Origin of the sequence: Microbacterium radiodurans (genome assembly GCF_008710705.1) — a bacterium.
Lineage (GTDB): Bacteria > Actinomycetota > Actinomycetes > Actinomycetales > Microbacteriaceae > Microbacterium > Microbacterium radiodurans.
Map to the genome: position 1 here is coordinate 1134220 of NZ_VYRZ01000001.1, position 55233 is coordinate 1189452.

General features: G+C 70.3%; 56 protein-coding genes and 1 tRNA gene (2 of these 57 cut by a window edge). 41 read left to right on the plus strand and 16 right to left on the minus strand.

Annotation, left to right across the window (positions count from 1 at the left end):
- From F6B42_RS05260 to F6B42_RS05280, 5 genes are all read left to right on the plus strand, one after another.
- On the plus strand, window positions 1-1667 hold the 3' portion of the coding sequence (locus tag F6B42_RS05260; RefSeq protein WP_150418485.1) for a glycoside hydrolase family 15 protein. 124 nt of this gene lie to the left of the window's left edge; the window shows 1667 of its 1791 coding nt (coding positions 125-1791); its start codon lies beyond the left edge, outside the window; the stop codon is at window positions 1665-1667.
- The gene (locus tag F6B42_RS05265; protein ID WP_150418486.1) at window positions 1657-2532 is read left to right on the plus strand and encodes an SMP-30/gluconolactonase/LRE family protein; all 876 of its coding nucleotides are present in this window, start codon (window positions 1657-1659) and stop codon (window positions 2530-2532) included. The genes F6B42_RS05260 and F6B42_RS05265 overlap by 11 nt, the downstream gene beginning before the upstream one ends.
- A 56-nt stretch (window positions 2533-2588) precedes the next feature.
- The gene (locus tag F6B42_RS05270; protein WP_150418487.1) at window positions 2589-3485 is read left to right on the plus strand and encodes an SDR family oxidoreductase; all 897 of its coding nucleotides are present in this window, start codon (window positions 2589-2591) and stop codon (window positions 3483-3485) included.
- A gap of 91 nt (window positions 3486-3576) precedes the next feature.
- Window positions 3577-4065, plus strand: coding sequence for a MarR family winged helix-turn-helix transcriptional regulator (locus F6B42_RS05275; RefSeq protein WP_223878356.1), 489 nt, complete (start codon window positions 3577-3579; stop codon window positions 4063-4065).
- On the plus strand, window positions 4062-4484 hold the full coding sequence (locus tag F6B42_RS05280) for an organic hydroperoxide resistance protein (RefSeq protein WP_150418488.1): 423 nt from the start codon (window positions 4062-4064) through the stop codon (window positions 4482-4484). The genes F6B42_RS05275 and F6B42_RS05280 overlap by 4 nt, the downstream gene beginning before the upstream one ends.
- A gap of 73 nt (window positions 4485-4557) precedes the next feature.
- Here the strand turns inward: F6B42_RS05280 and F6B42_RS05285 are convergent, their stop codons facing one another.
- Window positions 4558-5253 carry a GTP pyrophosphokinase gene (locus F6B42_RS05285; RefSeq protein ID WP_150418489.1) on the minus strand — a complete coding sequence of 232 codons (696 nt, stop codon included), beginning with the start codon at window positions 5251-5253 and terminating at the stop codon, window positions 4558-4560.
- Window positions 5254-5402: 149 nt separating this feature from the next.
- Between F6B42_RS05285 and F6B42_RS05290 the strand changes: the two genes are divergently transcribed.
- The 7 genes from F6B42_RS05290 to F6B42_RS05320 are packed head-to-tail and all read left to right on the plus strand — an operon-like array spanning window position 5403 to window position 12934.
- Window positions 5403-7130 carry an ABC transporter ATP-binding protein gene (locus F6B42_RS05290; RefSeq protein WP_150418490.1) on the plus strand — a complete coding sequence of 576 codons (1728 nt, stop codon included), beginning with the start codon at window positions 5403-5405 and terminating at the stop codon, window positions 7128-7130.
- Window positions 7127-9199, plus strand: coding sequence for an ABC transporter ATP-binding protein (locus tag F6B42_RS05295; protein WP_150418491.1), 2073 nt, complete (start codon window positions 7127-7129; stop codon window positions 9197-9199). Before F6B42_RS05290 ends, F6B42_RS05295 begins: the two co-directional genes overlap by 4 nt.
- A gap of 47 nt (window positions 9200-9246) precedes the next feature.
- Entirely contained in the window at window positions 9247-10074 is an 828-nt protein-coding gene (locus F6B42_RS14945; protein WP_223878357.1) for a DUF2510 domain-containing protein, read from the plus strand.
- Entirely contained in the window at window positions 10071-10889 is an 819-nt protein-coding gene (locus tag F6B42_RS05305) for a sulfite exporter TauE/SafE family protein (RefSeq protein ID WP_150418492.1), read from the plus strand. The genes F6B42_RS14945 and F6B42_RS05305 overlap by 4 nt, the downstream gene beginning before the upstream one ends.
- Window positions 10890-10941: 52 nt before the next feature.
- The gene (locus tag F6B42_RS05310; protein WP_150418493.1) at window positions 10942-11391 is read left to right on the plus strand and encodes an FAS1-like dehydratase domain-containing protein; all 450 of its coding nucleotides are present in this window, start codon (window positions 10942-10944) and stop codon (window positions 11389-11391) included.
- Window positions 11388-11795, plus strand: a complete 408-nt coding sequence (locus F6B42_RS05315) for a MaoC/PaaZ C-terminal domain-containing protein (protein ID WP_150418494.1) — start codon at window positions 11388-11390, stop codon at window positions 11793-11795. The genes F6B42_RS05310 and F6B42_RS05315 overlap by 4 nt, the downstream gene beginning before the upstream one ends.
- A gap of 2 nt (window positions 11796-11797) precedes the next feature.
- Window positions 11798-12934 (plus strand): UDP-N-acetylmuramate dehydrogenase, encoded by a 1137-nt coding sequence (locus tag F6B42_RS05320; RefSeq protein ID WP_150418694.1) that lies wholly within the window; start codon window positions 11798-11800, stop codon window positions 12932-12934.
- 69 nt (window positions 12935-13003) lie between these two features.
- Here the strand turns inward: F6B42_RS05320 and F6B42_RS05325 are convergent, their stop codons facing one another.
- On the minus strand, window positions 13004-13894 hold the full coding sequence (locus F6B42_RS05325; RefSeq protein ID WP_191089266.1) for an endonuclease domain-containing protein: 891 nt from the start codon (window positions 13892-13894) through the stop codon (window positions 13004-13006).
- Window positions 13895-14084: 190 nt separating this feature from the next.
- The gene (locus F6B42_RS05330; RefSeq protein ID WP_150418496.1) at window positions 14085-15284 is read right to left on the minus strand and encodes a pyridoxal phosphate-dependent aminotransferase; all 1200 of its coding nucleotides are present in this window, start codon (window positions 15282-15284) and stop codon (window positions 14085-14087) included.
- A gap of 92 nt (window positions 15285-15376) precedes the next feature.
- Here F6B42_RS05330 and F6B42_RS05335 point away from each other — a divergent pair, with 92 nt between their 5' ends.
- The 3 genes from F6B42_RS05335 to F6B42_RS05345 all read left to right on the plus strand — a co-directional run bounded on the left by F6B42_RS05335 (window position 15377) and on the right by F6B42_RS05345 (window position 20369).
- A complete protein-coding gene (locus tag F6B42_RS05335; RefSeq protein WP_150418497.1) occupies window positions 15377-16258 on the plus strand; it encodes an ABC transporter ATP-binding protein in 882 nt (293 codons plus the stop codon).
- Window positions 16255-17130 carry an ABC transporter permease gene (locus tag F6B42_RS05340; protein WP_150418498.1) on the plus strand — a complete coding sequence of 292 codons (876 nt, stop codon included), beginning with the start codon at window positions 16255-16257 and terminating at the stop codon, window positions 17128-17130. Before F6B42_RS05335 ends, F6B42_RS05340 begins: the two co-directional genes overlap by 4 nt.
- A 275-nt stretch (window positions 17131-17405) precedes the next feature.
- Window positions 17406-20369, plus strand: a complete 2964-nt coding sequence (locus F6B42_RS05345; protein WP_150418499.1) for an outer membrane protein assembly factor BamB family protein — start codon at window positions 17406-17408, stop codon at window positions 20367-20369.
- Window positions 20370-20446: 77 nt separating this feature from the next.
- On the opposite strand, the gene F6B42_RS05350 is transcribed toward F6B42_RS05345, so the two are convergent.
- Window positions 20447-21985 carry a PucR family transcriptional regulator gene (locus F6B42_RS05350; protein WP_150418500.1) on the minus strand — a complete coding sequence of 513 codons (1539 nt, stop codon included), beginning with the start codon at window positions 21983-21985 and terminating at the stop codon, window positions 20447-20449.
- 90 nt (window positions 21986-22075) lie between these two features.
- Between F6B42_RS05350 and gabT the strand changes: the two genes are divergently transcribed.
- The 12 genes from gabT to F6B42_RS05410 all read left to right on the plus strand — a co-directional run bounded on the left by gabT (window position 22076) and on the right by F6B42_RS05410 (window position 34299).
- On the plus strand, window positions 22076-23434 hold the full coding sequence (gene gabT / locus F6B42_RS05355; protein WP_150418501.1) for a 4-aminobutyrate--2-oxoglutarate transaminase: 1359 nt from the start codon (window positions 22076-22078) through the stop codon (window positions 23432-23434).
- A gap of 52 nt (window positions 23435-23486) precedes the next feature.
- Window positions 23487-24845 (plus strand): flavin monoamine oxidase family protein, encoded by a 1359-nt coding sequence (locus tag F6B42_RS05360; RefSeq protein ID WP_150418502.1) that lies wholly within the window; start codon window positions 23487-23489, stop codon window positions 24843-24845.
- On the plus strand, window positions 24842-25744 hold the full coding sequence (locus F6B42_RS05365; protein WP_150418503.1) for a universal stress protein: 903 nt from the start codon (window positions 24842-24844) through the stop codon (window positions 25742-25744). The genes F6B42_RS05360 and F6B42_RS05365 overlap by 4 nt, the downstream gene beginning before the upstream one ends.
- Window positions 25741-27300, plus strand: coding sequence for an APC family permease (locus tag F6B42_RS05370; protein ID WP_150418504.1), 1560 nt, complete (start codon window positions 25741-25743; stop codon window positions 27298-27300). Before F6B42_RS05365 ends, F6B42_RS05370 begins: the two co-directional genes overlap by 4 nt.
- Entirely contained in the window at window positions 27297-28763 is a 1467-nt protein-coding gene (locus F6B42_RS05375) for an NAD-dependent succinate-semialdehyde dehydrogenase (RefSeq protein ID WP_150418505.1), read from the plus strand. The genes F6B42_RS05370 and F6B42_RS05375 overlap by 4 nt, the downstream gene beginning before the upstream one ends.
- A gap of 26 nt (window positions 28764-28789) precedes the next feature.
- Entirely contained in the window at window positions 28790-30157 is a 1368-nt protein-coding gene (locus F6B42_RS05380) for an NAD-dependent succinate-semialdehyde dehydrogenase (RefSeq protein WP_150418506.1), read from the plus strand.
- Window positions 30158-30317: 160 nt separating this feature from the next.
- Window positions 30318-30390: transfer RNA gene (locus F6B42_RS05385), tRNA-Trp, on the plus strand.
- Between the two features lie 43 nt (window positions 30391-30433).
- Window positions 30434-30691, plus strand: coding sequence for a preprotein translocase subunit SecE (secE, locus tag F6B42_RS05390; protein ID WP_150418507.1), 258 nt, complete (start codon window positions 30434-30436; stop codon window positions 30689-30691).
- A gap of 74 nt (window positions 30692-30765) precedes the next feature.
- On the plus strand, window positions 30766-31824 hold the full coding sequence (nusG, locus tag F6B42_RS05395; RefSeq protein ID WP_191089267.1) for a transcription termination/antitermination protein NusG: 1059 nt from the start codon (window positions 30766-30768) through the stop codon (window positions 31822-31824).
- Window positions 31825-32022: 198 nt separating this feature from the next.
- Window positions 32023-32454, plus strand: a complete 432-nt coding sequence (gene rplK, locus F6B42_RS05400; protein ID WP_150418509.1) for a 50S ribosomal protein L11 — start codon at window positions 32023-32025, stop codon at window positions 32452-32454.
- Window positions 32455-32467: 13 nt separating this feature from the next.
- A complete protein-coding gene (rplA, locus tag F6B42_RS05405; RefSeq protein ID WP_150418510.1) occupies window positions 32468-33157 on the plus strand; it encodes a 50S ribosomal protein L1 in 690 nt (229 codons plus the stop codon).
- Window positions 33158-33261: 104 nt separating this feature from the next.
- A complete protein-coding gene (locus F6B42_RS05410; protein WP_150418511.1) occupies window positions 33262-34299 on the plus strand; it encodes an NAD(P)H-dependent flavin oxidoreductase in 1038 nt (345 codons plus the stop codon).
- 45 nt (window positions 34300-34344) lie between these two features.
- On the opposite strand, the gene F6B42_RS05415 is transcribed toward F6B42_RS05410, so the two are convergent.
- Both F6B42_RS05415 and F6B42_RS05420 read right to left on the minus strand, forming a co-directional pair.
- Window positions 34345-34620, minus strand: coding sequence for an acylphosphatase (locus tag F6B42_RS05415; RefSeq protein WP_150418512.1), 276 nt, complete (start codon window positions 34618-34620; stop codon window positions 34345-34347).
- A gap of 14 nt (window positions 34621-34634) precedes the next feature.
- Entirely contained in the window at window positions 34635-35297 is a 663-nt protein-coding gene (locus F6B42_RS05420) for a LysE/ArgO family amino acid transporter (RefSeq protein ID WP_150418513.1), read from the minus strand.
- Window positions 35298-35368: 71 nt separating this feature from the next.
- Here F6B42_RS05420 and F6B42_RS05425 point away from each other — a divergent pair, with 71 nt between their 5' ends.
- Window positions 35369-36250: a LysR family transcriptional regulator ArgP gene (locus F6B42_RS05425; protein ID WP_150418514.1), complete on the plus strand. Its 882-nt coding sequence runs from the start codon at window positions 35369-35371 to the stop codon at window positions 36248-36250.
- On the opposite strand, the gene F6B42_RS05430 is transcribed toward F6B42_RS05425, so the two are convergent.
- The 3 genes from F6B42_RS05430 to F6B42_RS05440 form a co-directional block, all read right to left on the minus strand.
- Window positions 36251-37282, minus strand: coding sequence for an NADP-dependent oxidoreductase (locus F6B42_RS05430; RefSeq protein ID WP_150418515.1), 1032 nt, complete (start codon window positions 37280-37282; stop codon window positions 36251-36253). It lies immediately after the preceding gene.
- Between the two features lie 389 nt (window positions 37283-37671).
- Entirely contained in the window at window positions 37672-38184 is a 513-nt protein-coding gene (locus F6B42_RS05435) for a MarR family winged helix-turn-helix transcriptional regulator (protein ID WP_150418516.1), read from the minus strand.
- Between the two features lie 10 nt (window positions 38185-38194).
- Entirely contained in the window at window positions 38195-39898 is a 1704-nt protein-coding gene (locus F6B42_RS05440) for an MDR family MFS transporter (protein ID WP_223878358.1), read from the minus strand.
- Window positions 39899-40087: 189 nt separating this feature from the next.
- Here F6B42_RS05440 and F6B42_RS05445 point away from each other — a divergent pair, with 189 nt between their 5' ends.
- Window positions 40088-40600: a 2'-5' RNA ligase family protein gene (locus F6B42_RS05445; RefSeq protein WP_191089268.1), complete on the plus strand. Its 513-nt coding sequence runs from the start codon at window positions 40088-40090 to the stop codon at window positions 40598-40600.
- Window positions 40601-40646: 46 nt separating this feature from the next.
- Here the strand turns inward: F6B42_RS05445 and F6B42_RS05450 are convergent, their stop codons facing one another.
- Window positions 40647-41306: a YqaJ viral recombinase family protein gene (locus tag F6B42_RS05450; protein ID WP_150418518.1), complete on the minus strand. Its 660-nt coding sequence runs from the start codon at window positions 41304-41306 to the stop codon at window positions 40647-40649.
- Between the two features lie 275 nt (window positions 41307-41581).
- On the opposite strand from F6B42_RS05450, the gene F6B42_RS05455 reads away from it, so the two are divergent.
- The 3 genes from F6B42_RS05455 (at window position 41582) to rplL (ending at window position 43838) form a co-directional block, all read left to right on the plus strand.
- Window positions 41582-42601: a hypothetical protein gene (locus F6B42_RS05455; RefSeq protein WP_150418519.1), complete on the plus strand. Its 1020-nt coding sequence runs from the start codon at window positions 41582-41584 to the stop codon at window positions 42599-42601.
- Window positions 42602-42917: 316 nt separating this feature from the next.
- Complete coding sequence (rplJ, locus tag F6B42_RS05460) at window positions 42918-43406, plus strand: 50S ribosomal protein L10 (RefSeq protein ID WP_091500065.1); 489 nt, start codon at window positions 42918-42920, stop codon at window positions 43404-43406.
- Between the two features lie 48 nt (window positions 43407-43454).
- The gene (rplL, locus tag F6B42_RS05465) at window positions 43455-43838 is read left to right on the plus strand and encodes a 50S ribosomal protein L7/L12 (RefSeq protein ID WP_150418520.1); all 384 of its coding nucleotides are present in this window, start codon (window positions 43455-43457) and stop codon (window positions 43836-43838) included.
- A 109-nt stretch (window positions 43839-43947) separates the two neighbouring features.
- Here the strand turns inward: rplL and F6B42_RS05470 are convergent, their stop codons facing one another.
- Window positions 43948-44988, minus strand: coding sequence for a LacI family DNA-binding transcriptional regulator (locus F6B42_RS05470; protein ID WP_150418521.1), 1041 nt, complete (start codon window positions 44986-44988; stop codon window positions 43948-43950).
- A 277-nt stretch (window positions 44989-45265) separates the two neighbouring features.
- Between F6B42_RS05470 and F6B42_RS05475 the strand changes: the two genes are divergently transcribed.
- The 3 genes from F6B42_RS05475 to F6B42_RS05485 all read left to right on the plus strand — a co-directional run bounded on the left by F6B42_RS05475 (window position 45266) and on the right by F6B42_RS05485 (window position 48801).
- Complete coding sequence (locus F6B42_RS05475) at window positions 45266-46597, plus strand: ABC transporter substrate-binding protein (RefSeq protein ID WP_150418522.1); 1332 nt, start codon at window positions 45266-45268, stop codon at window positions 46595-46597.
- A gap of 99 nt (window positions 46598-46696) precedes the next feature.
- Window positions 46697-47830: a carbohydrate ABC transporter permease gene (locus tag F6B42_RS05480; RefSeq protein ID WP_150418523.1), complete on the plus strand. Its 1134-nt coding sequence runs from the start codon at window positions 46697-46699 to the stop codon at window positions 47828-47830.
- Window positions 47830-48801: a carbohydrate ABC transporter permease gene (locus F6B42_RS05485; protein ID WP_150418524.1), complete on the plus strand. Its 972-nt coding sequence runs from the start codon at window positions 47830-47832 to the stop codon at window positions 48799-48801. Before F6B42_RS05480 ends, F6B42_RS05485 begins: the two co-directional genes overlap by 1 nt.
- 82 nt (window positions 48802-48883) lie before the next feature.
- Here F6B42_RS05485 and F6B42_RS05490 read toward each other — a convergent pair whose 3' ends face one another.
- Window positions 48884-49885, minus strand: coding sequence for an SDR family NAD(P)-dependent oxidoreductase (locus F6B42_RS05490; RefSeq protein ID WP_150418525.1), 1002 nt, complete (start codon window positions 49883-49885; stop codon window positions 48884-48886).
- 97 nt (window positions 49886-49982) lie between these two features.
- On the opposite strand from F6B42_RS05490, the gene F6B42_RS05495 reads away from it, so the two are divergent.
- From F6B42_RS05495 to F6B42_RS05500, 3 genes are all read left to right on the plus strand, one after another.
- Complete coding sequence (locus tag F6B42_RS05495) at window positions 49983-50435, plus strand: MarR family winged helix-turn-helix transcriptional regulator (protein ID WP_150418526.1); 453 nt, start codon at window positions 49983-49985, stop codon at window positions 50433-50435.
- Window positions 50436-50553: 118 nt separating this feature from the next.
- Window positions 50554-50730: a hypothetical protein gene (locus F6B42_RS14800; RefSeq protein ID WP_191089269.1), complete on the plus strand. Its 177-nt coding sequence runs from the start codon at window positions 50554-50556 to the stop codon at window positions 50728-50730.
- A gap of 104 nt (window positions 50731-50834) precedes the next feature.
- Window positions 50835-51326 (plus strand): pyridoxamine 5'-phosphate oxidase family protein, encoded by a 492-nt coding sequence (locus tag F6B42_RS05500; protein ID WP_150418527.1) that lies wholly within the window; start codon window positions 50835-50837, stop codon window positions 51324-51326.
- 72 nt (window positions 51327-51398) lie between these two features.
- Here F6B42_RS05500 and F6B42_RS05505 read toward each other — a convergent pair whose 3' ends face one another.
- Both F6B42_RS05505 and F6B42_RS05510 read right to left on the minus strand, forming a co-directional pair.
- Window positions 51399-52235 carry an alpha/beta fold hydrolase gene (locus F6B42_RS05505; protein ID WP_150418528.1) on the minus strand — a complete coding sequence of 279 codons (837 nt, stop codon included), beginning with the start codon at window positions 52233-52235 and terminating at the stop codon, window positions 51399-51401.
- 86 nt (window positions 52236-52321) lie between these two features.
- Window positions 52322-52810: a MarR family winged helix-turn-helix transcriptional regulator gene (locus F6B42_RS05510; protein ID WP_150418529.1), complete on the minus strand. Its 489-nt coding sequence runs from the start codon at window positions 52808-52810 to the stop codon at window positions 52322-52324.
- A gap of 116 nt (window positions 52811-52926) precedes the next feature.
- Here F6B42_RS05510 and F6B42_RS05515 point away from each other — a divergent pair, with 116 nt between their 5' ends.
- From F6B42_RS05515 to F6B42_RS05525, 3 genes are read left to right on the plus strand one after another with little or no spacing between them, the layout of a single operon-like run.
- Complete coding sequence (locus F6B42_RS05515; protein WP_150418530.1) at window positions 52927-53283, plus strand: DUF7882 family protein; 357 nt, start codon at window positions 52927-52929, stop codon at window positions 53281-53283.
- A complete protein-coding gene (locus F6B42_RS05520) occupies window positions 53280-53636 on the plus strand; it encodes a peptide ABC transporter permease (protein ID WP_150418531.1) in 357 nt (118 codons plus the stop codon). The genes F6B42_RS05515 and F6B42_RS05520 overlap by 4 nt, the downstream gene beginning before the upstream one ends.
- A gap of 56 nt (window positions 53637-53692) precedes the next feature.
- Window positions 53693-53908, plus strand: coding sequence for a hypothetical protein (locus tag F6B42_RS05525; protein ID WP_150418532.1), 216 nt, complete (start codon window positions 53693-53695; stop codon window positions 53906-53908).
- A 93-nt stretch (window positions 53909-54001) separates the two neighbouring features.
- On the opposite strand, the gene F6B42_RS05530 is transcribed toward F6B42_RS05525, so the two are convergent.
- Window positions 54002-54211 carry a hypothetical protein gene (locus F6B42_RS05530; RefSeq protein WP_150418533.1) on the minus strand — a complete coding sequence of 70 codons (210 nt, stop codon included), beginning with the start codon at window positions 54209-54211 and terminating at the stop codon, window positions 54002-54004.
- 100 nt (window positions 54212-54311) lie between these two features.
- Window positions 54312-55233, minus strand: the 3' portion of a protein-coding gene (locus tag F6B42_RS05535; RefSeq protein WP_191089270.1) for a peptidoglycan DD-metalloendopeptidase family protein. It continues 155 nt past the right edge of the window; the window shows 922 of its 1077 coding nt (coding positions 156-1077); its start codon lies off the right edge, out of view; its stop codon occupies window positions 54312-54314.

A 55233-nucleotide genomic window follows, 5' to 3' on the forward strand; every position in this document is an offset into this window, starting at 1 on the left:
GGATGCTCGACGCCGAGACGGGCGGATGCTTCGAACTGGCACCCGAATCCGAGTTCACGACCGAGCGTCGCTACATCCCCGACACCAACGTCCTCGAGACGACCTTCACGACGGCGGACGGTCAGGTCCGGGTGACCGATGCGATGGTGTCGGGTGTCGCCGGACGGATGCCGTGGGCCGAGCTCGCGCGCCGGATCGACGGCATCCGCGGCGACGTCGAGATGCGCTGGCGCGTCCACCCCGGGGCGTCGCTGCTGACCGCCGCCCCGTGGATCGAGCGCACCCAGCACGGCGACATCATTCGCACGGGGAAGACGGCGATCGCGCTCGTCGGCTTCGAGCACGGTCCCGACGAGCCGGACCCCGACGGCACGTCGGGTCCGCAGCTGACCGGGCGCTTCACGACCGCGGCGGATTCGCGCCACCTCCTCGCGCTCGCCGCGACGCACGACGAGCCGCTGCACCTGCCCGATCCGTACAACGTCGACATCGGCATCGACCGGACGATCGAGAATTGGAAGCACTGGTCGGAGGTCTTCTCGTACGACGGTCCGTGGGCTCCGCACGTGCAGCGCAGCGCGCTCGCGCTGAAGCTCCTGATCTTCAGCCCCACCGGCGCGATCGCCGCCGCGGCCACGACGTCGCTCCCCGAGAACCCGGACGGCGGCAAGAACTGGGACTACCGGCACGCGTGGGTCCGAGACCTCGCCTACACCGCGCACGCGCTCGTCCGGTTCGGCCTGCGCGAAGAGACGCACGCGGCCCTGTCCTGGATGCTGCGGACGATCCGCGAGCACGGTCCCGAGCTGCACGTCATGTACACCCTCGACGGCGAACTCGTCCCCGACGCCGAGGAGCACCCGGTCGCGGGGTGGCACGGGATCGGACCCGTCGTCACCGGCAATCCGGCTCGCGGGCAGCTTCAGCTCGGCGTCTACGGCGACCTCATGGCGATCTGCCGCACCTACGTCGACGCCGGCAACGTCCTCGACATCGGCACGGCCCGCATGCTCGCCGGGGTCGCCGACCGCACGTGCGACCTCTGGCGGAACCCCGATTCCGGCATGTGGGAGTTGCCGGAGGTGCGCCACTACACCTCGTCCAAGATGGGCTGCTGGAAGGCTCTCGACGATGCGGTGGCGCTCGCCGAAAGCGGAGCGATCCCGGGAAGCGCCGACCGGTGGCGCGCGGAGCGCGACCGCATCCGGCTCTGGATCGACGAGAACTGCTGGTCCGAGAAGCGGAAGGCGTTCGTGTTCTACGCGGGCGGCGACGAACTCGACGCCTCGGTCCTCCTGCACGCGCCGACCGGCTTCGAACGGGGCGAGCGGATGTCGACGACGATCGACGCCCTCACGGCGGAACTCGGCGCCGGGCCGCTCATGTACCGCTACAGCGGTGTGTCGGACGAGGAGAAGACGTTCGTGGCGTGCGCGTTCTGGCGTGTCGAGTCGCTCGCCTGCGTCGGACGGCACGACGAGGCGCTCGAGCTCATGTCGCAGCTCATCCCGCTCGCCAACGACGTCGGCATCTACGCCGAGATGATCGACGCCGACGACGGCTCGGCCTGGGGCAACACGCCCCAGGCGCTCAGCCACCTCGCCTTCCTCGCCGCGGCGATCACGATGCGCGAGGTCATCCCCGAGGAGAAGCTCCGTGACGGCTGAGATTGAAGTCTTCCGCGACACCGGCGCCATCCTCGTCGAGAGCATCTGGTGGGATGCGCGGACCGACGAGGTCGTCTGGGTCGACATCTCCGCGGGACTCCTGCACCGCGGACCGCTGGACGGGTCGCGCGACGGCGGCGACGACCGCGTCGTCGAGCTGCCGCCGCCCGTCTCGGCGGTCCAGCCGGCCGTCGGCGGCGGATACATCGCCGCCCTGAAGGACAGCGTCGTGCTGCTGGATGCCGCAGGCCGCATCGATCGCGAACTCGCTCGTCTGCCGCATCGCCACGACGGCATGCGGCTGAACGAGGGCAAGGTCGATCCGTTCGGACGCTTCGTCGTCGGGGCGATGGAGCTGACCTCGGACGACGCCGCTGCCGCCGTGTGGTCCGTCGACGCCGCGGGCGCGGTCAGCGTCATCCGCGGCGGATTCGGCGTCGCGAACGGATTCGAATGGGACGACGACGGGGCGACGATGTTCATCACCGACACGTCGACCTCGACCGTCTACCGAGGCGCCTACGGGGCGGACGGCAGGCTCGGCGACCTCGCCCCGTTCCTCGTCGGCCGGATGAGCGACGGCCTGGTGCGGGCGAGTGACGGCACCTTCTACAACGGCATCTACGGCGACGGATCGGTCGTGCACTGGAACGCCGACGGGTCGGTCGCGCGCGAGGTCTCCGTTCCGGCGCCCAACGTGACCTCGGTCGCCTTCGTCGGCCCCGCTCTCGACCAGCTGCTCATCGGCTCGGCGCGCGAGAACCTCGAGGAGTCACAGCTGCGCGAGGCCCCGCTCTCGGGAGGCATCTTCCGCTGGCGGCCGGGAGCGACCGGCCGCCCCGTGCACACCTTCGGCAGCCGCTGACCCGGGGCGCCTCGGCGACCCACAAGACCTGACACACCCCACGGAAAGGAGACATCATGTCCCGCGACCAGTACACCTTCGTCAATCCCGCCGAGCTGTACTCGGACATCGAGCCCGAGAAGCAGAAGATGGACGAACCCGGCCTCGACGCCGATCTCACCCCGAAGGCCGATCTCGGCGAGGAGAGCTACCGCGGCAGCGGCCGTCTGACGGGTCGGAAGGCCCTCATCACCGGTGGCGACTCCGGCATCGGAGCAGCCACCGCCATCGCCTTCGCCCGGGAGGGTGCCGACGTCGCGATCTCCTACCTTCCGCAGGAGGAGGAGGACGCCGCGCGGATCGCCGGCATTCTGCGCGAGGCCGGTGTGACGGTCGCGCAGCTGCCGGGCGACCTCCGCGATCCGGAGTACTGCCGCGGGCTCGTCGCCGACGCGGTCTCGGCTCTCGGCGGCATCGACATCCTCGTGAACAACGGCGGCAAGCAGATCTTCCAGGAGTCGCTCGCCGACATCACCGACGAGCAGTTCGACGACACGTTCAAGACCAACGTGTACGCGATGTTCTGGATCACGAAGGCCGCCCTGCCGCACCTGTCCGCGGGATCGACGATCATCAACACGACGTCGATCCAGGCCTACTCGCCGTCCGAGACCCTCGTCGACTACGCATCGACCAAGGCGACGATCAACACCTTCACGAAGGCGCTCGCCCAGCAGCTCGCCCCGCAGGGGATCCGGGTCAACGCGGTCGCGCCGGGCCCGATCTGGACGCCGCTGCAGCCGAGCGACGGACAGCCTCAGGAGAAGATCGACAGCTTCGGCGAGGAGACCCCGCTCGGACGCATGGGCCAGCCCGCCGAGCTCGCACCGGCGTACGTCTTCCTCGCCTCGGCGGAGTCGAGCTACGTCGCGGGCGAGACGCTCAACGTCAACGGCGGCATGCCCACGCCCTGACCGGACGGGATGCGAGCGCCGGCGGCTTCGGCTGCCGGCGCTTCTCTCGGCGCTATTGATTGCGCACAACCGAGTTGTGTACTATGCATCTATGGAACCGACGCAGCACATGGTCTGCTTCTCGCTCTACGCGGCCTCCCGCGCGACGACGAAGGCCTATGCCGCGCTGCTCGAACCGCACGGCCTGACCTACCCGCAGTACCTCGTGCTCGTCCTCCTCTGGACCCGCGACGGCCGGAGCGTCCGCGATCTCGGCGAGGCGCTCGATCTCGACTCGGGGACCCTCTCGCCGTTGCTGCGCCGGATGACCCGCGACGGCCTCGTCGACCGCACCCGCGATTCCGATGACGAGCGGGTCGTCACCGTCGCGCTGACCGCTCGCGGCCGCGCGCTGCGCGGCGAGCTCGCGCACGTCCCCGCGTGCATCGCGCGGGGGATGGGCATCACCGCCGAGAGCGCGCGGGACCTCATCGACGCGCTGGGCGCGCTCGCCGACGGCATGCGCGACACGACCGCAGACCTCCGTTCGGCCCCGGCCGGCGGCATCCCGACCACCCCCGAGAAGAAGGAGCACGCATGAGCGCCCTCTACACCGCCGAAGCACTCTCGACCGGCGCCGGCCGCAACGGTCACGTCCGCAGCACCGACGGCCGCGTCGACCTCGACATGGCCGTCCCGAAGGAGATGGGCGGATCGGGCGACGGCTCGAACCCCGAGCAGCTCTTCGCCGCCGGTTACGCGGCGTGCTTCCACTCCGCGCTGCAGATGGTCGCCCGCTCGAAGAAGGTCGACGTGAGCGAGTCGGCCGTCGGCGGCCAGGTCCAGATCCACCCCACGGATGCCGGCGGGTTCTCCCTCTCGGTCGTGCTCGAGGTCGTCCTCCCCGGCGTCGATCGCGCGGTCGCACAGGAGCTCGCCGACGCCGCGCACCAGGTGTGCCCGTACTCGAACGCCACCCGCGGCAACATCCCCGTCGAGATCACCGTCTCCGAGGACTGACCTCCCGAACGCGCGAGAGCGCGCAGGCGCCGTTCGCATCCGCGGACATCGTGCGCCTGCGCGCCCTCGGTGCTCAGATGCGGACGACGGCCGGGCGCTGGCGCACTTCGCGGTGCAGTCGCTCCATCCGGGCGTCGAGCTCGGACGCCGTCTCGGCGGCATCCTTCAGCTCCGCCAGCAGCTCCTGCGGGACGTTGGCGGCGTACTTGTAGTAGATCTTGTGCTCGAGGCTCGCCCAGAAGTCCATCGCGATGGTGCGGAACTGCACCTCGACCGGGACGGTGATGCGACCCGTGGAGAGGAAGACCGGGACCTCGACGATCGCGTGCAGGCTCTTGTAGCCGTTCGGCTTCGGCTCGGCGATGTAGTCCTTCACGAGCCGGACGGTGATGTCGTCCTGTGCGGTGAGCAGATCGAACAGGCGGTATGCGTCCTGCACGAAGCTGCAGGTGACGCGGACGCCGGCGATGTCGGTGATGCTCTCGCGGATCGAGGCGAACTCGGGATCGACGCCCTTGCGCACGACCTTCTCCACGATGCTGTCGGGAGACTTGAGGCGGCTCGAGAGGTGCTCGATCGGGTTGTAGTCGTGCAGCTGCTGGAACTCGTCGCGCAGGATGCCGAGCTTGGTCTCGATCTCCTGCATCCCGAAGCGGTACTCCAGCAGGAACTGCTGGAACTGGTCGCGGAGATCGCGCAGCTGCTGCGGGGAGTACGTCTGCAGGGTGTTCGCGATCGAGATCGGGGGCAGGGCCTCGCCTGTCGTCATGCTCCGACCGTAGCGCCGGGGCATCGGCGAGGGCTGTGAGTCGTCGCGGCGTTCGCCGCAGGCGCACCGTCGCGGCGACGCGGGCGATGTCGGCCGTCGGTGGCCGGCGCTACCATGAACCGTCCCTCGAACCCGCCCGGAGGCGCAGCATGCTCGGCAAGCTCCTCATCCGCTATCTCGGAAGGTACCGGTGGCTTCTCGCCGGTGTGCTCGTCTTCCAATTCGCCTCGGCGATGGCGTCCCTCTACCTCCCGCGACTGAACGCCGACATCATCGACAACGGCGTCGCCCGCGGCGACACCGGGTACATCTGGTCGCGCGGCGTGATGATGCTCGTCATCGCCCTCGGCCAGATCGTCGCGTCGGTCATCGCGACCCTGTGCGCCGCCCGCGCCGCGATGGCGACCGGCCGCGACATCCGGCGCGACGTCTTCGAGAAGGTCAGCGGATTCTCCGAGCGCGAGGTGTCGCGCTTCGGACCCGGCACGCTCATCACCCGCAACACGAACGACGTGCAGCAGGTGCAGATGCTCGCGATGATGGGCGCGACGATGCTCGTCACGGCGCCGCTGCTCGCGATCGGCGGCATCATCATGGCGCTCCAGCAGGACGTCGGACTCAGCTGGCTGATCGGCGTGGCCGTTCCGCTGCTGCTGGTCATCGCCGGCGTCATCATCAGCCGCATGGTGCCGCTCTTCCGCGTCTTCCAGGTGCGTCTCGACAACGTCAACCGGATCATGCGGGAGCAGCTCACCGGCGTCCGCGTCGTCCGGGCCTTCGTGCGCGAGCCCATCGAGGAGGAGCGCTTCCGCGGGGCGAACACCGACATCATGATCGTCGGCCGGAAGGTCGGGTCGCTCTTCGTCCTCATGTTCCCGCTCGCGATGCTGGTCCTGAACGTCACCGTCGTCGGGGTCATCTGGTTCGGCGGCATCCAGGTCGACGAGGGGTCGGTTCAGATCGGCACGCTCTTCGCCTTCATGCAGTACGTCGGCCAGATCCTCATGGGAGTCCTCATGGCGACGTTCATGACGATCATGATCCCGCGGGCGGCGGTCTCGGCCGACCGCATCGGCGAGGTCCTCGGTTCGGCCGATGCGCTGACGCGTCCCGCCGACCCCGTGACGACGTTCCCGACGCCCGGGTCCGTCGAGTTCGACGACGTCGCCTTCACCTACCCGGGCGCCGACGCGCCCGTGCTCGAAGGCATCTCCTTCCGGGCCGAGCCGGGCGAGACGGTCGCGGTGGTCGGATCGACCGGGGCGGGGAAGACCACCCTCGTCTCGCTGCTGCCGCGCCTGTTCGATGTCACCGGCGGCGCCGTGCGCGTCGCCGGGGTGGACGTGCGCGAGGCGGACCTCGACGGGCTGTGGGGCGGCATCGGGTACGTGCCGCAGCGCGCGTTCCTCTTCACCGGCACCGTCGCCTCGAACCTCCGGTTCGGGCGCGAGGAGGCGACCGACGACGAGCTCTGGCATGCGCTCGAGATCGCGCAGGGGCGCGACTTCGTCTCCGAGATGGAGGGCGGCCTCGATGCGCGGATCGCGCAGGGCGGCACCAACGTCTCGGGCGGGCAGCGCCAGCGGCTCGCGATCGCACGGGCGATCGTCCGCCGTCCCGACATCCTCGTGTTCGACGACTCGTTCTCCGCGCTCGATCTGGCGACCGACGCGCGCCTCCGCCAGGCGCTCTGGCGCGAGCTGCCGGCGGTCACGAAGATCGTCGTCGCCCAGCGCATCTCGACCGTGACCGGTGCCGACCGCATCGTCGTCCTCGACGACGGACGGATGGCCGGCGTCGGCACCCACGCCGAGCTTCTCGAGACCAACGAGACCTATCGCGAGATCGTTCAGTCGCAGCTGGGGGTGGACGCATGAGCGCGACCGACGCCGAGATGACCGAGGACGAGCGCCTCGAGCACGAGATGGCCGAGCAGGCGCGCCAGAACTCCGGCGACTGGGACAGCGTTGCACCCGGCAAAGCGGCCCGCTTCGGACCGAGCTTCCTGCGGATGATCGGCCTACTGCGTCCCTACGCGGCGGTGTTCGCCCTGATGACCGTGCTCGGCGCGCTGGGCGTCGTGCTCGCAGTGCTGGCCCCGCGCATCCTCGGAAACGCCACCAACCTCATCTTCGAGGGCATCGTCTCGAAGAACCTCGGCGATCAGTTCCCGGCCGGCACGAGCCAGCAGGCGGTCGTCGACGCGCTGAATGCCAACGGACAGGGCGACATCGCCAACATCGTCGGCGCGATGGAGAACTTTCAGGTCGGCGCAGGCGTCGACTTCGACCGGCTCAAGTGGGTCGTGGCATCCGTGCTGGCGATCTACGTGGGCTCCGCGATCCTCACGTGGCTGCAGGGCTTCGTCATCAACATCATCATGGTGAAGACCATGTGGCGCCTGCGGGAATCGGTCGAGGCCAAGATCAATCGACTTCCCCTGGCCTACTTCGACCGGGTGCAGCGGGGCGAGCTCATCTCCCGCGTCACGAACGACATCGACAACATCACCCAGACGATGCAGCAGTCGCTGTCGACGGCGCTGACGAGCGTGCTGACCGTCGTGGGCGTGTTGTTCATGATGTTCTCGATCTCGTGGCAGCTGGCCCTCGTCGCGCTGGTGTCGCTGCCGCTCATGGCTGTCATCTTCGGTGTGATCGGGCCGCGCTCGCAGAAGGCGTTCGCGACCCAGTGGCGCAAGGTCGGCCGGCTCAACGCGCGCGTCGAGGAATCGTTCTCGGGTCACGCCCTCGTCCGGGTCTACGGCCGCGAGCAGGACGCGCGCGAGAAGTTTGAGACCGAGAACGACGAGCTCTTCGAGGCGGCGTTCAAGGCGCAGTTCCTTTCCGGGCTGATCATGCCCGGCATGATGTTCATCGGAAACCTGACCTACGTCGGCATCGCCGTGCTCGGCGGCCTCATGGTCGCGTCGGGGCAGCTGCGCCTGGGCGATGTGCAGGCCTTCATCCAGTACTCCCAGCAGTTCACGCAGCCGCTGTCGGAGCTCGGCGGCATGGCAGCGGTCGTGCAGTCGGGCACCGCATCGGCCGAGCGCGTCTTCGAGCTGCTCGACGAAGACGAGCAGGATGCCGATGACGACGACGCACCGCGCGTCGCGGGTGGTCGCGGCGTCATCGAGTTCGAGCACGTCCGGTTCGCCTACTCGCCCGACAAGCCGCTCATCAGCGACCTGTCGTTCCGGGTCGAGCCGGGGCAGACGGTCGCGATCGTCGGGCCGACCGGTGCGGGCAAGACGACGCTCGTGAACCTGCTCATGCGCTTCTACGAGCTCGACGGCGGGCGCATCCTGCTCGACGGTCAGGATATCGCCGAGCTCACGCGCGACGACGTGCGGTCGCGCACCGGCATGGTGCTGCAGGACCCATGGCTGTTCGCCGGCACCATCCGCGAGAACATCCGGTACGGCCGCGAGAGCGCGAGCGACGACGAGATCGTCGAGGCCGCCGTGGCGACCCGCGTCGACCGTTTCGTCCACGCTCTGCCCGAGGGGTACGACACGGTCCTCGACGAGGATGCGGCGAACGTCTCGGCGGGCGAGAAGCAGCTCATCACGATCGCCCGAGCGTTCGTCGCGCAGCCGGCGGTGCTGATCCTCGACGAGGCGACGAGCTCCGTCGACACCCGCACCGAGCTGCTGCTGCAGCAGGCGATGTCGGCCCTGCGCGAGGGGCGCACGTCGTTCGTCATCGCGCATCGACTGTCGACCATCCGCGACGCCGACCTGATCCTCGTGATGGAGCACGGCGACATCGTCGAGAAGGGAACGCACGAGGGGCTCATCGCCGCTCAGGGTGCCTACTGGCGGCTGTATCGCTCGCAGTTCGAGAAAGCCGCGACGGCGGATGCCGACGAGCTCGCCGGACCCGCCTCGGGGGAGCACGCGGGCGCCGCCACCGGGCCCGGGAACGCGGGGGTCGAGGGATAGGGTGAGACGCGGCGGACAGCTCCGCCCCGACGCGAGATGAGGCACGGTTGACCACTTCGACCCCACCCGGCTGGTACGACGACGGTCACGGTGCACTCCGCTGGTGGGACGGCGCGCAGTGGACCGAGCACACGCACGTCGCGGAGCCGACGGCGGAGCCCGTCGCCACCGAGCCCGTCGCCGCAGAGACGGTCGCGACCGAGCCGGCCGCCGACGAGCCCGTCGCCGACGAGCCCGCGACAGCGGATGCGTCCCCAGCTCCGGTCGCGCCGCCGGTTCCGACGGTGCCCGCCGGCGTCGTCGCGAGCACCGGCTCGTTCCCGGCGGCGGCGCCTGCCGCGCCCGCGGCCGGCTCCGACCGTCCGAGATCCAAGCTGTGGATCGTCTTCGTCGCCCTCGGCGTCGTGGTCGTCGGGCTCCTCGTCCTCGCGGCCGTGTTCATTCCCCGCTTCATCGGCGACATCCTCACTCCGCCCGGGTCCGCACCCGGGCAGGAGTCCGTCCAGGGCTCCGACGCCGACGCCGCCGCGGATGCCGTGGAGGACTACGACGAGGCGTGGGACGACGTCGACTGCATCGCATACCAGGCGACGCTGAGCAGCGACTACCTCGCATCGTCCGGGTACACCGACTGCGCCGAGTTCGAGATCGCGGCGCAGCAGTTCGTCGATTCGGTCGAGGACTACGAGGTCGCCATCCTGTCGACGACCCGCGAGGGCGACACGATCGTCGTCCAGACGCTGGAGTCCTACACCCAGGTCCTGGATCCGACCGGTCAGCCGCTCGAGACCCCGGTCCCGGGCAGCACCGGCTACCAGTACACCCTCGTGAACGAGGGCGGCTCCTGGGTCATCGACGAATTCGTGGAACAGTGACCCCCGCCGAGCGCGTCGCCCGCGGGCCGCGTTTCTACACCGCCTGCATCGGCGTCGGTCTCGCGGCCGGCCTCCTGTCGGGTCTGTTCGGCGTCGGCGGCGGCACCGTCATCGTGCCGCTGCTCGTCCTGTTCCTCGGCTTCGACCAGCGCCTCGCGGCGGGCACGTCGCTCGCGGCGATCGTGCCGACCGCATCCGTCGGGGTGATCTCGTACGCGCTGACCGGATCGGTCGCCTGGATCCCGGCACTCATCCTGGCGGCGGGCGCCGTCATCGGCGCGCAGATCGGCAGCTGGCTCCTCGCCCGCATCCCGCAGAACGCGCTGCGGTGGGGTTTCGTGGGCTTCCTCCTCGTCGTCATCGTGATGCTCTTCATCGTCGTCCCCTCGCGCGAGGCGACCCTCGAGCTGAGCTGGGGGATCGGATTCGGGCTCGCCGGACTCGGCCTGTTCACCGGCATCATGGCGGGACTCCTCGGCGTCGGCGGCGGCGTGATCGTCGTCCCGGCGCTCATGTTCCTGTTCGGGACGAGCGACCTCATCGCCAAGGGGACGTCGCTGCTCATGATGATCCCGACCGCGATCTCGGGGACGATCGGCAACGCGCGCCGTCGCAACGTCGATCTCGTCGCCGCCGCGGTGGTGGGTGTCGCCGCGTGCACGACGACGGCGCTCGGCGCGCTCATCGCGACCCTCCTCGACCCCCTCGCCGGCAACATCCTCTTCGCGGTGTTCCTCACCTTCATCGGGGCGCAGATGGCGGTGCGGGCGGTTCGCGCGCACCGGTCGGCGCGTGTGAAGCGCGCCGACGCCTGAGCGCCGTTTCTCCCGGCCGCGATCGCGGCGAGGGCCTCGGTAGAATCGAGGGGTGTCCGTGAATCCTGATCTGGTCGAGCGCGTCTTCGCGCCGACCGCACCGTACCTGGTCGGGCGGGAGAAAGTGCGCGAGTTCGCCCGCGCCGTCTTCGCGACCGATCCGCAGCACGTCGACCCCGCAGCCGCGCAGGCCCTCGGCTACGCCGACGTCGTCGCGCCGCCGACGTTCGCCATGGTGGTGCAGGACCTCACCCTGCAGCAGCTGATCGCGGAACCCGACTCGGGGATCGTGCTCGAGCGCACCGTGCACGCCGAGCAGCGATTCCGCTACAGCCGGCCGATCGTCGCCGGCGACGAACTGACCGCGACGCTGTCGGTCACCGGCATCCGCGCCTTCGGCACGGGCGCCATGGTCACCAGCGAGGCCGAGATCACAGACGCCGCGAACGAGCACGTCGTGACGGCCGTCTCGGTGCTGCTGATCGGCGGGGAGGACGCATGAGCGCGCACGAGGTCGGCGCCGTGGTCGCCGAACGGACTGTCGAGCTGACCCGGGAATCCCTCGTGCGCTATGCGGGGGCCTCGGGCGACTTCAATCCCATCCACTACCGCGATGACGTGGCGACGCGCGTCGGGCTGCCGGGCGTGCTCGCGCACGGCATGCTGACGATGGGTCTCGCCGTCGAGACGATCGTCGAGTGGCTCGGCGACAGCGGCCGCATCCTGGAGTACGGCGTGCGCTTCACGCGACCGGTCGTCGTGGACGCCGAGAGCGGAGCCACCGTTCACGTCGTGGCGAAGGTGGGCGCGGTCGAGGAGACGGCGCTGCGCGTCGACCTGACCGTCCGCGCCGCCGACACGGTCGTGCTGGGCAAGGCCCAGGTGCGCGTCCGCATCCCGGAGTGAGCGTGCCCGAGATCGAACCGCGGTCCCTCGCGGAGCTGACGACCCTGCGCGCCGGTGCGCGTCCGGCCCGGATGATCGACGTGCGCACCTCCGACGAGCTCGTCGAGACGCTCCGCGAGCTGTGGGGCGCGGGCGAGCCGTGGCTCGTCATCGGCGGCGGCTCGAACCTGCTCGTCGGCGACGAACCCTTCGACGGCACCGTCGTGGTCGTCCGGACCACCGGCATCGAGCGGCTGCCCGCTCCTGACGCGGGGCGCGTGCGACTGCGGGTCCAGGCGGGGCACTCCTGGGACGACCTCGTCGAGTACGCCGTCGCCGAGGGGTTGAGCGGGATCGCGGCGATGTCGGGCATCCCGGGCACGACGGGCGCGGCGCCGGTGCAGAACATCGGTGCCTACGGGCAGGAGATCGTGCAGACGCTCGTCGAGGTCGAGCTCCTCGACGAGTCGACGGGGGATGTCTCGGTGGTGCCGGCATCCGAGCTCGGGCTGGGATTCCGCACCTCGGTCCTGAAGACGCACCACGGTTCGGTCGCGGCCCGCTCGGCGGTCATCGTGTCGGTGACGCTCGAACTCGACGACGTCGGTCATGGCGAGTTCGAGGTGACGGGCCCGCAGCTGCGCGGTGCGCTCGGCCTCGACCCCGAGGCTCGCGTGACGCTCCGCTGGATCCGTGAGACGGTGCTGGCCGTGCGCGCGAGCAAGGGCATGGTGCTCGACGACGCCGACAACGACACGTGGAGTGCCGGCTCGTTCTTCCAGAACGCGGTCGTCTCGGCCGCTTTCGCCCGCACCCTGCCCGCCGAGTGCCCGCGCTGGCCCGTCGCACCCGATCCGGTGGGGGACCGCGTCATCCCGCTCGAGCATTACTACGGTGTCGACCCGGTGGCCGCCGCGCCCGAACCCGACGTGAAGGTCAGTGCCGCGTGGCTCATCGAGCACGCAGGCATCGGCAAGGGGTTCGCCCTGCCCGGTTCGCGGGCGGGCCTGTCGACGAAGCACGCCCTCGCCCTGACGAACCGGGGCGGGGCGACGGCCGAGCAGCTCGCCGCGCTCGCACGGTTCATCCAGCAGCGCGTGCAGGCCGAGTTCGGCCTGGTGCTGCAGCCCGAGCCCGTGCTCGTGGGCGTCGAGCTCTGACCCCCGGTCCACTCGCCGGAGAACGCGGGTGCACGAGCGCCCGCACCCGCGTTTTGCGGCGACTCGACCTCAAGCTTGCCGGGCGAGCAAGCGACGGATGCGGCGGACGAGGGTCTCGGGGTCGTCGAAGTCGCGCGCTGTCACGACCGTGACGCGGTAGCCGAGCGACTCGAGCTCGGCCCGCCGGGACTGATCCCGGCTCCATTGCGAGAGGTCGCGGTGATAGTCGCCGTCGTACTCGACGACCAGCCGTGCGTCGGGAAAGAGCATGTCGACACGCGCGACGAACCGTCCGCCGGCTCGAATCGCGACGTTCGTCCGAGGTCGGGGGAGCCCTGCCCGCACGATGAGGACGCGAAGCTTCGATTCGCGGGGGGACTCGGCCCCGTCGTCGATGAGAGTGAGCGCCTCGGCGCGCCGAACAGCGCCACGGCTGCGCCCCGCCTTCGCATGCGCACGCGCGAGCGCTTCCGCAGTCGTCCGCGGCCCGCGGCGACTGATGAGGGCATCGCCGGCGGCGACGAGCGCGGGCACAGCGACCGAACCGCCGAGATCGACCCAGGTCCGCTCGAAAGTCGTCGCGCGGATGCCGTCGACCTCGGTCACGTCGTCGGCATCGACCGCGAGCGCCCGTCCCACGACCTCGGGCCTCCGGACACGGTTGGCGGGCAGGGCGACGGCGACGTGGGGTCGCGCGGCGGCGGCGACCTCGAGCGAGCGGGGGAGCGGCATCCCATGGACGAGCGCTGCCGTCGGACCGCAGACGAAGGCGCCGTCGGGCACCCGCGCGAGGATGAGTCGCAGCCGCGCGCGCTCGTCGATCTCGCCGCGCGCGCGAGCCCCGTGGACCGGGGAGGTCAGGTCCTGCGCCCGGAGACGACCCGGGCTGACTCCGCGGTCCCGTGCCTCCTCGACGAGGAAGGTCGACGGCAGGGAGGGCGGAAGCTCGGCACGACGCATGACCGCAGAATGCCGAGTCGCGAGCCGCGGCCGGTGCCGCGCCCCGCCCGCCGTGCACAACTCCTCCCTCGCCCGCCCATGTGCAGGCGCCGCGCCGTCCCCCGCTCCCATCGTCGACTCGCCAGAAAGCGCGGGTCCGGGAGGGGCCGCACCCGCGTTTCGTGGCGACTCGACGGAAGGGGGGAGGGGGTTACGAGAAGAGGCGCTGGAGGCGCTGGATGCCCTCGAGCAGCTGGTCGTCGCCGAGCGCGTACGACAGGCGCAGGTAGCCGGACGGGCCGAAGGCCTCGCCGGGAACGACCGCCACTTCGGCGCGTTCGAGGATGAGGTCGGCGAGTTCGAGCGACGTCGTGACCTCGGTGCCGTGCCAGCTGCGGCCGAGCAGTCCCGTGACATCGGGGTAGGCGTAGAAGGCGCCGAGCGGTGTCGGCACCGTCACGCCGGGAATCTTCGCGAGCTCGTCGACGATCACGCGGCGGCGCCGGTCGAAGGCCTGGCGCATCTGCTCGGCCTCGTCCTGCGGTCCGGTGAGCGCGGCGAGGGCGGCGCGCTGGGCGACGTTGTTGACGTTCGAGCTCAGGTGCGACTGCAGGTTGCCCGCGAGCTTCATGGCGTCGGCCGGGCCGACCATCCAGCCGACGCGCCATCCCGTCATGGCATAGGTCTTCGCGACGCCGTTGACGAGGATCGTCTGCCCCGCGAGCTCCGGAACCGCCTCGACGATCGACACCGCCCGGGCTCCGTCGTAGACGAGGTTCTGGTAGATCTCGTCGCTGATGACCCAGATGCCGTGCTCGAGCGCCCACTGCCCGATGGCCGCGGTCTCCTCGGGGGTGTAGACGGCGCCGGTCGGGTTGGACGGCGAGACGAAGACGAGCACGCGCGTCCGCTCGGTGCGCGCCGCTTCGAGCTGCTCGACGGTGACCTTGTACTCCTGGTCGGCGCCGGCGAAGACCTCGACCGGGATGCCGTCGGCGAGAGCGATCGCCTCGGGATAGGTCGTCCAGTATGGTGCCGGCAGCAGCACCTCGTCCCCGGGGTTCACGACTGTCTGGAAGGCCTGGTAGACGGCCTGCTTGCCGCCGTTGGTGACGATCACCTGCGACGGCGTCACGTCGACGCCGGAGTCGCGGGTGGTCTTCGCGGCGATCGCCTCGCGCAGCACCGGCAGCCCGGCGGCGGGCGTGTAGCGATAGTTCGCGGGATCGGCGAGAGCGTGCTGGGCGGCCTCGACGATGAACTGCGGCGTCGAGAAGTCGGGCTCGCCGGCAGCGTACGAGATGACGGGTCGGCCCGCGGCCTGCAGGGACTTCGCCTTGGCGTCGACCTTCAGGGTCGCGGACTCGGCGATGGCGGAGAGCTTGCGGGACAGCGGTGCGCGTTCGGTCACCCTCCGAGAGTAGCGGCGCCGTCCACCGGATAGTGGCCCGGCTCGGACGATCGGGATTGTCCTTCTTCGGCAGAACCGGGCACGGTGGTGTCATGACGACGAGAACGACGGCGCCGACCATCGTGCGGGGACTGACGAAACGCTACGGCGACGTGACCGCGGTCGACGACGTGAGCTTCGAGGTCCCCGCCGGGGGCGTGTTCGCGTTCCTCGGCACGAACGGTGCGGGCAAGTCGACGACGATCGGTGCGCTCACGACCGTCATCGAGCCGGATGCCGGTTCCCTCCAGGTCGCGGGCCACGACGTCCGCGCCGAGGGCGATGCCGTCCGCCGGGCCATCGGCGTCGTCTTCCAGGACTCCCTCCTCGACGACGCGCTCAGCGTCCGCGAGAACCTCACCGTGCGCGCGCGGCCGTACTTCGCGAGCACCGACGCCATCCGCGAGCGGATCGCGCGTCTGGTCGAGATCATCGACCTCGGCGACTTCGTCGACCGTCGGTACGGCCGGCTCTCGGGTGGGCAGCGTCGGCGTGCCGACATCGCGCGGGCTCTGCTCCACGACCCCGAGATCGTCTTCCTCGACGAGCCGACGACAGGACTCGATCCGGCGAGCCGGCAGATGGTGTGGCGGACGATCCACGAGCTGCGCGAGCGCGCGGGTCTCACGGTCTTCCTCACGACGCACTACCTCGAGGAGACGGAGGAGGCCGACCGTGTCTGCATCATCGACCGGGGGCGGATCGTGGCCGACGGCACTCCGGCGGAGCTCCGGGCGCGTCACAGCTCCAGCATCCTCTCGCTGTCGACCTCGGCGGGAAGCGAGCGCATCGCCGTCGCCGACGCGACGGAGGCACGTCGCATCCTGCGCGATCGGGGCGACGACGTGCTCGACTTCGAATTCCGCCACGGCCGGATGGATGACGTCTTCCTCGCCCTGACCGGGCGCGCGGCGACCGGGGAGGCGGCACGATGAGAACCGTCGGAGCGCACATCGGTCGCAACCTGCGCCTCTTCTACCGCGACCCCCTGGGCGTCTTCTTCTCGCTGACGGGCGCGCTCGTCGTCTTCCTGCTGTACGCGCTGTTCCTCGGTCAGATGCAGATCGACTCCCTGTCGAACTCGCCCGGCCTGAACGCCGATGCAGCGGGCGACTTCGTCGACTCGTGGATGTTCGCCGGCGTCGTCGCGGTCGCCGCGGTCACGACGCCGCTCGGTGCGCTGGCGACGTTCGTGGAGGATGCCGGCAGCGGACGATTCCGCGATTTCCTCGTCTCACCGGTGCGCCGCCCGCAACTGGTGCTCGGCTACCTCGGCTCGGCTTTCGTCATCGGACTGATGACGACGCTCGTCGTGCTGGGCGTCGCCCTGGGCTACCTCGCGCTGACCGGTCGAGGGCTGCCCGATGCCGGCCAGCTCGCCCGCATCGTGGGGTGGACCGTCGTGTCCGTGGCTGCCTACACGGCGCTCTGGGCGTTCGTGGTGTCGTTCCTCAAGACGAGCGGGGCCTTCTCGGGCCTGTCGACGCTGGTCGGCACGCTCACCGGCTTCGTCGCCGGCGCCTACATCCCCGTCGGGGCGTTCCCCGACGCCGTGCGCGACGCGGTCGCGGTGCTGCCGTTCGCGCAGTCGGCGATGCTGGTGCGCCGCGAGTTCGCCGCCGAGCCGCTCGACCGGCTCGCGGCGGGTTCGGCCGAGGCGACCGAGCAGCTGAGCCGGACGTACGGAATGGAGCTGCAGGTGGCGGACGGCGTCGTCCCGGTGTGGGTCGCCGCCGTCGTGCTCGTGGTCGTGACGGTCGCCTTCACCGCGCTCGCCGCCGCCCGCATCCGCTCACGCATCCGCTGACGCGCGTCGACTCGCCACGAAACGCGGGTGCTGGCAGGAGAGGACCGGCGATTCGTGGCGAGTCGATCGTTATCGGGACGTTGCCGGAGCCGCCGCGGGCGGTCGATGTCCCCGGGCCTCGCGTGATACCGGGGATGGAGCGGGACCTCAAGTCTTGAACCTCCTGTGAGACGTCGATACGTTTCATGTGCATTCCTGGAAAGCGCATTCCGCACGACGACGTGCCGCGGTACGCCGCGCGCGGGAGCGCCTGATCCCTTCAGAGAGGAAGGTTCATGCCCATCCCCCCAACCACGAGTCGCCCTCGGCGGCGCGCGAAAGCGGCGGTCGTCGCCGTCGCCGCCGGTGCGCTCACCGTCGGTTCGGTCCCGGCGTTCGCAGCGCCGGTCGATGCGGATGCCGCGGCATCCGAATTCTCGCTCGCGTTCGACTTCGGCAGCGCGACCTCGCCCGTCGCCGACGGGTACGAGCGCGTCGCCAACACGACGCTCTACAGCACCGGCACGCCGGGCCTGTCGAACCCCGTCAACTTTCGTGACCGCGGCGCCCCCGACGACCTCCGTCGCGACTTCATCGTCGGTGCGACGACCTTCTCGGTCGATGTCCCCGAGGGGCGCTACTGGGTCGAGGTGCTCTCGGGCGACAACAGTGCCGTCAACCGCACCGAGCTGGCGATCGAGGAGGAGCCCCGTGGTCTGCTCGAATCCGTGTCCGGTTCGTTCGCCACGTGGCAGGGGGCCGTCGAGGTGACCGACGGGACGCTCGACGTCGGCGTCGCACGAGACGCCCGCCTGAATGCCGTGACGATCTCGGACGTGCTCCCTCCCGATGCACTCGCCGCCGTGGTGACCGGCGTCGGTTCGGAGAACGCCGTCGAGCTGTCGTGGGATGCCGTGGACGACGCAGCCGCTTATCTGCTGACCCGGATCGGTCCCGACGGCGTCGAGGTCGACCTCGGCGAGACGACGACCCCCGGATTCGTCGACCGCGACGGGGCCCTCGTCGCCGGTTCGACCTACACCTACACGCTTCGGCAGCGGAGCGAGGCGGGAACGGTCTCGTCGGCGGTGCGCATCGAGGTGACGATGGCGGTCGAGGGTGTCGCCGTGCCCGCGGCTCCCGCCGGGGTCGAGCTGATCGGTGCGGGCGGGGGCTCGACGCTCTCGTGGCAGCCCGTCGAGGGCGCGATCGCCTACGACGTGCAGCGCACCGACCACCTGCCCCGCGGGTTCGCGCCCCTCGAGCGGGTGACCGGCACCGAGCTGGAGATCCCCGTCGGGCCCGACACCGAGGGCTACTACCGCTGGTACTACCGCGTCGTCGCGGTCGGAGCCGGCGGTGCGTCCGAGCCGAGCGAGACCGTCGAGCATCGGCGCCTCATCGACACGCACCTCGTCAGCGAGATGGACACCTCCGCCGCGGGCGGCGGCGCGCGTCCGCTCGTGGGCGACGTCACCGGGGACGGCCGTCCCGACATCGTCTTCATGCAGCCCCATTCGATCAACTCGCGCGCGCTGCACGAGGGGCCGATGGTCGCGGCGCTGACCGCGTTCGATGCGACGGGCGAGCTGCTCTGGCAGACGGGGGAGGTGGACCCCGCGGGTCAGAACAACACGCAGGACATCCCCGCGCAGGTTCACGACATCGACAACGACGGGTACAACGAGGTCATCGCGATCATGTACCCCGACAACGACACCACCCGGGACGGCCGCTTGTACGTCTTCGACGGTCGCACCGGCGAGGAGAAGTGGAGCTTCGACCTTCCCGACCCGCTCGCCCGCGACGCGATCGTGTTCGTCGACGCCTCGGGCGCCGGCTACCCGGGAGAGATCCTCCTCAAGAACCGCTACACGAAGGCGTGGCTCGTCGACCGCGAGGGTCAGGTGATCTGGGAGCACGAGGGCCGCACCGGTCACTACCCGTGGCCGTACGACTTCGACGGCGACGGGCGCGAGGAGATCATGATCGGCTACGACATGCTCTCGCCGGACGGCGAGCTCCTCTGGCGCGCCGACCTCGGCGATCACGCCGACACGATCTGGATCGCCGACATCGACGAGGACGGCCAGGCCGAGGTGCTCCTGGGCGGCGAGGGAACGTCCGCCCACCGCTGGGACACGGGCGAGATGCTGTGGTCGAACACCGAGCCGACCGAGTCGCAGAACATCTTCGTCGGGAAGCTCCGCGAGGACGTCCCGGGCCTGCAGGTGTTCGGCCTCGACCGCATCGATCGCAGCAGCAACGGCCTCGACGGGCTGTTCATGATCGATAAGAACGGCGAGATGATCTATCAGGAGGAGCGGCAGACCCGCGGCTGCTACGGCACGATCCCCGAGCTGCTGCACGACTGGGCGGGCGACGGCCGCGATCAGATGCTCGTGTTCTTCCGCGGATGCGGCGAGCCGGCCGGCATCTTCTCGGGCGACGGACAGTTCATGACCGAGCTGAGCGAGGGCGACAACGTGCGCATGTGGCACGGCGACTTCTGCGGCAGCGGCCGCGACCAGGTCATCGAGTACGTGCAGGGGGAGTGGCTGCGCATCGTCGCGTCGACGCCCGACTGCGAGCTCGCCGACGGTGTCACGGGTGAGCCGCGCGAGCAGGCCAAGCGGCAGTACAACTTCACGCGCTACACCGCGGGTGAGACGGCGGTCGCTCCGGTCGGCGCCCCCGCGAGCATCGCGCTCGACCGCACCGACGTGCGCCCCGGCGACACCGTGCGCATCACCGGCAGCGGGTTCGGCTACGAGGTCGTCACGGCCGAGGTGGCGCCGGGTGCGGCATCCGACTCCCGTGCGGCGTCGAGCGACGCACCGGCCGATCGCATGTCGGTGGCGGCGCTGCTCGGACCGCTCGAGATCGGCTCGCAGGCGGCCACGCTCGGCGACGTGACGTTCGCGTGGCAGGTGCCGACGGACGCCGAGGCCGGCGAGTACACCGTCGCGCTCCGCTCCCTCGCGGGCGAGGCCGAGGCGGTCCTGACCGTGTCGGCCGCGCCGGTCGACGGCGGCCCGGGCGCCGGCGGCGGCTCGGGCGACGATGAGGGCGCGGCGACCGATCCGGGCGATGCGGCCGGTGACCCGGCCGCGGGCGCGAACGGCGGAACCGGCTCGAGCGGCGACCTCGCCGCGACGGGCGGCCAGCTGCCGTTCGGCCTCCTGGTCGCCGGTGGCCTGCTCCTCGCCCTCGGCGGCGCCGGCCTGCTCGCCGCGCGAGCCCGCACCCTCCGGGCCTGACGCGTGCTCTGGGCGTCGACTCGCCATGGATCGCGGGTGCGGGGGTCATCCCACCCGCGATTCGTGGCGAGTCGACCTCACGGGGCGAGCCGGAGGGCGGTCCAGACCGCGGCGCGGTCGGGGAAGGAGGCGAGATCGCGGCCGAGCAGACGCTGGGCGAGCGCGATGCGGGCACGCACGGTGTGCCGGTGGACGCCGAGCGCCCGCGCGGTGGCCTCGTGGGCGCCGTCGTTCTCGAGCCAGGCGGTCAGGGTCGCCTCGAGCGCGGTGCCGTGCCGCGCGTCGTGACGGCGGAGCGCGTCGAGCTCGGCGCCCGCGCGGATGCGCGCGCCGGCGCTCGCGAGGTCGTCGAGCAGGTCGCCCGGCGCGTCCGCGACGTCCGTGACCGCTCCGGCACGGCCGCGGTCGCGCGCGAGTCTCGCCCGGTCGCGGGCCGCGGCGACATCGGCATCGGATGTCGCAACGGCGACGCCGATGCGCCAGGTCAGGCGCTCCGCGATCGCGTCGAGGAGCGGACGATCGTATGCCGCGGCGATCATCAGCACGCCGTCGTCGTCCCGGCCGTAGAACAGGCGTCCGGTCGCCCCGTCGTGATCCAGCACCTCGCGGGCGCCGGTCGGCGCGGCCGCATCCGCCACGGCGACGATGTAGGGGGCCGCGGGGAACGAGCCCCAGGCGTCCGCGGCGACGTCCCGGGCGAGGTCCAGGCGGTCGGCGGTGATGAGGTCGACGAGGGCCGCGCGCAACCCGCTCCATGCTCCCGCGGTGAGCCGGCGCTGCTCGAGTGCGAGCCCCGTCGTGGCGACGACCGCGGTCACGACGGCGCGGGCATCCTGGTCGAGGTCGGCGCCGGCGATCGCCAGGACGCCGCGCTGCCCGCCCGACCCGAGCGTCTGGAGGGCGACCGGCAGCCCGCCGAGACGGACCGACGCACCGGTGCCGCCGCCGCGGCGCAGCAGCGCCGACGCTTCGGCGCCGACGGCATCCCTCGGCACCGCATCGACCGCTCCGGCCGATCCTGCGACTGTCCGGCGTTCCCGCGGCCCGTGCTCGTGCGTCAGCGCGCCCGAGGCGTCGTAGAGCCCTACCCACGCGCGCAGCTGACGCGACAGCTCGGCGAGCGTGGCGTCGAAGCCGTCGGGCCGGAGCGCCGCCAGAGCGAGGGAGCGCTGCGCGTCGAGCGCCCAGCTGCGCCGCGCGTAGGCCTGCGCGGCGATCGCCTCGGCGGCGGCGCGGGCCACGGCGATGAACGGCGTGCGGTACGGGACCTCGAACAGCGGGATGCCGGCGCGGCGGCAGGCGGTCCGCAGCGGTTCCGGGATGCCGGCGCGCACGACCTCGGTGCCGAAGCCGAGTCCGCGGACGCCGCGGGCGCGGAGCCGTCGCACATACGCATCGACGTCGCGCGGGGCGCCCTCGGCGAACTGCGTGCCGGTCGTGAGGAGGACCACGTCCTCCGACAAAAACGGGGTCGGGTCGGCGAGGTCGGAGCTGTGCACCCAGCGAACGGGGGCGTCGAGGGCCGCGTCGTCGGTCGCCGAGGCGAGGCGCAGATCGAGTTCCCGACGGGCGAGGAGCGCGCGCACGGTCGGTGCGGGAGCGGGGGTGGTCGACATCGGCATCCTGTACGCGCTGGCGATTAATCGTGCGCTCACTGTACAGGGCGGCGAGTGCACGTGGCCCCGCGCGAGTCTTACTGTCGCGGAATGAGCACCACGACAACGACGCCGACCACCCCGCTCGGCGGGCCGGGCCTCCCGCAGGAGCGCCGCATCGTCACCGCCATCCCGGGCCCGCGCTCGGCGGAGCTGCTCGCGCGGAAGGCCGCCGCGGTTCCGAGCGGCGTGGGCCACACCGTCCCGGTCCACGCGGTCGCGGCCGGCGGCGGCGTCGTGGTCGATGCCGACGGCAACTCTCTCATCGACCTCGGCGCGGGCATCGCGGTGACCTCGGTCGGCAACGCGCACCCCGCGGTGGTCGCCGCCGTGCAGGCTCAGGTGGCCCAGTTCACGCACACCTGCTTCATGATCTCGCCGTACGAGTCGTACGTCGCCGTCGCCGAGGCCCTCAACCGGCTCACCCCCGGCGACCACGAGAAGAAGACCGCGCTGTTCAACTCCGGCGCCGAGGCGGTTGAGAACGCGGTGAAGATCGCACGCAAGGCGACCGGACGTCAGGCGGTCGTCGCCTTCGACCACGGCTACCACGGTCGCACCAACCTCACGATGGCGCTCACCGCCAAGTCGATGCCCTACAAGAGCGGCTTCGGGCCCTTCGCTCCCGAGATCTACCGTGCCCCGCTGTCGTACCCGTTCCGCGACGGCCTGTCGGGGCCGGATGCCGCGGCACGGGCGATCTCGCTCATCGAGAAGCAGATCGGAGCCGACAACCTCGCCGCCGTCATCATCGAGCCGATCCAGGGCGAAGGCGGATTCATCGTCCCGGCCGACGGGTTCCTGTCCGCGCTGGTCGACTGGTGCCGGGAGAACGGCGTCGTCTTCATCGCCGACGAGGTGCAGACCGGGTTCGCGCGCACCGGCGCGATGTTCGCGAGCGAGCACTTCGGCATCGTGCCCGACCTCATCACCACGGCCAAGGGCATCGCGGCCGGTCTTCCGCTGGCCGCCGTCACCGGTCGAGCCGAGATCATGGACGCCTCGCACCCGGGCGGTCTCGGCGGCACGTACGGCGGCAACCCGATCGCCTGCGCCGCCGCCCTCGCGGCGATCGATGCGTTCGAGAACGAGGGGCTCATCGAGCGGGCGCAGCAGCTCGGCGCTCGACTGACCCGGCGCCTCAACGACCTCCGTGACGCCGATCCCCGTGTCGGCGACGTGCGCGGCCGCGGGGCGATGGTCGCCGCGGAGTTCGTCGACCCCGAGACCGGCGCGCCCGATGCGGCGCTGACGGCCGCGGTCGCGAAGGCGTGCATCGCCGAGGGGGTCATCGTGCTCACGTGCGGGACCTATGGCAACGTCATCCGATTCCTCCCGCCGCTCGCCATCGGCGACGAGCTCCTCGACGAGGGTCTCGACGTCGTCGCCGCGGCACTCGGGCGGCTCTGAGGTCCGCGACAATCGCGCATCACGCGCCACCAGCACAACGAAGGAGTGGGACATGACGGAGATCACACGCGACGTCGCGATCGTCGGGGCCGGCGCGGCCGGCCTGACCGCCGCGAACGACCTGAAGCGGGCCGGCCTCTCGGTCGTGGTGCTCGAGGCGCGCGACCGCGTCGGCGGCCGCCTGTGGACCGACAGCATCGACGGCGCGATGCTCGAGCTCGGCGGACAGTGGGTGTCGCCCGACCAGCAGGCGCTCATCGACACGCTCGCCGATCTCGGTCTCGACACCTATTCGCGCTACCGCCAGGGCGACAGCGTGTACGTCGGCCCGGACGGCGAGGCCCGGCGGTTCACGGGGGAGATGTTCCCGGTCGCGCCCGAGACCGAGGCCGTCATCGACGAGATCACCGAGCGCCTCGACGCCATGGTCGCCGAGATCGATCCGGACCGCCCGTGGGCGCACGAGAAGGCAGAGGAGTGGGACCGCATCTCCTGGGACGCCTGGCTGCGCGCTCAGACCGATGACGACGAGGCCGTCCGCAACCTCGCCTTCGCGACCGGATCGGCGATGCTGACCAAGCCGACCCACACGTTCTCGCTCCTGCAGTCGCTTCTCATGGCCGCGTCGGCGGGGTCCTACTCCCACCTCGTCGACGCCGACTTCATCCTCGACAAGCGCGTCGTCGGCGGCCTCCAGCAGGTGCCGCTCCGCCTGGCCGAGCGTCTCGGCGAGGACGTCCTCCTCGATCAGCCGGTTCGCGCGATCGACTACTCCGACGACGGGGCGGTCGTCCGCACCGACACCGTCACCGTGCGGGCGCGCCACGTCGTGCTGGCGGTCGCACCCGTCCTCTACAACCGCATCTCGTTCGCGCCACCGCTCCCGCGCCTGAAGCACCAGATGCACCAGCACTTCTCGATGGGCTTCGTGATCAAGGTGCACGCGGTGTACGACCGGCCGTTCTGGCGCGAGCAGGGGCTGTCGGGAACGGCCTTCAGCCCCTACGAGCTCTGCCACGAGGCCTACGACAACACCAACCACGCCGACGAGCGGGGCACGCTCGTCGGGTTCGTCTCCGACCGCACCGCGGACGATCTGTTCCGTCTGAGCGCCGACGACCGGCGCGAGCGGATCCTCGAATCGCTCTCGCACTACTACGGTCCCGAGGCGAAGCAGCCCGTCGTCTACTACGAGAGCGACTGGGGCAGCGAGGAGTGGACGCGCGGCGCGTACGCGGCGAGCTTCGACCTCGGCGGGCTCTCCCGCTACGGCGCCGAGCAGCTCGAGCTCGTGCCGCCGATCCACGTCGCGTGCAGCGACCTCGCCGGACCCGGCTACCAGCACGTCGACGGCGCCATCCGCATGGGGCACCGCGCCGCCGAGCGGATCCTCGAGGCGGATCGGGCATGAGCACCCCCGTGCCGGTCGCCCGCATCGTCGTCGGCTACACGGCGACGAAGGCGGGACGGGATGCCGTCGCCTTCGCGAGTCGGCTGGCCGCCGCAACCGGGGCCTCCCTCCACCTCGTGCTCGTCCTGCCGGCTCAGAAGCCGGGCGTCGTCCCGCCCGACGCCGGCTACGAGCGGCACGTGCGCGAGCAGGCGGCGGGGTGGCTCCGCGAGGGTGCGGCCGAGATCTCGGACGGCGTCGCGCACCGGGCGCACGTCCGCTACGGCGAGTCCGTGGCATCCGGGCTCGTCGACACGGCCGACGAGCTGGGCGCGTCGCTGATCGTGGTCGGTGCGGCCGACGGCGGCCACCGCGGCCGGCACCGGCTCGGGACGACGACGACCGAGCTCGTCCACTCCTCGGACGTGCCGGTGGCCCTGGTTCCCCGGGGCGCTCGCCGCATCCCCGCCGACACCGGGATCACCCGGCTGACCGCGGCGGTCGGCGAGCGGGAGGGCACCGAGCTGCTTGTCGAGGAGACGATCCGGGTCGCGGCGGCGACGGGCGCTCCGGTGCGGCTGCTCTCGCTCGTCGCGCTCGATCTGCCCGCCGGCCTCGACACCGGCGCGATCCGCACCGTCGGCGACGCCCACGCGCAGGACGTGCTCGACGAGGTGCGCACCGCGCTCCCGGCCGACGCGGAGATCGCCGCCGTCGTCGCGACCGGCGACGGCATCGAGGATGCCGCGTCCCACCTCGAATGGGAGGCGGGCGAGATCCTGCTCGTCGGCTCCAGCCGACTCGCGCAGCCCCGTCGGCTGTTCCTCGGCTCGACCGCCGCCCGGATGCTGCGTGTCGTGACCGCCCCGATGATCGTGGTGCCCCGCACCCGCAGCGACCGCGAAGGAGCGAGCGCATGACCAGAACGGATCAGACGGGTGCCCCCGCGGGCGACCCCGTCACCGGGGGGATCTCCCGGAAGGGCCTGAGCGCCGGCACGGTGGGCCTGCTGGGCGCCGTCGTCATCGGCATCTCGTGCATCGCTCCGGCGTACACCTTCACCGCCGCGGTCGGACCGACGGCCTCGGTCGTGGGCACGCAGGTACCCGCGATCGTGCTCGTCGGCTTCATCCCGATGCTCCTGGTGGCCTTCGGCTACCGCGAGCTGAACAACCGCATGCCCGACTCGGGCACGAGCTTCACGTGGGCCACGCGCGCGTTCGGCCCGTGGGTCGGATGGATGGCGGGGTGGGGGCTCGTCGCCGCCACGATCCTCGTGCTCTCGAACCTCGCCGGCGTCGCCGTCGACTTCCTCTTCCTCCTGATCGCCCAGCTGACGGGCCAGGAGGCGATCGCCGGCCTCGCCGCCGAGACGTGGATCAACGTGCTCGTGTGCGTCCTGTTCGTCGCGGCCGCGACGTTCGTCTCGTACCGCGACATGCAGACGACGCAGAAGCTCCAGTACGGACTCGTCGCCTTCCAGGTCGTCGTGCTGGTCCTGTTCGCCGGCGCCGCGATCGTCGAGGCCCTGTCGGGGAACGCCTTCGATGCGACGCCGATCGACCTGTCGTGGTTCAACCCGTTCGCCGTCGAGTCCTTCAGCGCGTTCGCCGCGGGGCTGTCGCTGTCGATCTTCATCTTCTGGGGGTGGGACGTCACGCTCACGATGAACGAGGAGACGAAGGACCCCGAGCGCACACCCGGGCGAGCGGCGACCATCACGGTCGTGACGATCGTCGTCCTGTACCTGCTGCTGGCGATCGCGATGATCATGTTCGCCGGTGTCGGCACGGGCGAGCTGGGCCTCGGCAACGAGGACATCCAGGAGAACGTCTTCTTCCACCTGTCCGGCCCGATCCTCGGGCCCCTCGCCTTCCTCGTGTCGCTGGCCGTGCTGACCAGTTCCGCCTCGTCGCTTCAGTCGACGTTCGTCGGTCCCGCGCGCACCCTCCTCGCGATGGGGCACTACGGCGCCCTGCCTGAGAAGTTCGCCCGCGTGAGCCCCCGGTTCTTCACCCCGGGCTACGCGACGATCGTGTCGGCGATCGTGGCGTCGGGCTTCTACGTCGTGATGCGCATCGTCAGCGAGAACGTGCTGTGGGACACGATCCTGGCCCTCGGGATGATGATCTGCTTCTACTACGGACTGACCGCCTTCGCCTGCGTGTGGTACTTCCGTCGCCAGTGGTTCGACTCGGCGAGGAACGTGTTCTTCACGTTCCTGTTCCCGCTCGTGGGCGGCGTGATCCTCGCCGTGCTGTTCGTGACCACGCTCATCGACACGATGGACCCGGCCTATGGCAGCGGCTCGCAGATCGGCGGGGTGGGGCTGGTGTTCATCCTCGGCGTCGGCGTGATCCTCATCGGAGTCGTGGTGATGGTGTGGCAGGCGATCCGGCGCCCGGCGTTCTTCCGGGGCGAGACTTTGACCAAGGATGCGCCGGTGAGCCGGCGCGCGAGAGGAGCGGCGCGATGACGCACGACGACGAGACACGACTTCTGGCGAGCCTGCAGCGCGGACTGTTCATCGGCGGGGAGTGGGTCGACGCCGAGGGCGGCGCGACCTTCCCGGTCACCGACCCCGCCACCGGGCGCACCCTGATCGAGATCGCCGACGCGACGCCGGCCGACGGCATCCGCGCGCTCGACGCGGCCGTCGCGGCGCAGGAGGAGTGGGCGGCGACGCCCCCGCGCACCCGCAGCGACATCCTCCGTCGCGCGTTCGACCTGGTGCAGGAGCGCACGGAGGACCTCGCCCTCCTGATGACCCTCGAGATGGGCAAGCCCCTCGCCGAGGCCCGCGGCGAGGTCGCCTACGGCGGAGAGTTCCTCCGCTGGTTCAGCGAGGAGGCGGTGCGCATCTCGGGCCGCTACGGCCTGAACCCCGAGGGCACCGGCCGCATGGTCGTGACGCAGCGGCCCGTCGGCCCGTCGTTCTTCATCACGCCCTGGAACTTCCCGCTCGCGATGGCGACCCGCAAGATCGCCCCGGCGCTCGCCGCCGGCTGCACGGTCGTCGTCAAACCCGCGGCCCTCACGCCGCTGACCACGGTCCTGTTCGTCCAGATCCTGCAGGAGGCGGGCCTCCCGGCCGGCGTCGTCAACGTCGTCAACTCGACGAGCTCGAGCGCCGTGGCCGCTCCCATCATCGCCGACCCGCGACTGCGGAAGCTCTCGTTCACCGGCTCCACGCCGGTGGGCAAGAAGCTCATCGAGCAGGCGGCCGAGGGCGTGCTGCGGGTATCGATGGAGCTCGGCGGCAACGCGCCCTTCGTCGTCTTCGAGGACGCCGACCTCGACAAGGCGGTCGACGGCGCCATGCTCGCGAAGTTCCGGAACATCGGGCAGGCGTGCACCGCGGCGAACCGCTTCATCGTGCACGCGGCGGTCGCCGAGGAGTTCGCCGACCGCCTCACCGAGCGCGTCGCGTCGATGACGGTCGGCCGCGGCACCGAGGAGGGCGTGCAGATCGGACCCCTCATCGACGACACAGCGGTCGCCAAGACCGGCGAGCTCGTCGCGGATGCGGTCTCGCGCGGCGCGACCGTGCGCACGGGAGGTTCGGCCATCGCGGGCGAGGGGAGCTTCTTCGAGCCGACGGTGGTGACGGAGGTCGCCGCCGGCAGCGACATCCTCCGCGAGGAGATCTTCGGCCCGGTGCTCGCCATCGCGACCTTCGAGGACGAGGACGAGGCCGTGCGTCTGGCCAACGACACCGAGTACGGCCTCGTCTCGTACGTCTTCACCCGGGACCTCGCCCGGGGCCACCGGATGATCGACCGGCTCGAGACGGGCATGATGGGCCTCAACGTGGGCGTCGTCTCCAACGCCGCCGCGCCGTTCGGCGGGGTCAAGCAGTCCGGTGTCGGGCGCGAGGGCGGGCTCGAGGGCATTCACGAGTACCTCGCGACGAAGTACACCCTCATCCCCGTCGACTGACCGTCCGCCGAAGAAAGAGGAGACCGATGAGCACATACGCCGTCACCAACCCCGCGACCGGTGAGACCCTCGCGACGTACGAACCCGCCACCGACGCCGAGGTCGAGGCGGCCGTCGCCGCCGCCGACTCCGCCTATCGGACCTGGTCCCGAGCGGCAGCGCCGTCCGAGCGCGCCGATCGGCTCCGCCGCGTCGCGGAGCTGCACCGCGAACGCCGCGACGAGCTCGCCGCGATCATCGTGCGCGAGATGGGCAAGCCGCTCGCGGCCGCCGAGGGCGAGGTCGACTTCGCGGCCGACATCACCGCCTACTACGCCGACCGCATCGGCGAGATCACCGGCGACAGCCCGATCCCGATCGAGGGCGAGGGCGAGGCGGTCATCCGACGGAGCCCTCTGGGCGTGCTGCTGGGGATCATGCCGTGGAACTTCCCGTACTACCAGGTGGCGCGGTTCGCGGCGCCCAACATCGCGGTGGGCAACACCATCCTGCTCAAGCATGCGCCGCAATGCCCGGAATCGGCGGCCGCGATCGACGCGATCTACCGGGATGCCGGCTTCCCGGCCGGCGTCTACACCAACCTCTATCTGAGCAACGAGCAGGCGGCGGACGTCATCGCCGACCGCCGCGTGCAGGGCGTGTCGGTCACCGGATCCGAGCGGGCCGGAGCGGCCGTCGCCGAGGTGGCCGGGCGCAACCTGAAGAAGGTCGCGCTCGAGCTCGGCGGGTCCGACCCGTTCATCCTCCTCTCGACCGACGACCTGGATGCCGCGGTCTCGGCCGCCGCCGAGGCCCGCCTCGACAACGTCGGCCAGTCGTGCAACGGAGCGAAGCGCTTCATCGTCGTCGACGAGTTCTACGAGGCCTTCGTCGAGAAGTTCGCCGCCGCGATGGCGGAGGCGAAGGTGGGCGATCCGTTCGAGGACGACACCGTGCTCGGCCCGCTCTCGTCGCTGACGGCGGCCGAGCGCCTCGCCGAGCAGGTCGATCGTGCCGTCGCCCAGGGGGCGACCCTCGTGACCGGCGGAACGCGCGACGGGGCCTTCTACCCCGGCACGGTGCTGACGGACGTGACCCCCGAGATGGATGCCTACCGCGAGGAGTTCTTCGGCCCCGTCGGTGTCGTCTACCGCGTCGCCGACGAGGCGGCGGCGGTCGAGCTCGCCAACGACACGCCGTTCGGCCTGGGGTCGTACGTCTTCACGACCGACGCCGAGCAGGCGGCCCGGGTGGCCGAGGCGATCGAGGCCGGCATGGTCTACGTCAACCTCGTGCTGGCCGACGAGGCGGGACTGCCCTTCGGCGGCGTGAAGCGGAGCGGGACGTCCCGCGAACTGGGGCTGCTGGCGGCCGACGAGTTCGTCAACAAGAAGCTCATCCGCACGGCCCCCTGACTCCGCGGCATCCGTTCGCGCGGCGGCCTCGTTCGCGGCCGCCGCGCGCATGACGTATGCTGGAAGTGCAGTCGAAATCTGCATTCTTTCGCCGTGCCCGAGGGTCCACGACCGTCGGTGGGGGAGAGGATGCGGGTGACCCGGGGTCCGAAGGATCTCTAGGGCGGTAGCTCAATTGGCAGAGCAGCGGTCTCCAAAACCGCAGGTTGCAGGTTCGATTCCTGTCCGCCCTGCGCGTCGGTGTCAGCCGGCACACGGAAGAATCAGGTGGGTTCGATGGTCCAAGAGGGTGGCGAAGTCGTCGCCGCAGGTGGCGCGCCCCGCGAGAAGAAGGCAAACGTCTTCGCGCGGATCATCATCTTCATCCGCCAGGTGTTCGCCGAACTCCGCAAGGTCGTCACGCCGACCCGCCAGGAGCTCGTGAAATTCACTGCGGTGGTCCTCGGATTCGTCGTCGTGATGATGGCGCTCGTGTACGGGCTGGACGTCCTGTTCGTCTGGATCACGACCGTCGTGTTCGGCGTCCCGGGCTGATCGACGGGCCGAGCCCGCACGACCCGCGAATGCCTGCCCCGCAGGCATCCCGAGAAACGATGGAAGAGAACTCAGTGTCAGAACGCATCCCCGACGACGTCGATTGGGCCACGGCCGCCGAGCAGTCGAGCGAGGACGACGAAGCCCAGGAGGGCAACGTGCTGGCCGGTCAGGAGCGCGCCTCCGACGCCGCCGAGCAGGTCGCCGTGCACATCGTCGACGACGAGGCCGACGGAGACGACTCCGACCTCGACATCGAGATCGACGACCCCGAGGCCGACGCCGTCGTCAACGACGCGCTCGAGATCGACGAGACCGCCGAAGCCGAGGCGGCAGCCGAGGTGCTGACGGACTCCCTCGAGGAGGAGCGCGCCGAGCAGGCCGCCGAAGCCGCCGACGAGGTCGAGCCCTACGACGGCCCCGAGCCCGAGATCGAGGTCTCGGACGAGACCGTCGACTACCTGTCGGAGTTCGAGGCCGCCGCCGGCATCACGATCGAGGTCGGCGACGACGAGGATCCCTACGACGCGTTCCGCACGGAGCTGCGCATGCTCCCCGGCAAGTGGTACGTCATCCACTCGTACGCGGGCTTCGAGCGCAAGGTGAAGGCCAACATCGAGCAGCGCAAGTCGACGCTCGAGGTCGAAGAGGACATCTACCAGGTCGAGGTCCCGATGGAGGACGTCGTCGAGATCAAGAACGGTCAGCGCAAGATGGTCACGCGCGTCCGTATCCCGGGTTACGTCCTGGTGCGCATGGAGCTCACCGAGGACACCTGGTCGGTCGTGCGTCACACGCCCGGCGTCACCGGGTTCGTGGGCAACGCCCACAACCCGACGCCGCTGCGCTTCGACGAGGCGTTCAACATGCTGAAGTCGCTCGTCGAGGTCAAGGAGGCCGTTCCGGCCAAGGCCGGTGCCGCCAAGGGCGCCGCCGCTCCGGTCCGCAGCGTCGTGACCGAGGTCGACTTCGAGATCGGCGAGACCATCACGATCAAGGAGGGCTCGTTCGCGGGTCTTCCGGGCTCGATCAGCGAGATCAAGCCCGAGAGCGGCAAGCTCACCGTGCTCGTCTCCCTCTTCGAGCGCGAGACGCCGGTCGAGCTGTCGTTCGACCAGGTCACCAAGCAGTAAGACGCCCCGCGTCCGAAGCGCCCCCCTCGATGCGTCGAGCGGGGCGCTTCGTCATTCCGCGCGTCGGCGCCGGGTGGATGCGGTAAGCTTGGGGGGTTTTGTGGGTCGCTGTCGCGCCTGCGAACGCACCGCCGCCCGGAGATGCCGGGCGAGCGGGAGAGGGATGCCTCCGGCATCCGCTCGATGAAAGGAAAACGAATGGCACCGAAGAAGAAGGTGACCGGCCTGATCAAGCTTCAGATCAACGCCGGAGCCGCCAACCCGGCGCCGCCGATCGGCCCCGCGCTCGGTCAGCATGGCGTCAACATCATGGAGTTCTGCAAGGCGTACAACGCCGCGACCGAGTCGCAGCGCGGCAACGTCATCCCCGTCGAGATCACCGTCTACGAGGACCGCAGCTTCACCTTCGTCCTGAAGACCCCGCCCGCGGCGGAGCTCATCAAGAAGGCCGCCGGCGTCCCCAAGGGCTCGCCGACGCCGCACACCACCAAGGTGGCCAAGCTCACCAAGGACCAGGTCCGTCAGATCGCCGAGACCAAGATGCCCGACCTGAACGCCAATGACATCGAGGCCGCCTCGCTGATCATCGCCGGCACCGCCCGTTCCATGGGCATCACGGTCGAGAGCTGAGGGGAAGACCACAATGGCTAAGTCCAAGGTTTACGAAGCAGCCGCGGCGAAGATCGACCGCGACTCGTTCTACAGCGCCACCGAGGCCGTCGCCCTCGCGAAGGAGACCGGCTCGAAGAAGTTCGACTCCACCGTCGAGGTCGCGCTGAAGCTGGCCGTCGACCCGCGCAAGGCGGACCAGATGGTCCGCGGCACGGTCATCCTGCCCCACGGCACCGGCAAGACCGCCCGCGTCATCGTCTTCGCGACCGGCCCCGCGGCCGAGGCCGCGATCGCCGCGGGTGCCGACGAGGTCGGCGGCGCCGAGCTCATCGAGAAGGTCGCCGGCGGCTGGACCGCCTTCGATTCGGCGGTCTCGACCCCCGAGCTCATGGGCCAGGTCGGTCGCCTCGGCAAGGTGCTGGGTCCCCGTGGCCTCATGCCCAACCCGAAGACCGGCACCGTGACCCCCAACCCGGCCAAGGCCGTCGAGGAGATCAAGGGCGGAAAGATCGAGTTCCGCGTCGACAAGCACGCCAACGTGCACTTCGTCGTCGGCAAGGCGTCGTTCTCGGCCGAGCAGCTCGAAGAGAACTTCAACACCGCGGTCGAGGAGATCGTGCGTCTGAAGCCCTCGAGCGCCAAGGGCCGTTACATCCAGAAGGGCGCCGTGTCGACCACGTTCGGCCCCGGCATCCCGCTGGACGTCAACGCGCTCGTCTGAGTGCTCTCCGTACGGACGGGGTCTCGCCTTCGGGTGGGGCCCCGTTCGTCGTCTCGGCGACGGCCGGTCGGGTGCGCTGTCGGTGTGCGCGGTAGCGTCGGGGAATGACCCGTCCGCTGGCCGAGGTGCTCGGCATCGATGTTCCGATCGTCCTCGGACCCTTCGGGGGACTGTCCTCGGTCGAGCTCACCGCCGCCGTCAGTGCGGGCGGCGGGCTGGGATCGTTCGGACTCTACGGATACGACGGCGACCGCATCCGACGCACGGCGGCGCTGCTGCGCGAGCGTACGGATCGCCCCGTCGCGCTCAACCTCTGGCTTCCGGCGGGCGACGAGGTGCGACCGGCGGATGTGGATCTCGAGCCGTTCCGTACCGCGCTGCGGCCGCTCTTCGCGGCGGCGGGAGTGCCGGAGCCGGCAACGCCCCAGGTCTTCCTGCCGTCGCTCGACGAGCAGCTGGAGGCCGTCTGGGGTGCCGCGCCCGCCGTGCTGAGCGTCGTCTACGGCGTCCCGTCGGCCGCCGTCGTCGACGAGGCGCATCGCCGCGGCATCCGCGTGGTCGGAACGGCCACATCGGTCGCCGAGGCCGTCGCGCTGGCGGCCGGCGGTGTCGACGTCGTCGTCGCGAGCGGGGCCGAGGCGGCGGGCCACCGCGTCTCGTTCCTGACGTCGCCCGAGCGGTCGCTCGTGGGCACGATCGCCCTCGTGCCGCAGATCGTCGACGCCGTGGACGTGCCCGTGATCGCAGCGGGCGGTATCGCCGATCGGCGGGGCGTCCGGGCGGCGCTCGCGCTCGGCGCGGCGGGCGTGCAGGTCGGCACCGCGTTCCTCCGGACGCGGCAGTCGGCGGCGTCCCAGGGACACCGCGCCGCCATCGCGGCGGCCGCCGACACCGACACCGTGCTGACGCGGGCGATGAGCGGGCGGTTGGCGCGCGGCATCTCGAACCGCGCGCTGCGGGAGATCGAGGCGAGCGGGATCATCGCGCCGTTCCCGGCGCAGAACTGGCTCACCGGTGTCTTCCGCGCCGCCGCGGCAGGCGACCCGGAATTGTCGTCGCTGTGGGCGGGGCAGGCCGCCGCGCTCGCGACTCGCGACGACGCCGATGAGGTGCTTGCGGAGCTCGTCGCCGGCCTGCGCTGAGGGCGCCCACGCGCGCCCGCGCATCCGGCGCCCGGCGCGGGACTGTCAGGCCGTGTCCCGCACCTCGAACCCCGACAGCTGCGCGGGGTCGGCATCGGTGACGCGAGCGCGGTCCACACGAGCACCGGGCGGGCCCTCGGCCATCCAGGCGAGGACGTCGTCGACGCGGTCGTCGGCTCCTTCGACCACCGCTTCCACCGACCCGTCGAGCCGGTTGCGGACCCAACCCGCGACACCCGCGCGGTCGGCCTCGAGCCGGAGGGTGTACCGGTAGCCGACGCCTTGGACGTCGCCCTCGACGATCACGTGAACGCTGCGCATGGGCCCATCCTGCCTCACCCGACGACGAGGCTGATCGCCAGGGCGATCATCACGACGGCGACGATCGCGTCGAGGACGCGCCAGGCCCGCGGCGTCGCGAGCACGCGGCTGAGCAGCCGGGCGCCGAACGCGAGTCCGAAGAACCAGAGGATGCTGCCGGTCACGGCACCCACGGCGAACCAGCCGCGATCGTCGCCGTGGGTGCCGGCGATGCTGCCGAGCAGGAAGACGGTGTCGAGGTAGACGTGGGGGTTCAGCCAGGTGAGCGCCAGGCACGCGAGGACGACGGCGGCGCGGCGCGAGCCGGTGCGGACGGTGGTCGTGCCGGGCGACCGGGCGGGGGCGGGCGTCGGCCCCGGTGCGCCGGGGGAGCGGCCGTCGAGCACCTCGCCCGTCGGACGCCACGCGCGCCGCGCCGCCATCAGGCCGTAGACCGCGAGGAAGATCGCCCCCGCCCACCGCACCACCGGGACGAGCCACGGGATGCTCTCGAGCACGAGCCCCAGTCCCGTCACGCCGGCGACGATGAGGACCGCGTCCGACACGGCGCAGATCGTCGCGACGAGCAGGACGTGCTCGCGACGGATGCCCTGACGAAGCACGAACAGATTCTGAGCGCCGATCGCGACGATGAGCGAGAGGCCGAGTCCGAGTCCGGCGAGAAGGGCGGTGAGCACGGTTCGACGGTAGGCGTACTCGCAGGTACAGTCCAGTTCATGGAACTTCACCCCGTGAAGCGCAGCTGAAGATGCGGGTTCCGTCCGACCTGGTCGAGACCCTCGTCGCCGTGCTCGACGAAGGGAGCCTGGATGCCGCCGCACGCCGCCTCCACGTGACCCCCTCGGCCATCAGCCAGCGCATCCGCGCGCTCGAGCGCATCGCCGGCCGGGTGCTGCTCGTCCGCTCGAAGCCCGTGCGTGCGACGGAGGCCGCGCATCCGTTCGTCCGGTACGCCCGGCAGCTCGCCCTGCTCGAGCGGGACGCGCTGGCAGAGCTCGACGGGGCGACGGCGACCGTGCCTCTCGCCGTCAACGCGGACTCGCTCGCGACGTGGTTCCTCCCGCCCCTGAGCCGGCTCAGCGCGGCCCACGACGTCGTCTTCGACCTGCATCGCGACGACCAGGACTTCACCGCGGGCCTTCTCGAGAGCGGGACGGTCATGGGCGCCGTGACGTCGCGCGAGACGCCGGTCGCAGGGTGCCGCGTCAGTCCGCTGGGAGCTCTCCGCTACGAGGCGGTCGCCGCACCCGGCTTCGCGCGACGGTGGTTCGGGGATGCAGTCACCCAGACGGATGCCGCGGCGCTCGAGGCCGCACCGGTGGTGGATTTCGACCGGCGTGACGAGCTGCAGACGCGGTGGCTGCGGAGCCGGTCGGTCGACCCGGCCCGAGCCCCGCGCCACCGGGTGCCGGCGTCGCAGGATTTCGCCGCCGCGGTGCTCCTCGGTCTCGGCTGGGCGCTGCTCCCGACGCTGCAGTCGTCGATGCCGGTCGATCGGGGCGAACTCGTCCGGCTCGGGGGAGCGGATGTCGTGGTCCCGCTCTTCTGGCAGCAGTGGAACGTGCGCTCGCCCCTTCTCGACGCCGTCGCCGATGAGATCGTCGCGGAGGCGCGGAAGGTCCTGGGGTGATCACCGGCCCGCAGTGACCGACAGCACGACCTTGCCCCGCACGTGACCGCGCTCGACCTCGCGGTGCGCTGCCGCGGCATCCGACAGGTCGTGGACGGAATCGACGAAGACCCGGATCGCCCCGGAATCGAGCAGGCGAGCGAGCGTCGCGAGCACGCTGCCGTCGGGAACGACCTGGTACCCCGTCGCGCGCACCCCCGCGGCGGCCGCCTCATCGGCGTAGCCGGGCCAGGCGCCGCTTGGAACGAGCACATACAGTCCGCCGGTGCGCAGCACCCCGAGCGAGCGGGAGCCGGTGTCGTCCGCGACGTTCCCGACGAGATCGATGACGACGTCCATCTCGCCGACGACGTCCTCGAAGCGGGTGGTGGCGTGGTCGATGGCGACCTCGGCGCCGAGGTCGCGCAGCCACGGCAGATTCCGCTCCGAACCCGTAGCCGTGACGTGCGCGCCGAAGTAGGACGCGAGCTGCACCGCGAGATGACCGACTCCGCCGGGCCCGGCGTGGATCAGCATGCGCTGCCCCTCGTGAGCGAGGGCCGTCTCGACCACGAGTCCCCACGCGGTGAGCGCAGCCAGCGGAACGCCCGCGGCCTCGACGTGCGAGAGTCCCGCCGGCTTGCGCGTGACCGAGAGCGAGGGCACGACGGCGTACTCGGCGTAGCTGCCGCCGGAGCGGGGGAAGGGCAGCATCCCGAACACCTCGGTGCCGGGTTGGAGCTCGTGCGCCTCGTACGGGGTCGACACGACGACGCCGCTGAAGTCGAAGCCGATGGTGCTCGGCCAGTGGTCGATGGCTTCGGCGACCCCGTGCCCGGAGCGCGTCTTCGCGTCGATCGGATTCACGCCGGCCGCCTCGATGCGCACCAGCACCTCGCTGAGCGTGGGGCGGGGGACGGGAATCTCCGCGAGCCGCAGCACGTCCGCCTCGCCGGGAGCGTCGAACACGATGGCGCGCATCGTCTCGGATGGTGGCTCGACGTGCACCGCGGGGAGGGGGACGGGTGCGGTGCGCAGCGTCCGGGATCTCATCCGTCGCTCCTTCCTCGCCGTGCCGGGTGGGCGGCGGCGGTTCGGTTCGACGTCAGTCAATCGCGCGATTGTCTCGCGGGTGTTACGGCGTCATCACCGGGCCGAGAAGCTCACGGGATCCGCCCGTTGTCAGGATCGGAGATGCGCTGAGGCCACGTGGGCCCGCGGCGGCCGCCCTTCTCCTGAGAACGGTTCGGCAGCCGTGCGATGCGTCCGACCGGGAGACGCGCCGCGCGATCGTGCGCTCGATCGGGTGCGATCCGGTTGCGTGCCCCTTTCTCAGGAAAGAGCTGACTCTGCGGCTGCGCCTGGCACGCCGCGGCCGCATCTCTCCTGAGAACGGTCCGTTCCGCGCGTGTGACACAGTCCGAGTCGTGCGGCACGCCGCGTCAGCCGCGCGGGCTCGCGGAGGTGGACAGGGCGTGCAGGAGCCGCGTGAGCTCCCGGATGTCGTCGATCTGCCACGTCTCCAGGGCCGTCAGAAGGGAGTTCTCGTGCGGTGCTCGCGCCGCGTTCCACCGCTCGAGACCGGACTCCGTCGCCGTGAGCAGGCTCGAGCGACCATCGGCGGGGTCGGGCGCACGCTGCACGAGGCGCAGCTCCTCGAGCTCGCGCACCGTCCGGCTGATCTGGCCCTTGTCGGCGTGCAGAAGCTCGGCCAGGCTCGACAGCGTGGTCTCGCCGCGTCGGGCGATCGTGGTGAACACCTTGTATGCGCCGGGCAGCATGCCCGGGCTCAGACGATTCGCCATCTCGGCGTACATCCGCCGGACGTGCGTGAAGAGCTCGCCGAACTCCATCTCGAGGAGGCGCACCGCGTCGGCGCGGTCCTCGCCGGTGCCTGCCGCCCCGACGGCCCCGGAATCGCTCCGGAGGCCGTCGGGGGTGTGTGCAGCGGTCATCCCGATCACTTTATCGATCCTGTTCGGGCGACCGGTCGGCGGTGCCGGCGCGCGCGGCGTCGGTGGTGGAGCGCACCGACCCGGTGGCCGTCAGCGCGCCCATGCCCTCGGGCACCGACACCGTCGCGAGGTCGGCCTCGCCGGCCTGCAGGCGCTCGCTGGTCGTCATGGTGTTGAGCGGCTTGTTGGGCAGGAACACGATGGCGATCAGACTCAGCACTGCGAACGGGACGGCGATGAGGAAGGAGCGCGAGATGCCGGTCGCGTAGATGTCCTCGAACACCACGCGCAGGGCCTCGGGCATCGCCGACACCTGGGGCAGGGTGCCCGACTGCAGCTGCGCCGCCCAGGTCTGCGCCTGGTCGCCGAGCGAGGCGAGCGCCGCCTGGATGTCGACGGTGCGGTCGCCCACGAGGGTCGTGACCTGGGTGGCCAGCGCGGCGCCCATCACCGACACGCCCACGGTGCCGCCGAGGCTGCGGAAGAACGTCACTCCCGAGCTGGCGACGCCGATCTCGGTCGGGCGGGAGGTGTTCTGGACGACGAGCACCAGGTTCTGCATCGTCATGCCGATGCCGGCGCCGAGCATCGCCATGTAGATCGAGACGAGCGTGAAGTCCGTGTCGTAGTGGATCGTCGACAGCAGGCCCGACCCGCCGATCAGCAGGATCGCGCCGATGACGAGGAACGGCTTCCACCTGCCCGTGCGCGTGATGAGGGCCCCGACACCGATCGAGGCGACGAGCAGGCCGCCGATCATCGGGATGGTCATGACGCCGGCCTCGGTCGGAGTGGCACCGCGTGCGAGCTGCATGTACTGGCTGAGGAACACCGAGGCGCCGAACATCGCGATACCGGTCGCGATGGACGCGATGACCGACAGGGTGAACGTCAGGTTGCGGAAGAGCGTGAGCGGGACGAGCGGCTCGCGCACCTTGAGCTCGGTGATGACGAAGAGCACGGCGCCGACGATGGCGCCTCCGACCATGAGGACGGTCTCGATGCTCATCCACTCGAACGTGTCGCCGGCGAGGGTGACCCAGATGAGCAGGAGCGAGACGGATACCGAGAGCAGCACGATGCCGAGGTAGTCGATGCGGGTCTGCTTGCGCTCGCGGGCAGGGATGTGGAGCGTGCGCTGCACGATGATGAGAGCGGCGACCGCGACGGGGAGGGCCACGAAGAAGTTCCAGCGCCAGCCCCAGGCATCGGTGATCACGCCGCCGAGGAGCGGGCCGCCGATGGTGGCGACGGCCATGACGGCACCGAACAGGCCCATGTAGCGACCGCGCTCGCGGGGGCTGATGATGTCGGCCATCAGCACCTGGCTGAGGGCCGCGAGTCCACCGGCGCCGATTCCCTGCACCGCACGGAATGCGATGAGCATCTCGGGACTCTGCGAGAAGCCGGCGGCGGCGGTCGCGAGCACGAAGATCACGATCGCGAGCTGGTACAGCACCTTCCGGTTCGTCAGATCGGCGAGCTTGCCCCAGATCGGGGTGGAGATCGCCGTGGTCAGGAGTGTCGCGGTGACGACCCAGGTGAACGCGGTCTGCGTGCCCTCGAGGTCGTGGATGATCACGGGCAGGGACGTCGAGACGACGGTCGAGGCCAGCATCGACACGAACATGCCGAGGAGCAGGCCGGAGAGGGCTTCGAGCACGACGCGATGCGACATGCGCTTGCCCTCGTGCGGGGCAGCAGGTGCGGACATGGGTCCTCCAGAAGAGCGGACGGACGCGGCGGCGCTGGCGCGGGATCGTCGGTGGTGTTTTCGTCGATAGCCGGTCACCCGGCGAAGTGGTTGATTCGTGTCAACCGTTGAGATGTGTCAACCATATGTTCAATGGTTGAGCCGCGTCAACTATTCCGCTGCGGGACCGATCTTCGTCAGGATGGAGACATGTTCAGCGTCGAGGCCCTGCCGGACGACGGCATCCATACCGCCGTCCTCGCCGACTGGCAGCGTCTGACGGATGCCGGCCTGCCGAGCGCCGGCCGTCATGCCTCGGAATCGAACCGTCCGCACGTGACGGTGGCTGTTCGCGACGACCTCGTCCCGGACGCCGTCGGCCGCCTCGTCGAGCTGGCCGACGGGCTCCCGCTGACCTGCCGCGTCGGAGGAGCGGTGGTCTTCCCGGCGCGCGACCGGTTCGTGCTCGCGCGTCCCCTGCTCGTCACGGCCGACCTGCTGCGCTTCCACGCGCGGGCGGTGGCGGTCCTCGGGGCGCCGCCGGAGCACTACGCCGTCACGGCGGTCGACCGCTGGACCCCGCACATCACCCTCGCCCGACGGATGACCGCCGAGCAGGTCGGTCGGGCGCTGGCCGTCGTGGGCGCGGCATCCGTCGACGGCCTGCTCACGGGCCTGCGGCTCTGGGACGCCGAGCAGAAGGTGGTCACCCCGCTCCGCTGATCGCGGGCGTGTCGGTGGATCCGGTGAGGCCGACGCGTCGTGCGGCTCAGTCGGCGAGGGCGAGCGCCCGGAACGGTTCGCGCGGCGGCGCGGGAGGCGTGCGCGGGGCTTCGGCGGCGCGGCGCTGCATCGTGCGGCGGTACAGCTCGTCGATGAGATCCGTCGCGAGGTTGATGAGCGAGCGGATCTCGCGCTCGTCGCGGTCGACCCAGGCGCAGCGCGGTTCGTCATCGATCGGCACGAATCCGTCGTGCTGCTCCCAGACGACGAGGGTCCGGTCGGCGCCGAGGACGTGCTGCTGCCACCAGACCTGCCGCAGGTACGTGCGGGGGATCGAGCGCCAGCTCTTGTTCGTCGTCTTGATCTCGGCCAGGACGACGCGCCCCTCCGCGTCGAGGCCGACGCCGTCGGGGGTGGCCAGGTGCCGCTTCTCGACGACGGCATGGAAGAGCGCCGACGAGGGCTGGATGCCGTGGGTCGCAGCCACCCAGGCGGCGATCTCGGGCTCGCGCCGTCGTCCGTGGTCCGTGTAGGCGTTGCCCGAGAACCCCGAGCCCATGAGCTTCGCATCGGCGGCGCGGGCGATCGCCTTCGGGCTCGTCAGAGCCGCGACGTCGGTCGCCGTGATGCCGCGGGACCGTGCCCGGATCCACGCCACGCGATCGCGGGAATCCGCGACGATGCGAGCGGCGAGTTCGGGATTCACGTCCTCGACCCTAACCCGGGTCCCCGGCACTCCCGGCCTTGTCTCCGGCGTGCCTCGCCCCCGTCGGCGTGCCTCCGCCCCCGCTTGCCGGTCTCCTGCCGCCGACCCCACCCCTTCGCGACGACCCCACCCCACACGCACGGTGCGGATCGGGTGGGCTCGATGCGAAGAGGTGGGTTCGGCGAGCTCTCCCCACGGACCGCATCCGGGAGATCGCTCACCGGATGCAACGCTGGCCGCACCCGTGCGGGGTCGCGGGTGCGAAGGTCCGAGGTATGAACGCTCCTGCGCTGTCCGCTCTGCGTCCACATCTGCGAAGCCGGCACGATCTTCTGGTCGACGGAGCCACCGCCCGGGCGATCGATGATCGGGTCGCCACCGGCGGGTTGCAGCGGATCCGACGGAACGCGTACGTCGACGGATCGGTGTGGCGCGCGCTCTCGACCGAAGCCCGGCACACACTGCACATCGCCGCGGTGTCTCGGGAGGCGGCATCCGATCTCGTCTTCTCGCACGTCTCGGCCGCTGTGCTTCACGGTCTGCCGCTGTATCGGGTTCAGCCCCGACGTGTGCACGTCCTGGTCGGCGCCGCGGATCGAAGCAGCCGGCGCGACGTCTTCCGGCATGAGGGCGAGGTGCCGGACGACGATGTCATCGAGGTGGACGGAGTCCGGTGCACGTCGCTCGAGCGCACCGTCCTCGACATGGCGCGGGTCGCGGCGCCCGAGGTGTCGCTGTCGTGCGCCGATGCGGCGCTCGGCATCGTCGGCGGACACCCGCGCCGGTTCGACGACGCCGCTGCCGAGGTCTGGCGGGAAGGGATGCGACGGCGCTGCGAGATGCCGGGTGCTCGAGGCATCCGGCGGGCCCGCGTGATCGTCGACATCGCGGACGGCCGGGCCGAGCTCCCGCTCGAGAGCGTGACCCGGCTGCAGCTGCGGCGTCTCGGGTTCTCGCGCTTGCGTCTGCAGTCGCCCGTCCCGGCTCCCGGCGGCGGCTGCTACTGGATGGATCTCGAGCTCGAGGAGGTGGACGCATTCATCGAGTGCGATGGTCGGGGCGAGTACACCGAACCGGCGATGCGGCGCGGCCGGACGCCCGAGCAGGTGGTGCTGGACGAGAAACGCCGCGAGGACTGGGTGCGCGGCGTGACCGGACGTCGCGTGCTGCGAGTCTCGTCGTCCGCCATCGCGTCGACGGAGTCATTGCGGCGACTCCTGCTCGCCTTCCACATTCCGCTGCCGCGCCGAACCCACCTGGAACTGCCGACCCCACCTCTTGAGAGCGGTATCTGAGGGGTGGGATCGGGGCTGACGGGTGGGCTCGGCGCCGCGCGGGCGCGGCAGAGCAGCGCGGATTTGGGGGCAGGGGGGAGGGCGGGGTAGAGTGAGGGCAAGCCAAAGACCGCTGGTCATCGGTGTGCGTGTGAGCGCACTCGTGATCGAAGCTCTGCACAGCAGGGGCCCGCGCAGGTGACACTGAACTTCTCCCTCGGGAACCGAGCTCCGTGCCTCTGCGCCGGAGCTCTCGTCATGTCCGGGGCCTCCGACGAAGCGGTCGAGGCCGGCGCCCCGCCACCGCGGCGCGTCAGGCACACATCAAGGAGTGACCATGGTGCAGAAGGACGCATCGGTCGCCGAGCTCACGAAGTCATTCGAGGACTCGACTGCCGTTCTGCTGACCGAGTACCGCGGTCTGACGGTTGCCCAGCTCAAGCAGCTGCGCAACAGCATCCGTCAGGACGCGAACTACGCCGTGGTGAAGAACACGCTGACCAAGATCGCCGCGAACAACGCGGGGATCACGGCGCTCGACGAGGACCTCAAGGGTCCCTCGGCCGTGGCGTTCGTGCACGGCGACTTCGTCGCCACCGCCAAGGCTCTGCGTGACTTCGCCAAGGCCAACCCGCTTCTCGTGATCAAGGGCGGCATCTTCGAGGGCAACGCCCTCAGCGCCGACGAGGTCAACAAGTACGCATCGCTCGAGAGCCGCGAGGTTCTGCTGGCGAAGGCTGCGGGCATGATGAAGGCGACGATGGGCAAGGCTGCCGCCACCATCGACGCGCTTCGCGAAAAGCTGGAGACCGCCGACGCCGCGTGAGCGACCGGCGAGCTCTTACACCAACCCCATCTATCTAGGAGATACATCATGGCGAAGCTTTCCACCGAGGAGCTGCTCGAGCAGTTCGCCGGCCTGACCCTCGTCGAGCTCAGCGAGTTCGTGAAGGCGTTCGAGGAGAAGTTCGACGTCACCGCTGCTGCCCCCGTCGCCGTCGCCGGCGCCGCTGGTGGCGCTGGTGCCGCTGAGGCCGAGGAGGAGAAGGACTCGTTCGACGTCATCCTCGAGGCTGCCGGCGACAAGAAGATCCAGGTCATCAAGACGGTCCGCGAGCTCACCTCGCTGGGCCTCGGCGAGGCCAAGGCTGTCGTCGACGGTGCTCCCAAGGCCGTCCTCGAGGGCGCGAACAAGGAGACCGCCGAGAAGGCGAAGGAGGCCCTCGAGGCCGCCGGCGCCACGGTCACCCTCAAGTAATCCCCCGCTCTCGCTCGAGAGCAGCACGATGGCCCCGGATGCTGCATCCGGGGCCATCGTCGTATCCGCGGCACTCCTGCGGGCCGCCGCACGAGGGTGCGCCCCGCGCTCAGTCGCGCGCGAGCCCGGTGTCGGACACCATGACGCCCTCGCGCCCCGGCACGGGCGCCGTCGAGCTTCGGACCACCAGGCGCGCCTGCAGCCGTTCGGTCGACGGGGCGAGATCCGGGTCGCCCAGGTGCGCGCACAGGAGCCGAGCCGCAGCGGCGCCCTGCTCGCGCGGATTCTGAGCCAGAGTCGTCAAGGCGAACATCTCCGCGTACTCATGATCGTCGATGCCGACGACGCTCAGCGCGGCCGGCACGGGGATGCCGAGTCGACGGGCCGCGATCATCGCTCCGATCGCGACCTCGTCGCAGACCGCGACGAGGGCTGTCGGCCGCTCGCGCAGGTCGCCGAGGAGGTCTACGGCGGCGGCGTACCCGCCCGGAAGCGACGTGAGAGCGGCGACATGCCGGGGGAGCAGGCCGGCCTCGCGCATCGTGTCGCGGTATCCCTCGAGACGGATGGCGTCGACGCTCGGGCCGCGCCCGTCGCCGGCGCCCCCGACGAACACCACATCGGTGTGGCCGAGCGCGAGCAGATGCTCCGTCGCTCGTCGCGCCGCATGCAGGTCGTCGATCGCGACCGAGGTCGTTCCCTCGCCGCCTCCGATCACGCTGACGACGGGGCGCCCGATCGAGACGAGGCGCTCGAGCTCGTGATCGTCGGGTTCGAGCCCGACGGCGATGAGACCGTCGAAGCGCTGGCGCGCGAGGAAGTCCTCGAACACGCGTGCGCGCCCCTCCGTGCCGGGACGGGCGTCGTAGAGCGTGAGGTCGAGGCCCTCGCGGAGGAGCACCGACTGGATCCCCTCGAGCACCTCGGCGAAGAACCAACGGGTCAGGTAGGGCATCACGACCCCCACGGCGCGCGTGCGTCCCGTCGCGAGACTGACAGCGCTCGTCGACGGAACGTAGCCGAGCGCGTCGGCGGCCGCGCGGACGCGGCGGCGCGTCTGGTCCGAGACCTGCGAGCTGCCGGAGAGGGCGCGGCTGGCGGTCGCCTTCGACACGCCGGCGCTGCGGGCCACGTCTGCGATCCCGGTCATGGGTCTCCTTCCGTTCGGCGGCGTCGTTGCGAGGCCGAGTCCGGAACCGGTTGCGGCGTCATTGTGGCACGGTCATCGACACCGACGCTAGGCGCCGATACCGAGTCGAGACAATTGTGAGAGCGATACCACAGCGATCGGTTACGCAGTCGTTATCCGAGCTGGTTGAGCCGCGCCGGATCCGTACTCTACGGTGGAGCCGGAAACGGTTCCATACCACCCACGCACCACAGTGGACGGGGTCCCGAGGACGGGACCCACTCGATGAGGAGGACACATGAAGACCATTCCACGCCGCGCCCTCGCGTTCGGTTCGCTGATCGCCGTCGGCGGTCTCGCGCTGGCGGCCTGCAGTGGCGGCCCCGGTTCGACCAGCGGCGGCGGCAGCAGCGGCGGCGGCGAGGGTGACACGGAGGTGACCGTCTACGGCACGATCTCCGACACCGAGGCCGAGCTGCTCGAGCAGTCCTGGGCCGACTGGGAGGAGGAGAACGGGATCGACATCGTCTACGAAGCCTCCAAGGAGTTCGAGACGCAGATCCCGGTCCGCGCCCAGGGTGGCAACGCTCCCGACCTGGCGATCTTCCCGCAGCCCGGACTCATGCGCGACATGGCCGAGGCCGGCTACCTCAAGGAGGCGCCGCAGACGGTCATCGACAACGTGGAGGAAGGCTGGTCCGACGACTGGGCCGCCTACGGCCAGTACGACGGAACGCAGTACGGCGCGCCGCTCATGGCGAGCGTCAAGGGCTGGATCTGGTACTCGCCCTCGACCTTCGCGGAGAACGGCTGGGAGGTGCCCACCGACTGGCAGGGCCTGCTCGATCTCACCGCGCAGATCCAGCAGTCCACCAGCACTGCCCCGTGGTGCATCGGCTTCGGCTCGGACGCCGCCACCGGCTGGCCGGGCACCGACTGGATCGAGGACATCGTCCTCCGTCAATCGGGCACCGATGTCTACGACCAGTGGGTCGCGAACGAGATCCCGTTCACGTCGCCCGAGATCTCCTCGGCGTTCGAGGAGTTCGGCAAGATCGCCCTCAACGCCGACTACGTCAACGCCGGCTTCGGCGGTGTCGACACGATCGTCACGACGCCGTTCGGCGACCCGGCGACCGCGCTCGTCCAGGGCAGCTGCGCTCTGCACCACCAGGCCTCGTTCTACGACGGCTTCATCACGGATGCCGGTGGCACGGTCGCCGAGGACGGCGACATCTGGGCCTTCCTGACCCCGCCGTTCGAGTCCGGTGCGACGGGCAACGTCGTGACCGGCGGCGGCGAGATCGTCGGCGCGTTCAGCGACGACGAGGCTACGCAGAAGGTGCAGGCGTACCTCTCCAGCGCCGACTGGGCCAACTCGCGCGTCAGCCTGGGCGGCGTCATCTCGGCGAACAAGGGCCTCGACCCGGCGAACGCGTCCAGCGAGATCCTGACCGAGGCCATCACCATCCTGCAGGACCCCGCCACGACGTTCCGCTTCGACGCCTCCGACCTGATGCCGTCGGCCGTCGGCACCGGGACGTTCTTCAAGGGCATGAACGACTGGGTGAACGGAACGCCCCAGGCCACGGTGCTCGAGCAGATCGAAGGCGGCTGGCCCTCCAGCTGACCGCACGGCGGGGCCGTCCTCCGGGACGGTCCCGCCTCTCCCACCTCCTGCTCCGCCCCCACCTCCGTCGAGTCCGACGACGCGCTCGAAAGGACACCCATGCGCGACTTCTTCCAATGGCTGAGCACCATCTCGCCCTGGCTCGAGATCCCGATCATCATCGGCGTCTTCCTCGCCGTGGTCGGTCTCATCCTGTTCCTCGTCGAGATCGCCCCGCGCAGCGGGCGGGTCTACACGGGCGTCCGGCTGGCGGCCTGCGTCGCCGCTCCGGCGCTGGTGCTGTGGCTGCTGCAGTCCTATCAATGGGCGATCATCGCGGCCGCGTTCCTCGGTCTGCTCCTCTTCTTCCTCGACATGCGCGCCAAGCACGGCGCGGGGTCGCTGTTCCAGCTGCTCGCCTTCCTCTCGCCCGCGGTGCTGCTGCTCCTGGTCGGCCTCATCGTGCCGGCCATCCAGACCACGGGTCAGGCCTTCTTCAACCGCAACGGCCAGGAATTCGTCGGTCTCGAGAACTTCATCTGGATCTTCACCCAGCCGCAGGGGCTCCGCGTCGTCCTCAACACGATCGTCTGGGTCGTCATCACCCCGGTCGTCTCGACGATCGCCGGTCTCGCCTACGCGTACTTCATCGATAAGGCTCGCGGTGAGAAGTACTTCAAGATCCTGGTCTTCCTTCCGATGGCGATCTCGTTCGTGGGAGCCTCGATCATCTGGCGCTTCATGTACACCGTGCGTCCCGCCGGTCAGGAGCAGATCGGCTTCCTGAACCAGGTCATCGTCTGGCTCGGCGGGCAGCCGATCAACTTCCTCGCCCTCGAGCCCTGGAACACCCTGTTCCTCATCGTGGTGCTCATCTGGGTGCAGACCGGTTTCGCCATGGTGATCCTGTCGGCGGCGATCAAGGGCGTTCCGACCGAGCAGCTCGAGGCTGCCGAGCTCGACGGCACCAACGCCTGGGAGCGCTTCATCAACGTGGTGGTGCCCGGTATCCGCGGCTCGCTGGTCGTCGTGCTCACCACGATCGCCATCGCGTCGCTGAAGGTGTTCGACATCGTCCGGACGATGACCGCCGGCAACTCGAACACATCCGTCATCGCGAACGAGATGTTCACTCAGATGCGCAGCTTCGAGCAGGGACGCGCCGCCGCCTTCGCGGTCGTGCTGTTCGTCCTGGTGCTGCCGCTGGTGGTCTACAACGCGGTTCAGCTCAAGAAGCAGCAGGAGGTGCGCTGATGAGCGCCGTCACACCGATCGACCTTCCCGTCGACGCCGAGACGAAGAAGGCCCTCACCCGAGGCGAGCGCAAGGCCGAACGCGGCGTGAGCGCGGGCGCGAAGAAGCGCCTGTCATCGCGCGGGGCCACCATCGCCGCCCTCGTGATCGCGGTGCTGTGGACCCTGCCGACCTTCGGCCTGTTCATCTCGTCTTTCCGGCCGCAGGAGCTCATCCAGTCCACGGGCTGGTGGACGGTGTTCACCAACTGGGGCTGGACGCTCGACAACTACGCCACCGCCCTCCAAGCCGGCAACAGCCAGCTGAACATGGCCGGCGCGTTCGTCAACTCGATCGCAATCACGCTCCCCGCGACGGTCATCCCGATCTCGATCGCGCTGCTCGCGGCCTACGCCTTCGCGTGGATGGAGTTCCGCGGTCGCAACATCCTCTTCGTGCTGATCTTCGCGCTGCAGATCGTGCCCATCCAGATGGCGCTCATCCCGCTCCTGCAGCTGTTCTCGGGCGGCTCGATCTTCGGGGTGCCGGTCATCCAGGGCATCGGACAGGCCGGTTACGCCCAGGTCTGGCTCGCGCACACGATCTTCGCGCTGCCGCTCGTGATCTTCCTGCTGCACAACTTCATGTCGGAAATCCCGCGCGACGTCATCGAGGCGGCCCGCGTCGACGGTGCCGGCCACGGCCAGATCTTCTTCCGGATCATCCTGCCGCTGACCATGCCGGCGATCGCCTCGGTCGCGATCTTCCAGTTCCTGTGGGTCTGGAACGACCTGCTCGTGGCCCTGATCTTCGCGGACGGCAACGTCGCGCCGATCACGAAGCTCCTCGCGGAGATGACGGGAAGCCGCGGTCAGGACTGGTACCTCCTCACGGCCGGCGCCTTCATCGCGATCGTCATCCCGCTCGCCGTGTTCCTCTCCCTGCAGCGCTTCTTCGTCCGAGGCCTGCTGGCGGGCTCGACGAAGGGCTGACACCCGGAGTCCCCTCCATGCGACGAGGCCCCGGCGACGATCCATCTGGTCGCCGGGGCCTCGTCGTCGTGTCCGGCGCGGGTTACTGCACCGACCAGCCGCCGTCGGAGGCGAGGACGGCGCCGTTGATGTTGACGGCGTCGTCGGAGAGCAGGAAGGTGATGGATGCCGCGAGCTCCTCGGCTGTGGCCACCGTCGGAATCTGGGCCTGGAACGGCCGCAGGCGCGCCGAGCCTGCCTCGGACACGTTCGGCGGGAACGGGATGCCGGTGGCGACGCCCCCCGGCGCGACGGCGTTGACGCGGATGCCGTGCGGCCCGTACATGAAGGCCGCCGACCGGGTGAGCCCCACCACCGCGTGCTTCGAAGCGGTGTAGGCGTTGCCCGACGCGTTCCCGCGCAGCGCCGCCTCGCTGGCGACGTTGACGACGGCGCCGCGGCCGGCGGCGATCATCGTCGGCAGAACCGCCCGGGTCAGCTTGAACGCTCCGGTGAGGTTGACGCCGATGACCCGGTCCCACATCTCGTCCGTGGTCTCGTGCAGCGGCGAGAAGTCGTCGTTGATCCCGGCGACGTTGGCGAGAGCGTCGATGCGCGCACCGGCGGCTGCGACGATCGCGTCGACCGATTCCTGGCGAGTGATGTCGCCCGCGACAGTCGTCACGTCGGCCTCGCCGAGCGAGGCGGCGAGCTCGCCGAGCCGCTCCGCGGATATGTCGACCGCGATGACTCTGCCGCCTTCGCGCGCGACGCGTGACGCGGTGGCGCGTCCGATGCCCGAGGCGGCGCCTGTCACGACGACGGTCCTGCCGGCGAAGCGTCCGGGCACGATGCGCTCCTGCCACCCGCCGGGCTCCGTCTCCTCCGGCGCGACTCCGCCGTTCGCCTGCAGCACCAGGTCGTCGACCACTGCCTGGGGCATCTTCCCCTGGCTGAGCGCGACGAGCTGCTGCAACGGGAGCCCGCGCACCGGCGCGAGCGTGTCGACTCCGACTCCCGCCTGTGCGAGCAGCTGACCGATGAGCGGCCCACCGGCGGGGTCGTCTATCCAGTCGCCGATGGGGGAGGAGGCGGTGAGGGCCATGTCGATTCCTTTCCTGCGTCCGTCGTCGGACGCGAACATTAGCCTCAGGCTAAGCGATTCCGCCGGTGCGCGGCATCCTTTCGATTAGCGTGTGACCGTGACGGATGCGGCGACCACGGCGGCTCGGGAGCGCATCGAAGCGCTGACCCTGGCGATCTCGGTGCGCTCGCTCCCACGCATGGTCGGTTCGCTCCTCGAGACGAACCTGACCATCACGCAGCTGAAGACGCTCACGGCGATCGTCGTCGCCGAGTCGGCGACCGCGAGCGCGCTCGCCGAGCAGTTCGCGGTGTCGCTTCCGACGATGTCGAAGCTCATCGACCGATTGGTCGAGCAAGGGCTCGTGGAGCGGGTCACCGATCTCGACGATCAGCGCGTGCGACGCGTGCGACCCACGCCGCTCGGGCGCGAGGTCTTCGGTCAGGTCGTCGGTCCGCGGCCGGCTCTCGGCGTCGATGTGCTGGCGGGACTGGATCTCGAGGAGCTCGTGGCTCTCGAGGTGGGGATGCGAGCCGTCAACCGCGAGCTCCAGCGTCTCGCCGCGCGCTGACCCCGGCGGCCGACGTTCTGTCAACACCCTCGGTGATGGACCGGCGCGTGCGTAGCGTCGCTGTCTCGACAGGACGTTCGCGCATCCGCGGCCGTCCGCGCGACGAAGGAGCGCACGCATGACGACCTCGGAAGACGATCGATACGACGACCGCGAAGACGAGCCGGGGGATCAGCCCGATTCCGGTCGTGAGGCGGCGGGAACGCACGGTGCGGTCGATCGCGAGGATCCGCCCGGGCCCGACACGACGACGGATGCGGACGGCGACCCGCTCGACAACCCGTCCGGAGGGTGATCTCCCGCCGGCCGACCGGTGACCCACCGAGCCCCGCGGTGTCAAGACGACGCGCGGCGACGCCGTGCGGTGCGAGGGTGGAGCACCCCGACGAAGGAGAGACGATGACCGAGGCATCGCACGACGACGACCCCCGCACGACCCTGACCGAGTTGCTGCCGGATTTCCGCTTCGCCATGGTCACGACGACCGACGGCGACGGCAAGCTCACGTCGCGTCCGCTGACGGTGCAGGAGGCCGAGTTCGACGGAGACCTGTGGTTCATCGTCGGGCGCGGCAGTTCGGTCGTCGAGCACGTCCGGAGCCGCCCGGGAGTCGGCGTGTCGCTCAGCACCAACGACGCTTGGGTGTCGCTCGCCGGCGACGCCGAGGTCGTGGACGACCTCGGCCGGCTTCGCGACTTCTGGTCGAACGCGGTCGACGCGTGGTTCCCCAAGGGTCCGGAGGACCCCGAGGTCACGCTCCTGAAGGTCGGTGCGGTGTCGGGCCAGTACTGGAGCAGTGCGGGCGGCCGGATCGCGACGCTCGTCGGGCTGGTGAAGTCGAAGCTGACCGGTGAGCCGTACGAGGGATCGAGCGGCAAGACGGAACTCTGAGCTCGCCGATCCTCGACGTGAGCACGAACGGGGCGCCCCTTGAGAGGGCGCCCCGTTCGCTGTGCGCGGTGCCTACTTCGCGAGGAAATCCAGTAGCGCCGCGTTGAACTCGTCGGCGTGGCTGACGTTGAGCCCGTGAGGCGCATCCGTCACGACCACGAGCTCGCTGCCGGCGATCGCCTCGTGCGTGCGCTTGCCCGAGCCTTCGAACGGCACGGTCGCGTCGCCGTCGCCGTGGATGATCAGGGCGGGAACCGTGATCGCCGGCAGATCCTCACGGAAGTCCGTCGTGCCGAAGGCCTCCATCGACTTGAGCGCCGCGTGGTGATCCGCCTGGCGCGTCAGTGCGAGGGCCTCCTGCCGCTGCTCCTCGGTCACCTTGAGGACGCCGTCGACCGAGAAGAAGTCGGTGACGAAGCCGTCGTAGAACGACGGCTCGTCAGACTTCAGGCCGTTCTCCATGCTGTCGGCGGCCTCCTGGGTCAGCGGTCCGTCGGGGTTGTCAGCCGTGTGGGCCAGGTAGGGCGGAACAGCCGCGGCGAAGACGACGCTGCGGACTCGCTCCTGTCCGTGATTGGCGATGTAGCGAGCCACCTCGCCCCCGCCCATCGAGAAGCCGACGAGCGTCACGTCGCGCAGGTCCAGCGTGTCGAGGACTGCCGCGAGATCCTTCGCGAAGGTGTTGTAGTCGTACCCCGACCGCGGCTTGTCGCTCTGTCCGAATCCCCGGCGATCGTAGGCGACGACGCGATAGCCGGCCGCGGTGAGTGCAGGGATCTGCTCCGACCAGGATGCGCCCGACAGAGGCCAGCCGTGGATGAGCACGACCGGCCGGCCCGAGCCGCCGGTGTCGTGGACGTGCAACTCGATGTCGTTGAAGAGGCCCTTCTGGGCGGTGATGTCAGTCATGCCGCCATGATCGTCGCGCACCGGGGTGTTCATCGAGCTGTTGACGGTTCACTCGTCCGCGACTAAGCGCGATCCGGTAATTCGAGTCAGCGCTGCAAGGATGCAGCGGGCGCCACGGAGTCGACGGCCTCCTGCATCCGGGTGAGGAAGTCGATGACGGCGGCGGTGGCTTCGGGTGTCGTGTTGGCGGCCACGTCGTGCATCCGGTCGTGCATGGCGGCGAGCGTGGCGCGCACCTCCTCGTCGGCGCGCTCAGTGGGTTCGAGATACACGCTGCGGCGGTCGCTGGGGTGGGGGACCCGCCGCAGGTAGCCGGAGCTCTCGAGGCGGTCGAGCAGACTCGTCGTGCTCGCCGTCGAGATCCCGAGGTATTTGGCGACGTCGCCGGGTTTCACCTGCAGACCACGGCGCTGCGCGCGCAGGAGCTGACGCACGACGAGAAGCTCGTTCTCGCCCATCGACATCGACTCGCGCGTGCGTCGACGCATCGCCGCCTCGGCAGCCTGATACAGACGCAGCGCCTCGAGGGCGCTCGTCGTGCGCTGGCGCTCGTCGTCGTAGAAGAACCCGGTCATGTGAACCTCCCGATCACTCGATCGTGGCTTTAGCTTAACATATGTCTAACTTGACGAGATACTTGTACACCTAGTAGCGTTCAGGACAAGTCATCCACCACCTGTGAGGAGCCACCATGGGACAGCTGTTCTACGGCAACGCGATCGCCCCCATCGAGATGCCCGACCGGCTCCTCGCGCACATCAAGGTGCTGGCTGCGACGAAACTGCGCCGGTCCGAGAGTTTCACGCTGACGCTGAAGCACGCGCCCGGTCGGGGAGGGCGCGAGACCCTCTGGCTGCAGCCGTCGATCCCGCTGCGGTTCGTCTTCGCGAGCGCCGAGAACGAGAAGCTGGACTCCAATCTCCTCACCGAGATGGCACGGGCTGCGAGCTCGTCCGCCGGCCTGAGCGTCGACATCGACGCAGACGAGGCCATGGAGTCGGCAGGCATCCGCGCCGGTGAGCGGCGGGAACTGGCGGCCGCAGCATGAGCACGATCGCCGAAGCGCGCCCGACCGAGACGGTCCGGGCGCTGAGCGCCCGCCGCATCACGTGGTCGACCGTCGCGCCCGGCTTCTATGTCGCCTCGACAGACGGCGAATTCATCGGTTCGGTCGACACGTCGCCGGACGGCCACTTCATTGCGATGGACGGCCAGTCGACCCCGATCGGCCGATACGGCACGCTCAAGGATGCGCAGCAGTCGCTGCTCACGACGACCGCTCCGGGGAATGTCGCGCGGCGCCGGCGTACACGACGCCACCTGCGCATGACGGCGACGGCGTCGGGCGCCGTGGCCGGAGCCCTCGCGCTGACAGCGGGAGCACTCGCACCGTTCATCTGATGACCGACGACGCTGCTGATCGATCGATCCGCAGCCAGGGTGAGAAGGAGGAAGAGATGTCCGACAACGGTACGCATCGCGACACGGATGACAACGCCTACGAGGGTCCGGACGTCGAGGTCCCGACGAGCGAAGCGGATGCCGACGGCACCCGCGAGCCCGGCGGCCTCGGATCCGATGGGACGATCCCCGCCGACCCGGACGGCGTTGCCGCCGGCCACACCGGGACGGCGTCGACGTTCGAGCCCGAAGAGGACGAACAGGCTCGATGACGTGCGGCATCCGGGCCGGCGCGGGTTCCGGAGCCGCTCACCTGAAGAAGAAGCCCGACGCCTCGGCGTCGGGCTTCTTCTCCGTTCTGGATGTCAGGCGCCGAGCTTCTTCGACGCGCGATGAGCGGCCGAATCGACGACCTTGCGAGCCCGCTTGCGCGCCTTCCGGAGCGACGGGTCGTCCCAGAGGTGCTTCGCGGCGTGACTGATGTCGCGGTAGCGGGCGCGGCCCGCCTTCGCGCCGGCGACATAGGCGCCGACGCCGACAACGGCGAGGAGCAGGACGGTCGTGGGCTTGGGCATGGGGTCTCCCTCGTAACGGTGACCGCCCACGCTACGTATCCGCCCGGATGGCGGCACGCCCTTGACAATCACCCCGCCGGCAGGGGGTTCGCACGCTCGATCATGCGGGGACGCTGAACGTGGCGCCTTCGTAGCTCCACACGTTCGGCCAGCGGGCGATCACCCCGTCGCGCTCATCTGCGCTCGCCGTGTAGAAGTGCTTGCGCGCACCGGCGCTCCAGAACCGGTGGACGGGGCGCGCGCCCGAAACCGCGGTGTTCGCGGGGTAGACGTGGAAGGCGGGACCCTCGTAGCGCCAGATTCCGGGCCAGCGTGCGATGACGGCGTCGCGTTCACCGCCGTCGGCCGTGTAGAAGTGGCCGTTGTACTGGTCGCTCCAGAACCGGAACAGCGGCACGCTGCCCTCGATCGGCGCCGCGAAGGCCCGGTACGCCTCGCCCTCGTACGACCAGATGTCCGGCCAACGGCTCGAGACGGCATCCCGCTCGCTCGCGCTCGCCGTGTAGAAGTGGCCCTGATAGCGCGAACTCCAGAATCGGTAGACGGGCGTGGTGCCGGGCGTGCCACTGCCGACGAGCGGTGCGGTCTCCACCAGCCACGCGGGATTCCACACCGTCCCGGTCCGATGAGGTCCGGAGAAGATGGCCAGGTGCAGGTGCGCGTTGGCGATCGTCCGTGGCCGCACGTCTCCCGTGTTGCCGGTGCGTCCCAGGGGCGAGAAGCGGAGCACGCGCTGTCCGACCGTGACGGCGGTGCTGCCGCGCTCGAGGTGGAGGTACTCCGAGCGGACTCCCGCGGCGTGCTGAACGACGACGAAGACGCCGCGGCTGACATCACCGTCGTCGCCGACGGCGGTGACGGTGCCGTCGGCCACCGCGAGCACGGACGTGCCCACACGAGGGCTCGCGTAGTAGTCGGCGCCGATGTGGCCGCTGTAGGTCGCGCCGGGGTAGCCGTCGACACCGGAGCCGCGGTCGCCCCGGGTGGTGAAGGGGTATCCCCAGACGATCGGCAGCGCCGCG

Bases quoted from the DNA above. Each gene is read 5' to 3' on its own strand.
- F6B42_RS05325 (WP_191089266.1), bottom strand. From the start codon at position 13,894: ATGCGTCGTGCCGAGCTTCCGCCCTCCCTGCCGTCGACCTTCCTCGTC.
- rplK (WP_150418509.1), top strand. From the start codon at position 32,023: ATGGCACCGAAGAAGAAGGTGACCGGCCTGATCAAGCTTCAGATCAAC.
- F6B42_RS05470 (WP_150418521.1), bottom strand. From the start codon at position 44,988: ATGACCGGGATCGCAGACGTGGCCCGCAGCGCCGGCGTGTCGAAGGCG.
- F6B42_RS05340 (WP_150418498.1), top strand. From the start codon at position 16,255: ATGAGAACCGTCGGAGCGCACATCGGTCGCAACCTGCGCCTCTTCTAC.
- F6B42_RS05430 (WP_150418515.1), bottom strand. From the start codon at position 37,282: ATGAGATCCCGGACGCTGCGCACCGCACCCGTCCCCCTCCCCGCGGTG.
- F6B42_RS14800 (WP_191089269.1), top strand. From the start codon at position 50,554: ATGACGACCTCGGAAGACGATCGATACGACGACCGCGAAGACGAGCCG.
- F6B42_RS05290 (WP_150418490.1), top strand. From the start codon at position 5,403: ATGCTCGGCAAGCTCCTCATCCGCTATCTCGGAAGGTACCGGTGGCTT.
- F6B42_RS05275 (WP_223878356.1), top strand. From the start codon at position 3,577: ATGGAACCGACGCAGCACATGGTCTGCTTCTCGCTCTACGCGGCCTCC.
- F6B42_RS05375 (WP_150418505.1), top strand. From the start codon at position 27,297: ATGACGCACGACGACGAGACACGACTTCTGGCGAGCCTGCAGCGCGGA.
- F6B42_RS05530 (WP_150418533.1), bottom strand. From the start codon at position 54,211: ATGCCCAAGCCCACGACCGTCCTGCTCCTCGCCGTTGTCGGCGTCGGC.
- F6B42_RS05380 (WP_150418506.1), top strand. From the start codon at position 28,790: ATGAGCACATACGCCGTCACCAACCCCGCGACCGGTGAGACCCTCGCG.
- F6B42_RS05435 (WP_150418516.1), bottom strand. From the start codon at position 38,184: ATGACCGCTGCACACACCCCCGACGGCCTCCGGAGCGATTCCGGGGCC.
- F6B42_RS05500 (WP_150418527.1), top strand. From the start codon at position 50,835: ATGACCGAGGCATCGCACGACGACGACCCCCGCACGACCCTGACCGAG.
- F6B42_RS05370 (WP_150418504.1), top strand. From the start codon at position 25,741: ATGACCAGAACGGATCAGACGGGTGCCCCCGCGGGCGACCCCGTCACC.
- F6B42_RS05485 (WP_150418524.1), top strand. From the start codon at position 47,830: ATGAGCGCCGTCACACCGATCGACCTTCCCGTCGACGCCGAGACGAAG.
- F6B42_RS05350 (WP_150418500.1), bottom strand. From the start codon at position 21,985: ATGTCGACCACCCCCGCTCCCGCACCGACCGTGCGCGCGCTCCTCGCC.
- rplJ (WP_091500065.1), top strand. From the start codon at position 42,918: ATGGTGCAGAAGGACGCATCGGTCGCCGAGCTCACGAAGTCATTCGAG.
- F6B42_RS05520 (WP_150418531.1), top strand. From the start codon at position 53,280: ATGAGCACGATCGCCGAAGCGCGCCCGACCGAGACGGTCCGGGCGCTG.
- F6B42_RS05315 (WP_150418494.1), top strand. From the start codon at position 11,388: ATGAGCGCGCACGAGGTCGGCGCCGTGGTCGCCGAACGGACTGTCGAG.
- F6B42_RS05280 (WP_150418488.1), top strand. From the start codon at position 4,062: ATGAGCGCCCTCTACACCGCCGAAGCACTCTCGACCGGCGCCGGCCGC.
- gabT (WP_150418501.1), top strand. From the start codon at position 22,076: ATGAGCACCACGACAACGACGCCGACCACCCCGCTCGGCGGGCCGGGC.
- F6B42_RS05295 (WP_150418491.1), top strand. From the start codon at position 7,127: ATGAGCGCGACCGACGCCGAGATGACCGAGGACGAGCGCCTCGAGCAC.
- F6B42_RS05475 (WP_150418522.1), top strand. From the start codon at position 45,266: ATGAAGACCATTCCACGCCGCGCCCTCGCGTTCGGTTCGCTGATCGCC.
- rplL (WP_150418520.1), top strand. From the start codon at position 43,455: ATGGCGAAGCTTTCCACCGAGGAGCTGCTCGAGCAGTTCGCCGGCCTG.
- F6B42_RS05480 (WP_150418523.1), top strand. From the start codon at position 46,697: ATGCGCGACTTCTTCCAATGGCTGAGCACCATCTCGCCCTGGCTCGAG.
- secE (WP_150418507.1), top strand. From the start codon at position 30,434: ATGGTCCAAGAGGGTGGCGAAGTCGTCGCCGCAGGTGGCGCGCCCCGC.
- F6B42_RS05365 (WP_150418503.1), top strand. From the start codon at position 24,842: ATGAGCACCCCCGTGCCGGTCGCCCGCATCGTCGTCGGCTACACGGCG.
- F6B42_RS05445 (WP_191089268.1), top strand. From the start codon at position 40,088: ATGTTCAGCGTCGAGGCCCTGCCGGACGACGGCATCCATACCGCCGTC.
- F6B42_RS05525 (WP_150418532.1), top strand. From the start codon at position 53,693: ATGTCCGACAACGGTACGCATCGCGACACGGATGACAACGCCTACGAG.
- F6B42_RS05345 (WP_150418499.1), top strand. From the start codon at position 17,406: ATGCCCATCCCCCCAACCACGAGTCGCCCTCGGCGGCGCGCGAAAGCG.
- F6B42_RS05505 (WP_150418528.1), bottom strand. From the start codon at position 52,235: ATGACTGACATCACCGCCCAGAAGGGCCTCTTCAACGACATCGAGTTG.
- F6B42_RS05440 (WP_223878358.1), bottom strand. From the start codon at position 39,898: ATGTCCGCACCTGCTGCCCCGCACGAGGGCAAGCGCATGTCGCATCGC.
- F6B42_RS05285 (WP_150418489.1), bottom strand. From the start codon at position 5,253: ATGACGACAGGCGAGGCCCTGCCCCCGATCTCGATCGCGAACACCCTG.
- F6B42_RS05360 (WP_150418502.1), top strand. From the start codon at position 23,487: ATGACGGAGATCACACGCGACGTCGCGATCGTCGGGGCCGGCGCGGCC.
- F6B42_RS05510 (WP_150418529.1), bottom strand. From the start codon at position 52,810: ATGACCGGGTTCTTCTACGACGACGAGCGCCAGCGCACGACGAGCGCC.
- F6B42_RS05410 (WP_150418511.1), top strand. From the start codon at position 33,262: ATGACCCGTCCGCTGGCCGAGGTGCTCGGCATCGATGTTCCGATCGTC.
- F6B42_RS05335 (WP_150418497.1), top strand. From the start codon at position 15,377: ATGACGACGAGAACGACGGCGCCGACCATCGTGCGGGGACTGACGAAA.
- F6B42_RS05515 (WP_150418530.1), top strand. From the start codon at position 52,927: ATGGGACAGCTGTTCTACGGCAACGCGATCGCCCCCATCGAGATGCCC.
- F6B42_RS05415 (WP_150418512.1), bottom strand. From the start codon at position 34,620: ATGCGCAGCGTTCACGTGATCGTCGAGGGCGACGTCCAAGGCGTCGGC.
- F6B42_RS05425 (WP_150418514.1), top strand. From the start codon at position 35,369: ATGCGGGTTCCGTCCGACCTGGTCGAGACCCTCGTCGCCGTGCTCGAC.
- F6B42_RS05270 (WP_150418487.1), top strand. From the start codon at position 2,589: ATGTCCCGCGACCAGTACACCTTCGTCAATCCCGCCGAGCTGTACTCG.
- rplA (WP_150418510.1), top strand. From the start codon at position 32,468: ATGGCTAAGTCCAAGGTTTACGAAGCAGCCGCGGCGAAGATCGACCGC.
- F6B42_RS05455 (WP_150418519.1), top strand. From the start codon at position 41,582: ATGAACGCTCCTGCGCTGTCCGCTCTGCGTCCACATCTGCGAAGCCGG.
- F6B42_RS05490 (WP_150418525.1), bottom strand. From the start codon at position 49,885: ATGGCCCTCACCGCCTCCTCCCCCATCGGCGACTGGATAGACGACCCC.